Genomic DNA, 55893 nt, shown 5'->3' on the forward strand with positions numbered 1-55893 from the left:
CGCCCGCGACGTCTGGGACGCCGTACGCGATTTCGGCGCGCTGCCTCAGCGGCTGGCGCCGGGCTTCGTCACCGCCTGCACGCTCGACGGCGATGCACGCATCGTCACCTTCGCCAATGGATCAGTGGCGCGCGAGGTGCTGGTCGATTGCGACGATGCGCGACAGCGGCTGGTCTACGCCATCAACAACGAGCGGCTCAGGCATTACAGCGCCTCGGTGCAGGTGATCGCCGAGGGCGAGGCGAGCTGCCGCCTTGTCTGGATCATCGACATGCTGCCGAACGAGCTTGCGGCTTACGTCCAGGGGCAGACCAAGGACGCCGTCGCCGCGATACACCGGGCGTTCCCGGCTGTGGCTGCGTGATCTTTCTCACAGAGCCCTGCCCTCGCCGGCCCTAACCATGGCCGCGTGCGTCCGGTTGGCTCCGCTCTCCCGGCGGAGCCACGCACGCGAGGAGCAGGCCATGAGAGGTGCGGATAAGGTGATCTGCCAGGCGGCCGCCGTGCTGCTGCTATTTTCGATCTCGAGCGCGCCGGCAAAGGCGCAGTTCCTCGGCGGCGGAGGCGCCGGCGGCGAGGACATGATGACCCAGATGGCGCCGATGCTGGAGATGATGAAGGCGAAGATGGGCAAGCGCCGCTTCGCCATGCTGATGCAGACCATGGGTCCGATGATGAGCCGCATGATGGAGAACGGCGGCGGCGGGCTCGGCGGCATGATGGGGGGCGGCGGCAGCCTGAGTGGCGGCAATTTCGGCGGTGGCTTCGGCGCGCCGAACTACGGCGGCTACACGCCGATGGGCGCAGGCGGCACCATGCCGATGGGGCTCGGCGGCATGGGCGGCGGCGATATCATGGGCATGCTCGGCGGCTCCGGCGGCGGCGACATGATGGCGATGATCCCGCAATTGATGCGGCTCGCCAATGTCGGCGGCGGTGGCGGCCATCGCCGCCACAGACACCGCTAGTCTGCAACGCCCGAAAGCGCAGGCCTGATCGCGGGTTTCGTCTCGCGCGGCCCCCAGCGCGTCAGCACCACGCTGGAGCACGAGAGCAGGCCGAGCACGACCATCGAGCTGGCGGCCAGCCAGAAGAAGCTCTGCGCGGTGGCGTCGTGCGTCGACAGCCACCAGCCGATCGCCGCGATGTAGATCAGGCGCGCGGTCTGCGCCAGCACCGGCCCGATCACCTTGGCCGCGCCCTGCGACGAGAAATACATCGTCGAGGCGAGCCCGATGAAGGCGTAGAACGGCGCCACCGTCGACAGATATTGATGGCTGGTCGCACGCACCGTTGCGCTGTCGGTGAAGATGTTGACCCAGATATCTGGGAACAGCGCGACGAGGCACGCCGGCGCGCCGACGGCGACGAACGCGCTCGCACTAGCGATCCAGGCGATGCGCCGGGCGCGCGCGATGCGGCCGCCCCCGACTGCCATGCCGATCATCGGCACCGAAGCGATGCCGAACGAGAACGCGATCGAGGTCAGCAAAAATTCCAGCCGCGCGCCGATGCCGTAGCCGGCGAGGATCGCAGTGCCGAACTTTGCCAGCATGTGGGTGAAGATCGAGATCGTCAGCACCGATTGCAGCGGCGAGAAGCAGGCGATGGCGCCGACCTTCAGGATATCGAAGAACATCGCCCACTGGACGCGAAGCCCGCGCAGTTTCGGCACGATTCGGGCGCGGCCGGAGAACAGGTACCAGCCCATCACGCAGATATTCACGGAATAGGCGATCAGCGAGCCGGCCGCGACGCCGCGCATGCCGAACTGCGGCACGGGCCCGAGCCCGAGGCCCAGCGTGCCGCCAAGCACAACCTGCATGACCGCGGAATTCAGCATCAACAGCGAGGGCAGCTTCATGTTGCCGGTGCCGCGCAACACGCCGGCCATGGTGTTGAGCAGCCACGGCAGCACGGCCCCGCCAAAAAACACCTGTGTGTAGGCGACCGCATGCGTCAGCACATCCCCGCGTCCGCCGAGCATTTCCAGAACGCGCGGCCCGAAGATCAGCATGCCCAGCATGAAGACGAGGCCGAAGGTGATGCCGATCAGCAGCGCATGTGCGGCGAGCGTGCCGGCGCGCTCGCGGTCGCCTGCGCCGAGCGCCCGGGCGATGGCCGACGCCACGGCGCCGCCCATGGCCCCGCCGGACATCGTCATGGTCAGGATCACTGTCGGAAACACCAGCGCCATTGCCGCCAGCGCCTCGACGCCGAGCCTGCCGATATAGGAGGTCTCCGCGATCACCACACAGGTGCCGGCCGACAGCGCGACCACGTTCGGCCAGGCGAGGCCGAGCAGCGTGCGCAGAATCGGCCCGTCCATCAGCGCGCTTCGTACCGGCCGCGGAGGCGGCGGCAACGGACGCTCTTGTTCATCGACCGGGATTTCGGCGATGTCGGACATGTCCTCTCCCGGGCGCAGGCCATTCGCGGCGCGGCAATGCGTAGGTGTGCCAATAAATTTCTTCGCGCGGAAGGCGCGGCGACAGGCTTAGCACGGCAATTGCCGATTCCTCCTGCGCCGGATGCAGGCGTGCCCTGCGGCAGCGCATTTCAAGTGGTGGAATTACTCAATGGTCCAGACCAGCGGCGGCCGACCGCCCGCTGTCAGGCGCAGGTGCACGCCGATGTGCCGCCCGCATCCGGCAGCGAGCCCCTCGAACAACCCTTCCAGCACTTTGGTGCAGCCGCGATGATAGTCGGCGACGTCATCCATCAGCTTCCAGCTCCGCTGGCGAAATTCAAACGTGCCTTCTGATGCCGTCGTCTCGGCAGAGTCATCCTGCGCGGCAAACAGCGCATTCAGGAACGCTACGAACTCGCTGGCGCCACCGCGGCGCATGGACAGCGCCGCCGCGACCTCGTCAAAATACTGCATCCCGATCAGCTTGCCGGTGAGGTGCAGGAGATAGCCGGCGTCTTCCGGGCCGAACAGCTGCACCATCACGGGCGCGGCGGTGCGGACATATTCCATCGCGTAGTTGCGGTAGGCTTTTTCCAGCCGCGGCTTCGGCCAGCTCGCGACGGGCAAGGCAGGCGCGGTCTTGGCATCGAACAACGGCGCTTCCAGATGGCGCGCGAACACCAGGCGCTGATCCAGCCCGAGCTGGTGGTCGTACTGATAATAATAGCCTTCGAGCCCGTCCTGACCGTCGACGCTCTGCTTGGTGCAGACGAAGCCGAGCCTGAGATCGCCGAGCGCGACGCCATTGTTGGCGTGCCAGCCGCGCAGCATCGCGCGGCTGACATCACCCGGCACGCCGCAGATCGCGGTGCCCTTCCAGATCCAGCGCGGCGGCGGATAGCGGATCCAGGCTTTGCGGTCGCTCTCATACATGTACTCGACATGCACGCCGCCGATCCAGTTGGAGAGATAGTGATATTGTGCGGCGGCCACCGCCGGCGGCAAATGACTGAGACCGAGCTTTTCGAGCCCCGGCAGGAAGCGCTCCTGCTGCTGGCGGCGAAACACGCGGAAGACGAATTCGGCAGCATCCGCCGTGCCGCGCCGTGTGACGACGGTGAGGATGAGTCCGGTGAAATAGGCGTGATAGAGGTCGGCGACCGCACGCCAGCGCTTCCATTGCGCTTCCTGTGCTGCGTCTGTTGCGGCGGTCATGTTCGCTCCCGATCGTTGTTTTGATCGAGTGTGTCACTGCGCCCGGTACGAGGCAACCTGACGCTCAGGCAGAGCGCCCTGCACGCCAGCCCGTCAATTCCGCATCACGAATTTTGCGCAAGCCTGGCCGCGCGCTCGCGCTCGACGCGTTCGGTGACGTCGCGCGCCATCGCGACCGATCCGACCACGGCACCACCGGCATCGCGCACCAGCGCGAAGGTCATCTCGATGTAGAGCTTGCGTCCGCTCTGGTGCAGCGCGCGGGTCAGCGTCGGCCTGCCCGCAAGCTTCATCGCCCCGGTGGTAAGCGCAGCTTCGAAGCCCTTCCAGTGCGCGGCACGCAGACGTTCGGGAATGATCAGATCGAGGTTCTGGCCGAGCGCTTCGGCGGCGGAGAAGCCGAACAAGGCGGTCGATGCACGATTCCAGCGCGTGATGGTGCCGGAGCGATCCGAATAGATGAGCGCGTCCGCGACGTCGTCGAGGATTCTTGCGTCGAGTTCGGATTGAACACTCATCTCGCCACCTCGCATGCAGCCCGGATTTCAGCTTGCATCCCGGCAGTAGTCAATCGAGAGGCTGCGGCGTACTGTCATGCCCCGGTCAAGCCGGGGCATGACAGTAGGGTGTGTAGCTACACCCGAAAATGCTTCGATAGTTTGAGGCCCTGCGCCTGGTAGTTCGAGCCGATGCGCTGGCCGTACATCGCGTCGGGGCGCGCCAGCATCTTCTCGTAGACGAGGCGGCCGACGATCTGGCCGTGCTCGAGGATGAACGGCACCTCGCGCGAGCGCACTTCGAGCACGGCGCGCGATCCCTGCCCGCCAGCGCCGGCATAGCCGAAGCCGGGATCGAAGAATCCGGCATAGTGCACGCGGAACTCGCCGACCAGAGGATCGAACGGCACCATCTCCGCGGCGTAATCGGGCGGCACCTGCACGGCTTCCTTGGAGGCGAGGATGTAGAACTCGCCGGGGTCGAGGATCAGGCTGCCGTCGGGACGTGCCGAGATCGGTTCCCAGAAATCCTCCACCGCATAGCCGGAGCGGCGGTCGACGTCGACGACGCCGGTGTGTCGCTTGGCGCGATAGCCGACGAAGCCGTTGGCCTTCTCACCGGAGAGGTCGACGGAGACGGCAACGCCGCCGGTGAGATCGGCATCGTCGAGATCGACGAGACGCTCGGTCGCATGCAGCGCCTCGAGCTCGTCGATGTTGAGGATGGCATCTCCGGTGCGGAAGCGCACCTGGCTCAGGCGCGAGCCCTCGCTGACCAGCACCGGAAACGTTTTCGGGCTGATCTCGGCGTAGAGCGGGCCGTGATAGCCGGCGCCGATCATGTCGAAGCGGCGGGTGCCGTCGGCGATGACACGGGTGAAGACATCAAGCCGGCCGGTCGAGCTTTTCGGGTTCGCGGCGGCGACGATCTCCGGCGGCAGCGCCAGGCTTTCCAAGAGCGGCACGATGTAGACGCAGTTGGTCTCCAGCACCGCGCCATCGGCGAGGCTGAACTCGTGCAGCTTTAACTCGTCGATGCGCTCGGCGACGGTCGCGCCGGGACCCGGCAGGAAGCTGGCGCGAACGCGATAGGCGATATCGCCGAGGCGAAGGTCGAGGCTCGCCGGCTGGATCTGGCTTTCGACGAAGTCATAAGCGGGCAGGATGAGGCCCGCCTTCGCCATCGCCGCGATCATGCGGTCGGGCAGGATACCATTGGCGTCGGCGGCAACCGTGAAGCTCAACCGGGGGTCCTCGTCAGGGGTCAAATGCATCCGGACATGCGGGAAATAGCAGCCTTTTACGGCTATCCGATGGACGCCTTGACGGAAAGGCCATTGCGGAATATGAGCATCACTTATCCCGTGGTGATTTGAGCCGGCCGGCTTGCAGCCACGTTAAATAAGTCGCTAAACAGGCCGGGGACCTCTGTGATCCCGGCCCGTGGAGATATCCAGGCCGGTTTTTTTGTGACCGTTTTCGATGGTCACGCAGAGGAGGTCCTATGTCGAAGTCCCCGGCGTCCACCACGCAATACCGTCCCGAAACCCGCCTGGTCCATTCCGGCACCCTGCGCTCGCAATATGGCGAGACGTCGGAGGCGCTGTTTTTGACCCAGGGCTACGTCTACAACAGCGCCGAGGAATGCGAGGCGCGGTTCAAGGGCGAGGACCCCGGCTTCATCTATTCGCGCTATTCCAACCCGACTATCTCGATGTTCGAGCGCCGCATGATCGAGCTCGAAGGCGCCGAAGCCGCCCGCTCGGCCGCGACCGGCATGGCCGCGGTGACGACCGCGATCCTGGCGCCGCTGAAGGCCGGCGATCACGTGGTGGCCTCGCGCGCCCTGTTCGGCTCCTGTCTCTACGTCATCCAGGATCTGTTGCCGCGCTACGGCATCGAGACCACGCTGGTCGACGGTCTCGATCTCGACCAGTGGCAGCGCGCCTTGAGGCCGAACACCAAGACGTTTTTCCTGGAGAGCCCGACCAACCCGACGCTCGACGTGCTCGACATTCCAGGGATCGCCGAGATCGCGCACAGCGGCGGCGCGCGGCTCGTCGTCGACAACGTGTTCGCGACGCCGATCTGGCAGAGCCCGCTCGCGCTAGGGGCCGACGTCGTGGTCTATTCCGCGACCAAGCACATCGACGGCCAGGGCCGTTGTCTCGGCGGCATCATCCTGTCGTCGGAAGCGTTCATCGCCGAGCACATCCACAATTTCATGCGCCAGACCGGCCCGTCGATCTCGCCGTTCAACGCCTGGGTCCTGCTCAAGGGCCTGGAGACGCTCGGCGTGCGCGTGCGTGCGCAGACCGAGACGGCGGGACGCATCGCCGACGTGCTGGCGAGCCATCCGAAGATTTCACGCCTGGTCTATCCCGGCCGCGCCGACCATCCGCAGGCAGCTCTCGTGAAGAAGCAGATGCGCGGCGGCTCGACCCTCGTCGGCTTCGAGGTGAAGGGCGGTAAGCAGGGTGCGTTCCGCGTGCTCAACGAGCTCAAGCTTGCAAAAATCTCGAACAATCTCGGCGATGCCAAGAGCCTCGTCACGCATCCGGCGACCACGACGCATCAGCGCCTCAAGCCGGAAGACCGCGCCGCACTCGGCATCAGCGAGGGCTTCATCCGCTTCTCGGCGGGGCTCGAGCATGTGGATGATCTGGTCGAGGATCTGACCGCGGCGCTGGAGAAGGCGTGAGGGCTTCACGAGCTCGGAATCGTAGGGGGGCAAAGCGACTTGTCCGCCGTAGCTCGAAGAGCGAAGGCGGAAGCGTGCCCACCATTCACGATCATGTCGCCGATAGATGGTGGGCACGGCGCGCGAAGGGCGCGCCTTTGCCCACCTTACGGAAGCTCACATCGGCCGATACGTCCGCACGTCCGCGGGCACGTTGACGCCGAGCTTGATCTGGCCGACGGAGCGGATGATGTCGTCGCCGAGGATCTGGGCGAAGCAGGCATAGCCCCAATCGTTCATGTGCAGGCCGTCGGCGATCACGAAACTCTCGACCGGGATCGATTGATTCTCGTGCCAGTCGCGCATCACCTCGAAGCGGGGGAAGATGCCGACGTGACGGAGCTCGGCGACCTTGCCGAGCAGGTGCACCATCTTGCCGGCGCTCTCCTTGCGCTGGTTGACGGCTGGCGAATATTGCGGATCGACCAGCACGATGTCGGCGCCGCCAGCGGCCTGGATGCGGGAGATACCGTCCTCGACCATCTTGGCGGTGTCACCGGGATCGAGATTGCGCAGCACCGCATTGGTGCCGACCTGCCAGATCACGAGATCCGGATGCACGTCGATCACCTCCTTCTGGAGGCGCTTCATCATCTCGGGCGCGTCCTCGCCGCCGACGCCGGCGTTGATGACGGTGATGTCGGCGGTCGGATATTGCCGGCGGAGCTGCGCGGCGAGACGGTTCGGATAGTTGAAATCGGGCGAGCTCGCGCCATAGCCTGCCGTCGACGACGAGCCGAACGCAACGATCACGACGGGTTTGCCGGCGACGAGCTTGCCCGCGACATGCGGCAGCGAGCCCATCGCCTTCGAGCCACCCTTCGGCGTGAGGCAGGGCACGCGGCTGAAAATGTCCCCGGCGGATTTCGCGACCTGCTTCACCTTGTCGATGGCGCGGGCGGTCACGCCGCGCTGCTCGTGAGACGTCGCGGCGACGGTGGTCTGGGAGGGCGAAGCGGAAGCCGGACTAGCGGCCTGCTGCGGCGCGGGCGTTGCCTGCGTGGCCTGCGCCTGCACTGGTGCCAGCGACACCGGCGTCAGGAGCAGCAGAGCCGCCGCGGGCGCAGCCAGCCATGCTGTCAACCAAAAAGGGCGGAGAGAACTCATTAACGCTAGACCTCAATTTTGCTGCTGGGCCGGCCCCAGATGGGCTGCGTCGATCACAAACTGTGCCAACGCCCGGCCAAGGCAGTCATGGACCTGTTTCGCCAGCTCTGGCCCGCGGGACGGGCTGAACAGGTCGAACTGACCCTGATCATTCCACTGCCGCATGATCGCGAAACGGTCGAACAGCGGGATGTCATGCTCCTGCGCCACCACCCGCATATTGTCGAGATAGGGCGGCACCGAGATCATGGTTTCGGTACGCGGGCTGTACTGCAAGTTCATCAACACGACGTCAGCCCCTGCTTTTTGCAGCGCGGAAACCCCTTCGGTCACCGCCCCGCGAAAATCATCGGGATCAATCGCTCGGATAGCATCCACAGTCCCGGTCTGCCAGATGACCAAAGTAGGCCTTTTTGCTTCCATCAGCTTAACGAAGGTGGCGGCCGCCTCCTCGGCCGTCCTCTTGCTCTGTATTTCTACGGAGACATGCACGGTCTCCGACGGCAGCAGCCTGTCCTGCAGGATGGCCTGCATGCGCGCCGGATAGGAGCTGTCCTCCGAGGCCGGAATCGTGGTCGAACGGCTGCCGATGACCAGGATTTCGAGCGGTTTGCCGGCCTTGATGGCATCGGCGACCCTCGGAAGCTGGCTTTCAGTGGTGAGCAGATAGGATGGCAATTCGCAGGCCGGGGGCGCGGCCGGAGCAGTCGACGCAGCATCGCCCGCGCGCGCCAGGGGCGCGGCGAGGTTACCGCACAGCAGGACCAGGCTCAGGAGAACCTTCGCCTTCATCAGCCCCCTCCCGCCAAATCGGCGTTGCCGACGGCGTTTTTGGTTTTCGCACCGCTCTTGTCAGCCACACGCTTGTACCACGAAATCACCCAGGCAACGCCCCACATGATCAGGATTCCGGAGAGACTAATCAGCGCATGCATGGCTGCGCCGCCGGAGACTTCGGCCAGGATGAAATGGCCGGCGAAGGCGAGGAAGACGCCGAGACAAAAGATCTCCAGGGAATGCTGGCCGCAGAGGATCAGCGGCCGCAGCCAGGGCGATTTCAGGCCCGGCCATTCCCGGGGCAGGAAGCGAACGGTGAGCGCGGCGAACGCCAGGAAATGCGTGAAGCGCAGCACGTCGAGATCGGCCTTGTCGATCGGATACATCCACTGCTCGAGCCGCCTCGGCATGAAGTGGGAGAGCTGCGGCACATACCAGGTCAGCGTCACGTAGAACGCCGCGACCAGATAGGCGATCGATATCCACATCGTGACGCGGGACGCCAGGATGCGCGACATGCGTCGCGCACCTCCGAGCGCACACCATGCGCCGAATACGAAAAGCAATTGCCAGGCGAAGGGATTGAACGCCCAGAAGCCGTTCGGATAGGCCGACAGATAGAGGTCGTATTCCCAGGTCACCGCGTAGAGCACGACCGAGAGGCCGAGCGTCACGTCGGGCCGCCATTTCATCAGCCACAAGATCAAGGGCAGCGCCAGCATCAGCACGATATAGAGGGGCAGCACGTCCATGTTGACCGGACGAAAGCGCAGCAGCAGCGCCTGTACGATCGTGACGTCGGGCTGCTTGAGGAAATCCATGATTCCCATCTCTTCGGTGTAGAGCGGGTTCTCGAACCTGGTCGCAACGTAGGAGATTTCGGCGAGGAAGATCGTGAACAGAAAGACGTGGGCGACATAGATCTGCCAGACGCGCCGCAGGATGCGCGCGGTAGCGACGACGAAGCCGCTTTCGAGCATGGCACGACCGTAGACGAACGCCGCGGTGTAGCCGGAGATGAAGATGAAGATCTCGGTGGCGTCGCTGAAGCCGTAATTGCGGATCGTGAACCAGGTCAAAAGGCTCGGCGGCAGATGGTCGACGAAGATCAGCCACAGTGCGAGCCCGCGGAACAGGTCGAGCCGGAGTTCGCGCTCGCCGATGGCGGGCAGCGTGATGGCCGGCGCGGCGGAGCGCGGCTTCGCCTCCGCAGGTCTGGCCTCCGCAGGCTTGCCGGTTCCCGCGATCGTCGATCCCGTCACTTGGTCGGCAATGGTCATCGGGGGTTCGAAACCCTTCCGCAAATCGCGACGTGTCATGGAGTGTACAGGTCCGGCCGTCGTCTCGCAAAGCGGCCGGATCACATTGGGGTCTACTTCCTCGGCAATTCTGGCGGCACGATGTCACCAAAACCGCCTGCGGGCGTTGGTTCCCGGCCGGGTTTTCGTTATGATGGCCGCCATGTATCGCGCCGTGACCCGCCAGATCGAAGTGACCGTCGAGCCGAACTTTGTTCCGGAGCAGTCGTCGGCTGACCGCTCCCGCTATTTCTGGTCCTACACCATCGTCATCACCAATTCCGGCGACGAAACCGTGCAGCTGAAGACGCGGTACTGGATCATCACCGACGCCACCGGCCGCCAGCAGGAGGTCAGGGGCGAGGGCGTCGTCGGCGAGCAGCCGACCCTGGCTCCCGGCGAGCGCTTCGAATACACCTCCGGCGTGCCGCTCGCGACCGCCTCGGGCTTCATGACCGGCCGCTACCAGATGGTCAGCGAAAGCGGCGAACGCTTCGAGATCGACGTGCCGACATTCTCGCTGGACAGCCCGGACAACAAGCGGGTGTTGAACTAGCGCGGTGCCGTAGGGTGGGCAAAGGCGCAAAGCGCCGTGCCCACCCTTCCAAATGTGGCGCATAAGATGGTGGGCACGCTGCGCTTTGCCCACCCTACGACTGGATTGCTTCGCTGCGCGCGCAATGACGGAGGATGCGACGCCTACGCGTCTTCCGCGCCCGCCTCGTGCGGCGTGAACTGGTACACCGACGAGCAGAACTCGCAGGTCACGACGACCTTGTCGTCCTTGACCATGGCGGCACGGTCGTCGGGCGAGAAGCTCTTCAGCATCGCACCAACCGCGTCGCGCGAGCAGGAGCATTGCGCCTTCAGCACCAGCGGATTGAACACGCGCACGCCGCGCTCGTGGAACAGGCGGAACAGCAGCCGTTCGCCGGAGAGCTCGGGGTCGATCAGCTCGACGTCCTCGACGGTCTCGACCAGCGAACGCGCCTCGACCCAGGCGTCGTCTTCGGCGACAGCATGCACCTCCGCGCCTTCGGGCGCATCGCCGGGATGCAAATCGGCCTGCCGGGCGCGCTCGGGCGCCTTCGGCAGGAACTGCATCAGCATGCCGCCGGCGCGCCAGCGATGCTTGCCGCCGTCGTTCGAGCGCCACTCCTCGCCGACCGCGAGACGCACGCGCGTCGGGATCTGCTCGGAGCGCAGGAAATATTCGTGGGCGGCATCTTCCAGGCTACCGCCGTCGAGCGCGACCAGGCCCTGGTAGCGGCTCATGTCGGGACCCTGGTCGATGGTCATGGCGAGATGACCGTTACCAAGGAGCGCGCCGGAATCTTTTGTCTCGCCGAGGCGCTCGGCATCGTAGCGCGCATAGGCGCGCAGGCGATCCGGCGCCATGTAGTCGACGACCAGGAACGACACCGGACCGTCGGTCTGGGCCTGGAGGATGAAGCGGCCCTCGAACTTCAGCGTCGAGCCGAGCAGCGTCGTCAGCACGATGGCCTCGCCGAGCAGCTTGCCCACGGCAGCGGGATAATCGTGCTTGGTCAGGATCTCGTCGAGCGCGGGACCAAGCCGCACCAGGCGACCGCGCACGTCGAGTGCGTCGACCTCGTAAGGCAGCACGGCGTCATCGATGGGAACCGCTGATGGCGCGCGAACCGGGCCTTCAGGCCCGGTATTCATGTCAGGGGATTGGGAAACCATGGCGCTTTATCTGGGGTCGATGGAGGAAAATGGAAGAGGGCGCGGAGCGCTCCCCGGCATGCAGAACAGATCGCACGAAAGCACGACAAACTCAGGGTCGTCCCGGGGCGCACGAAGCGCGAGCCCGGGACCCATAACCACAGGGTTACGATGTAACCGGCGACGACCACTCCTCGTCCTCGCCAAACAACTTCCTGTGGTTAAGGGTCCCGGATCGGCGCGCCGCTGTGCGGCGCTGGTCCGGGACGACAGCGGTGGATGCGGCCGCCAGCGCGGCCACCCGCTCCACCGTCGCGTTACTTCACCGCGTCAAAGCACCAGGCCAGAATGCCCTTCTGCGCATGCAGGCGGTTTTCGGCCTCGTCGAACACGACCGATTGCGGGCCGTCGATCACTTCGTCCGTGACCTCCTCGCCGCGATGGGCGGGCAGGCAATGCATGAACAGCGCATCGGGCTTGGCCAGCGACATCAGCTTCGAATTGACCTGATAGGGCTTGAGCACGTTGTGACGGTGCTCACCTTCCTTGTCGCCCATCGACACCCAGGTGTCGGTGACGACGCAGTCGGCCCCCTTCACGGCGGCCTCGGGATCGGTGCCGAGCACGATCGGCGCGCCGGTGGCCTTGATGAAGTCCCGCATCACCTTTTTCGGCGCAAGTTCCGGCGGCGTCGCGACATTGAGCTTGAACTTGAAGCGCTCGGCGGCATGCGCCCAGGACGCCAGCACGTTGTTGTCGTCGCCGGTCCAGGCCACCGTCCTGCCCTCGATCGGGCCGCGATGCTCTTCGTAGGTCATGAGGTCGGCCATCACCTGGCAAGGGTGCGAGCGCCGTGTCAGGCCGTTGATGACGGGCACCGTCGCATATTCCGCCAGCTCCAGCAGGGCCTCGTGATTGAGGATGCGGATCATGATGGCGTCGACATAGCGCGACAGCACGCGCGCCGTGTCGGCGATGGTCTCGCCGCGGCCGAGCTGCATCTCGGCGCCGGTCAGCATGATGGGCTCGCCGCCGAGCTGGCGCATGGCGACGTCGAACGAGACGCGGGTGCGGGTGGAGGGACGCTCGAAGATCATCGCCAGCGTCTTGCCTTCCAGCGGCTTCACCGGCTGGTGCGCTTTCTGCTTCGCCTTCATGGCGGAGGAGGCCGCAAGCATGCTCTTGAGCTCCGACAACGGGAGCTCGTTGATATCCAGAAAGTGCTTCGGGGACTTGCTCATCAGCTTGTCGCCCGCTTGGTCTGACTGGACGAGATCGCGGCGCAGGCGCGTTCGAGCCGCCCGACGCTGTCCTCGATCTCGGCTTCGGTGACGATCAAGGGCGGCAGGAAGCGCACGACATTGTCGCCGGCGCCGACCGTGAGCAATTTTTCGTTGCGCAATGCCGCGCCGAGATCGCCTGTCGGCACCACGGCCTTGATGCCGATCAGAAGGCCTTCGCCGCGCACTTCGCTGACGATGTCAGGATAACGATCGATCACGGAGGCGAGCTTCTGCTTGAGCAGCAGCGACATCTTCTGCACGTGTTCGAAGAAGCCGGGCTTGAGCATGACGTCGAGGACGGCGTTGGCAGCCGAGATCGCGAGCGGATTGCCGCCGAAGGTCGAGCCGTGCGAGCCGGGCCCCATGCCGGCAGCCGCGTCCGCGGTCGCCAGCACCGCGCCGATCGGGAAGCCGCCACCGAGCGCTTTGGCCAGCGACATCACGTCAGGCGTGACGCCGGTGCGGCGATGCGCGAACAGATCGCCGGTGCGGCCCATGCCGGTCTGCACCTCGTCGAACGCGAGCAGCAGGCCCTTCTCGTCGCAGAGCTGGCGCAACGCCCTCAGGAAGGCGGGCGTTGCCGAACGCACGCCACCCTCGCCCTGGATCGGCTCGATCAGGATTCCGGCGGTCTGCGGACCGATCGCCTTCTTGACGGCTTCGATATCGCCATGCGGGACCTGGTCGAAGCCGTCCATCGGCGGGCCGAACCCTTCGAGATATTTTGCCGAACCGGTCGCGGCGAGCGTTGCCAGCGTGCGGCCGTGGAAGGCGCCTTCGAAGGTGACGATGCGGTACCGTTCCGGATGACCCTTGGAGAAGTGATGATGGCGGACCAGCTTGATCACACCTTCCAGCGCTTCGGCGCCGGAATTGCAGAAGAACACGAAGTCCGCGAAGCTTTCATTGCACAGACGCGCGGCGAGCTTCTCGCCGTCCGGGCTCTGGAACAGGTTCGACATGTGCCAGAGTTTGGTGGCCTGCTCCTGCAACGCCTTGACCAACGCAGGATGAGCATGGCCGAGCGCATTCACCGCCACGCCCGAGGTGAAATCGAGATAGCGATCGCCATTGGTCGCAATCAGCCAGCAGCCTTCGCCGCGCTCGAAACCGAGGTCGGACCTGGCGAAAACGGGGAGCAAATGCGGCGCTGCGCTGTTAGTCATGACGATCACTTGAATGTTGCGGACGGCGTGAGCGTGCATTGCGCAACGCACCATTGACCGGCTCGGAAAACGAAACGTGCCGCCTTTTAAGGGCGGCACGCCTGACTATCTTATGCCTGGTGAAACCGGTGTCAATGCCGCCCGGAAAGCCTCGCGAAACGCAGAATCCGTAGTCTTGCGGTGGCGATTTTGCGTGTTTCCGCCACGGAACATGTGGAAGCGAGTCGGCGGACTCTTGCGCGTGAGTCACGCCATATTGTAGCGTTTGGCTTGTCAGATACGACATCTCGTGCAGCAGTTCTGATCCTCTAAGTCCTCATGTACCGGCGTAAGCGTTCGGGCGCATCTGGTGCGCCCGGCGAGCCTTAAGGGATTCTGGCGGCACGGGTTTTTCGAAGCTTAGGCATTCGCCGTGCGGCCGCCAGGATGGCAGGCGCCGGCGAAGGAAAGGGTGCAATGACCGTTTTGACCTGGTCGGATGATCGCGTCGAGCAGCTGAAAAAGCTCTGGGAGGCCGGACTTTCGGCCAGCCAGATCGCCGCTGAACTCGGCAATGTGACCCGCAATGCCGTGATCGGCAAAGTGCACCGGCTCGGCCTGTCGGGCCGCGCCAAGAGCCCTTCATCGGCAGCGCCGCGGCCGCGCAAGGCGCGCCCCGCCCAGCACATGATGAGGGTGACCCGTCCGATCGCACGCGGCAACACCGCGCTGGCGCAAGCCTTCGAAGTCGAGGTCGAGGCCGAACCGGTCACCTACGACAACGTCGTGCCGATGAGCCAGCGGCTGTCGCTGCTGGAGCTGAACGAGGCCACCTGCCACTGGCCGGTCGGCGATCCCTCGAGCCCGGATTTCTTCTTCTGCGGCGGCAAGGCGCTCTCCGGCCTGCCCTACTGCGCCCAGCACTCGCGCGTGGCGTATCAGCCCGCGGCCGATCGCCGGCGCGCGCCGGCGAAGCCGGGTCCGCGCTGAAGTCGTTCTGAGCTCAGAAAGGAGCCGTCACACGATGGCGGCTCAACAAATCCGATGTCGTCCCGGACAAGCGCGCCTTGAGCACGCGCAGATCCGGGACCCTTAACCACCGCAAGATGTGGCTACGGGGACTCGGAGTTACCTTTTCACACAATAACCGATCGCTTTGGGTGTCCCGGACCCGCGCTTGCGCTTGTCCGGGACGACACCGAGAATGTGGCCGCAGCTCACCGAGCTTACGCCTGCTCCGCCTTCGCAAAGCGATCGTCCAGTGCGTAGCCCGCGCCGCGGACGGTGCGGATCGGATCCTGCTCGCGGCCGAGATTGAGCAGCTTGCGCAGGCGCCCGATATGGACGTCGACGGTGCGCTCGTCGATGTAGATGTCACGGCCCCAGACGCTGTCGAGCAACTGCTCGCGCGAGAACACGCGGCCGGGATGCTCCAGGAAGAACTCCAGCAGGCGATATTCGGTCGGGCCGAGATCGATCGGCCGGCCCGAGCGCGCCACGCGGCGCTTGTCGCGGTCGAGCTCGATGTCGCCATAGGCGAGCACGGTGGCGAGCCGCTCCGGGCTGGCGCGCCTGAGCAGGCCCTTCACGCGTGCCAGCAGCTCCGGCACCGAGAACGGCTTGACGATGTAGTCGTCGGCGCCGGTCGCAAGACCCCGCACCCGCTCGCTCTCCTCGCCACGCGCGGTGAGCATGATGATCGGGAGCTGCTTGGTCTCGGGCCGGGTGCGCAGCCGCCGGCACAGCTCAATGCCGGAGAGGCCCGGCAGCATCCAGTCGAGCACGATCAAATCGGGGATATGCTCCTTGAGGCGGGTGTCGGCATCGTCGCCGCGCATCACCGTCTCGACGTCATAGCCGTCGCCTTCGAGGTTGTAGCGGAGAAGCTCGGTGAGAGCTTCCTCGTCCTCAACCACCATAATGCGTGCGCCCATGGTGTTCGTCGCTCCTTAAGTGTTCGGGACCGTCGTGGCGAAGGTCGTCATGTCGCCCTTCGGCCGCTTGTCGGTGATCGCCTGGCCCTCGATCATGTAGAACACGGTCTCGGCGATGTTGGTGGCGTGGTCGCCGATGCGCTCGATGTTCTTGGCGCAGAACATCAGATGGATGCAGAACGAGATGTTGCGCGGATCCTCCATCATGTAGGTGAGGAGCTCGCGGAACAGCGAGGTGCAGATGGCGTCGACTTCCTCGTCGCCCTTCCACACCGCCATCGCCGCCGGCAGATCGTGCGCGGCATAGGCATCCAGCACCGACTTGACCTGTTGCTGCACGAGGTCGGTCATGTGCTCCAGGCCGCGGAACAGCTTGAGCGGATGGAAATCCGTCTCCAGCGCCGCGACGCGCTTGCCCATGTTCTTGGCGAGGTCGCCGATCCGCTCGAGATCGGTGGCGACGCGCATGGCGCCGACGATCTCGCGCAGATCCACCGCCATCGGCTGGCGGCGCGCGATGGTGAGCACGGCGCGCTCCTCGATCTTCTTCTGGAGCGCGTCGAGCTCGGCGTCGATGGTGACCACGCGCTGGCCGAGCGCGACGTCGCGGCGGATCAGCGCGTCGACGGAATCGACGATCATGCGCTCGGCGATGCCGCCCATCTCGGCGACCAGGCGCGTGAGCTCCTGGAGGTCGGTATCGAAGGCCTTTGCGGTATGTTCAGAACCCATGTTCCGTCTCCTCAGCCGAACCGGCCGGTGATGTAATCCTGCGTGCGCCGGTCGGTCGGCGACGTGAAGATCTTGCTGGTGTCGTCGAACTCGATCAGTTCGCCGAGATACATGAAGGCGGTCTTGTCGGAGACGCGCGCCGCCTGCTGCATGTTGTGGGTGACGATCGCGATCGTGTAGTTCTCGGACAGCTCCTGGATCAGCTCCTCGACCTTGGCGGTCGAGATCGGGTCGAGCGCCGAGCAGGGCTCGTCGAACAAGATCACCTCGGGCCGCACCGCGACCGTGCGGGCGATGCAGAGGCGCTGCTGCTGGCCGCCGGAGAGCGACAGGCCGGAGGCGTTGAGCTTGTCCTTGACCTCGTTCCACAGCGCGCCGCCGCGCAGCGCGTTCTCGACGCGGTCGTCCATCTCGGACTTCGAGATCTTCTCGTAAAGGCGGATGCCGAAGGCGATGTTCTCGTAGATCGTCATCGGGAACGGCGTCGGCTTCTGGAACACCATGCCGACGCGGGCGCGCAGCAGATTGAGGTCCAGCTTGGGGTCGAGGACGTTGGTCTGGTCGAGCATGAGCTGACCGGTGACGCGCTGGCCCGGATAGAGGTCGTACATCCGATTGAAGATGCGCAGCAGGGTCGACTTGCCGCAGCCCGACGGGCCGATGAACGCCGTGACGCGGTTGGTGCCGAGCGCCAGATTGATGTTCTTCAGCGCGTGCTGCTCGCCGTAGTAGAAATTGAGGTTGCGCACCGTCACCTTGGCCGGAGCTTCGGGCAGCACCGGCGCCTGCGGCAAACCACCGGCCGCGCTCATCGATACGGAAAGATCACTCATTTTGCGGTCCTCTCGGCGCTCAGAATGCGCGCGCCAATATTCAGGGCAAGAACGGTCAGGGTGATGAGCAGCGCGCCGCTCCAGGCGAGCTGCTTCCAGTAGGCGTAGGGGCTCTGCACGAAATTGTTGATGGTGACCGGCAGGTTCGCCATCGTCTTGTTCAGACCCAGGCTGAAGAACTGGTTCGACAGCGCGGTGAAGAGCAGCGGCGCGGTCTCGCCGGCGACGCGGGCGGTGGCCAGCATCACGCCGGTGATGAGGCCCGAGCGCGCCGCGCGATAGGCGATGCGCTTGATCACCAGCGAGCGCGGCAGGCCGAGCGCCGAGGCCGCCTCACGCAGTGCGTTCGGCACCAGCAGCAGCATGTCCTCGGTGGTACGCAGCACCACCGGGATGACGATGACCGCGAGTGCGAGTGCGCCGGCAATCGCCGAGAAGCCGCGCATCGGCACCACCACCGCACCATAGATGAACAGGCCGATGATGATCGAGGGCGCCGAGAGCAGGATGTCGTTGATGAAGCGGATCACCGAGGTCAGGCGGTCGTTGCGGCCGTACTCGGCGAGATAGGTGCCGGCGAACAGGCCGAGCGGCGCGCCGATGCCGACGCCGAGCACGGTCATGATGATCGAACCCACGATGGCGTTGCGCAGGCCGCCCTCGGTCGAGCCCGGAGGCGGCGTGTCCGCAACGAAGAGCTCCAGGTTCAGGCCGGCAATGCCGTTGTAGAGCAGCGTCATCAGGATCAGCGCGAGCCATGTGACGCCGAAGGCAGCGGCAGCCAGGCAGAGCACACGGATGACGATGTCCATGCGGCGGCGGCGTGCGTAGATCGGGTTCATGTTACTTCCCCGCCTTCTTTTCAAGACGCATCAGCATCAACCGTGCAGCCGCGAGCACGAAGAATGTCAGCACGAACAGCAGCAGGCCGAGCAGGATCAGGCCGGACTGGTGCAGGCCGTCGCTCTCGGCGAACTCCGATGCGATCGCCGCCGAGATCGTGGTGCCCGGGGCGAAGATCGACGACGAGATGCGGAACGAGTTGCCGATGATGAAGGTCACCGCCATGGTCTCGCCGAGCGCGCGGCCGAGCGCCAGCATGACACCGCCGATGACGCCGACGCGGGTGTAGGGGATCACCACGCTGCGCACGACTTCCCAGGTGGTGCAGCCGACGCCGTAGGCGGCTTCCTTGAGCACCGGCGGCACCGTCTTGAACACGTCGACCGAGATCGAGGTGATGAAGGGCAGCACCATGATGGCGAGGATCAGCGCCGCGTTGAACAGGCTGAGATAGGACGGCGGGCCTGCGAAGATCGCGCCCAGCACGGGGACGCCGTCGAAGATCTTGATCATGAAGGGCTGGAACGTGTTGGCCAGGAACGGGCCGAGCACGAAGAAGCCCCACATGCCGTAGATGATCGAGGGAATGCCGGCGAGCAGCTCGATCGCCATGCCGATCGGGCGGCGCGCCCATTGCGGGCAGAGCTCGGTCAGAAAGATCGCAATGCCGAGACCGACCGGAATGGCGATCGCCATCGCGATGAAGGAGGTGATGAGCGTGCCGTAGATCGGGCCGAGCGCGCCGAGCACAGGCGGATCTGCCGACGGCGCCCAGCGCTGCGTCCACAGGAAGGCGAAGCCGTATTCCTTCATCGCCGGGAACGCGCCGACGATCAGCGAGATGATGATGCCACCGAGGATGAGCAGCACCGAGATCGCGGACAGCCGCGTGATCCAGTAGAAGGTGAGGTCGCCGAGCTTGAAGGCGCCCAAGGCCTTGGCGCGGTCATACGGTCCGGCGTCGTCGATTACATCGCTCTGAACGGCCATCTCTGCCACGCCGATCCCCTGTGCCCGTTTGATATGCGCTTGTTGTCGGTCTTGTTGTTGGTCTTGCGCTCCGGATGCGGCGCGAGGCCGATCCGGAGCGGAGGTCTTGTGAGATCCCGGCGCCCAGTCCGACAGAGCGCTTAGCTCTTGATCTCGGCAGCCCAGGTCTTCTCGATCAGCTGGACGACCGGGTCCGGCATCGGGATGTAGTCGAGCTCTTCAGCCGCCTTGCCGCCGCTCTTGAAGGCCCAGCGGAAGAACTTGATGGCTTCCTGCGAGGCTGCCTTGTCGGTGGCATCCTTGTGCATGAGGATGAAGGTCGCCGCCGTGATCGGCCAGGACTTGTCGCCGGGCTGGTCGGTCAGGATGACGTAGTAGCCGGGAGCCTTGGCCCAGTCGGCGTTGGAAGCGGCCGCCTGGAAGGCTTCGACCGTCGGCTGCACCGGCTTGCCGGCCTTGTTGACGAGGCCGGTGTAGGTCAGCTTGTTCTGCTTGGCATAGGCGTACTCGACGTAGCCGATCGAGTTCTTGGTCTGGCTGATGTTGCCCGACACGCCTTCGTTGCCCTTGGCGCCGACGCCGACCGGCCACTCGACCGCGGTGCCCTCACCGACCTTGCTCTTCCAGTCCGCGCTGGCCTTGGCGAGATAGTTGGTGAAGTTGAAGGTGGTGCCCGAACCATCCGAGCGGCGGACCACGGTGATCGCGTCCGACGGCAGCTTCACGTTCGGATTGAGCTTCTTGATCGCGGCGTCATCCCACTTGGTGATCTTGCCGAGATAGATGCTGGCCAGGGTCTCGCCGTCGAACACCAACTCGCCGGGCTTCACGCCCTCGATGTTCACGACCGGAACGATGGCGCCCATCACCATCGGCCACTGGACGAGGCCGTCCTTTTCGAGCTGCTCGGCCTTGAGCGGCGCGTCGCTGGCGCCGAAGGTCACGGTCTTGGCCTGGATCTGCTTGATGCCGCCGCCGGAGCCGATCGATTGGTAGTTCAGACCGTTGCCGGTCTCCTTCTTGTAGGCGTCAGCCCACTTGGAATAGATCGGGAACGGGAACGTCGCACCGGCACCCGTGATATCGGCAGCAAACGCCGCCGTCGCCGATGCGGCGACCAAGCCGGCAGCGACGATAGTTTTGATGAAATTCATGGTGGTCTCCATACAGGGGAGCGAAGCGCCATCCGCGCCCGATCGCGCTCCCCGTGCCGCCCCTTTAGGAGCGGTCGGCTGTGCTTTTACGAAGGTTTCGTGACAGCTGGATGACACGGACAAGCGATTGAAATCGCTTGAATATCAGGTTGAAGCCGCGGTCTTCGCTTGGGGAAAACAGGCCGTGAAAACGGCGCCCTGCTTGGGCACGCTCTCGATCAAAAGCCGGCCGCGATGGCGGTTAAGAATATGTTTCACCAGCGATAATCCGAGCCCCGTCCCGCCCTGCGAGCGGCTGTCGCCGACGTCGACCCGGTAGAACCGCTCGGTCAGTCGCGGCAGATGCTCGGGCGCGATGCCGGGGCCGAAATCGCGGACCATGACCCGGATTTCCTGAGTTCCATCAGTGGCTGCCGCCGCGGCCAGCGACACGATGACACGTCCGCCCGACGCCCCGTATTTGAGCGCGTTCTCGATCAGGTTCTCGAACAGGCGGAGCAATTCCTCGCGGTCGCCCGCGATCATCACCGGGGTCTCAGGCAGATGGGTTTCGACCTCGACCTGGCGCTCCCGCGCTAGCGGCTCGAGCCCGTCGGCGACCTGGAAGATGATCGGCAGCAGGTCGACCAAGGTGTCGGGCCGCACATGGGCCGACAGCTCGACCCGCGACAGCGAGAGCAGATCGTCGATCAGGCGCGCCATCCGGGTCGCCTGGTTGTGCATGATGCCGAGGAACCGCTCGCGTGCCTTGGGATCGTCCTTGGCCTGGCCCTGGAGCGTGTCGATGAAACCCGACAGCGCGGCGAGCGGCGTGCGCAGCTCGTGGCTGGCATTGGCGACGAAGTCTGCGCGCATCTCCTCGACCCGGCGCAGCGGCGTCTGGTCATGGAAGGTCATCAGCATACATTTGTCGGCGCCGCCGAAGGAGGTCGGCACCGGCACCGGCGTGATGGTCAGCTCCATCCAGCGGTCGACCGGGACATGGTCGAGATAGGTCGTGCGCCGCGGCTCGGTGGTCGCAATCGACTCCCGCAGCGCCGTGATGATCTCCGGCGAGCGCAGCGCGAACTGGGCGAGCTCGTTCTTGCGCAGTGCCGGCGCCAGCTGGGCGGCGGCGGCATTGAGATGGATGACGCGCCCGGCGCGGTCGAGCAGCACCGCCGGATCCGGCATGCCGGCGACGACCGCGGCCACTGCCGCGCTCTCGACCGGGTTGACGCGGCGGGTGTCGTCGCGCGAGGCGGCATTGTCGTGCAGCCGCCAGGGGATCAGCGCCGCGGCCGCGATGCAGAGGAACACCGTCGCCGCCCGCATCACCGACAATTCGCCGAGCGAGACCACCACCGACAGCGCCAGCGCCGCGGCGATCAGGATGACGGTCGAGTGCCGCAGCCGGTCGGACCAGGGCTGCGCGGAGGCAGAAGATGGTGCGTCGATCGCCATCGGGGCGGGCTTCTCCTAAAGGGGATGCGCCGGTCAGGCGCCGGTGTCGCTGCGCTCTCTCACATAGGCGGCTTCACGCGCCGGGCCGGGGTCGAGCTTAAGCGCCGCCTGCTGCAAGCGCTTCGATCGAGCGCCGATTATAACCTCGCGAAACGTCAGCAAGATTACAGATATGACGAAGGGGGAGAGATAATAGAGGACGCGGAACAGGAGCATGCCACCCAGCAGTTCCTCGCGGTCCATCTGCCAGAGCCCGACCAGCATGGCGGCATCGAACACGCCGAGCCCTCCCGGCGAGTGGCTGGCGAAACCGAGCAAGGTCGCCGAGACGAAGATCACCGCGACCACGACGAAGCCGAGATTGGGCTCGTCCGGGACCAGCACGTACATCGCGAGCGCACAGAAACCGAGATCGATGATGCCGATGGCGATCTGGAGCAGCGTCAGCGGGCCGCCCGGCAGAACCACGGTCCAGGGCCCACGGCCGACCACCCGCGGCTGGGTCCAGACCCAGACCACATAGGCGACCAGCCCCACGATGATCATCATCGCCAGCATCCGGTTCAGCCAGGGCGGAAGCTGGTCGATCGCGGCGGCGGCTTCCGGATGGTAGGAGATGCCGAGGCCGAGCACCGCGGCATTGCCGAGCCAGAAGGTCAGGCCGGCGAGAAAGCAGATCTTTGCGACGTCGATCGCGTTCAGGCCGTAGGCCGAATAGATGCGATAGCGCACCGCGCCGCCGGTGAAAACGCTGGCGCCGACATTGTGGCCGATCGAATAGCTGGTGAAGGCGGCAAGCGCATTGATGCGGTAGGGCACATGGGCGTGGCCGATCGCGCGTACGGCGAACAGATCGTAGAAGGTCAGGGTGAAATAGCCCGCGGCCACGAACAGCGCCGCCATCGCAATCTGGCTCGGCTCGGTGCTCTTGATCGCTTCGAGGACCTCGTTGACGTCGATGCCCCGCAGCATGTGGTAGAGCACATAGCAAGCGATGCCGATGACCGCGACGCTGATCACAACTCCAAGCTTATGCAGGACTTGCTTCTGGCGCAGAAACGTCATCGCCCTGCGTATGGCTTCCAGCATCTAGACCTCGAACAACGCTTCAGCGGCCGGGGTGGCCGGCGGACAGGCGGACGACGCACAGGCATTCAACGAACCCTTGCCGCCGGCTCCGGCATCGCGCATGCCCCATGCCCTTCCACTAGCGCGTTTTGGGGCGGAGTGGAATTCAGCAATTCGAACAAAAACTCGTGCCTTCAATATTTTAGGCAGGGTTGCGGGCTCCTGATGCACGGATTGGCGCTTTCGGCGGCAAGACTGACGCGAATCTCCATGGCAATCCTGCGCAGGCGCCATGAAGTTTTGATGATTTCGACCGCACAATGTTCCGTCACGACTTAAGCCGACGTCAATCTATGGGCCGCCCCCGCCTGGCGAAAGAGGGGGTGGCCGGCGCTGTTGTTCAGGGATTTCAGGTGGGCCGAAAGGCCGCGGCGACGGTGGCGGCCTCAGGAAGCGATCGGAATCCGCCCTGGATCAGTGCCACGCGGAAGTGACGGCGGCCACGATTTCGTCGGTACCGGGAAAGTGGCCCTTGCGGCGGCTGGCGACGATGCTGTCGCCGACCTTAGACCTGGAAGATCCCACCCTTGGCGGGCACGAGAGCCGCCTCCAGCGCCAGATGCTGCCGCAGCGCAGCAGCGGCGTCCTTGGCGCGCTTCTCGTAGCCGCAGGGACGGCAATAGATGATGGTCACGACAGGCATCGCGCCCTCCCGTCAGGCCGCGAGCTGCGGACGCACCGCCTCGATGCCGGCGATCCAGCCGGCAACGGAATGGCCGATCGCCTCGGGGTGATCCTCCTGGAGAAAGTGCAGGCCTGGTCCGAGGCGGACCAATGCGCAGTGCTTCAGCGAGGCCGCGAACCGCTCGGCGAATTCGGGCGCGACGAGCGCACCGGGCGTGCCCGAGAACAACAGCTTCGGATAGGACGATGCAGCCAGCGCCGCATGCGCGGATTGGAGCGTCTCGTAGACGTCGGCGGGCTCGCCTGCGATCGGCAGTTCGCGGGGGAAGGCGAGAACGGGCCGGCGGCTCTCCGGCGTGGGGAATGGCGCACGGTAAGGCGCCATCTCGTCCTCGCCGAGCTTGCGAACGATGCCACCGGGCAGCACGCGTTCGACGAACGCGTTCGCCTCGAGGATCATCGCTTCGCCCTCGCCCGGCGTCCTGAATTTGCGGAACGCCGCCCTCGCCGCCTCGGCGTGGTCCTGCTCCTCCGCGACCTCGGTGTGGTGAAAGTCCTGCCAGGTCGGCATCGGGCGGATGAACTCCATGAAGGCAAGGCCGCGCACGAAATCCGGCCGGCGCGCGGCGAGATGGAACGCGAGCGCGGTGCCCCAGTCCTGCGCGACGAGATAGGCCGATTTGATGCCGCGCTGTTCGATGAATGCATCGAGATAGCGGACGTGGTCGACGAAGCGATAGCCGATGTCGGGCTTGCCGGACTGGCCGAAGCCGACGAGATCGGGCGCGACGCAATGTGCGACCGGCGATACAAGCGGCAGGATGTTGCGCCAGATATGCGACGACGTCGGGTTGCCGTGCAGGAACAGGGCTGCGGGCGCATCGCGATCTCCCGCCTCGCGATAGGCCATCGTGCTTCCCAGCACGGACGCTTTGAGAATCTCGATTTCAGTTGGCTTGCTCATGTCAGCTCCCTGAAGACGGTTTGAAAGGCGATGGTCTTGAAACGTTCGAGGGCGTTGGGATTTCGGTCGACCTTCATGCGCAGGATCGCGCCCTGCCAGGACACGAGCAGGAAATCGGCAAGCTCTTCGGGCTCGAAATCGGATGCGATCTCGCGGCACGTCTGGGCGTCCCTGATGCAAGCGGCGAACGGCGCGCGCCATTGGGCGAAGATTTCGGCGAGACGTACACGCAGCATTTCGCTGCTGGCCGATGCCTCCAGGCTGAGATCACCGATCAGACAGCCGCGGCCATAGCCGTCGGCCTCGAGCCGGCCGGTGATGATGTCGAGATAGCGCCGCAGCCGCGCGCGCGGCGTCAGCGAGGTGTCGTCGAGTGCCTGCGCGACCAGTCCCCTCGTGGTGTCGAAGTAGCGGTCGAGCACCTCGGAGGCGAATATCTCTTTGGAGCGAAAATGGTTGGTGAAGGACCCCTGCGGCGCGCCTGCCGCAGCGGTGACGTCGCGCACGCTGGTGCCGTGATAGCCGGTCCTGAACATGACCTTCAGGCCGGCATCGAGGATGGCGTCTTTGAGTGAGGGCTTTGGCACGAGGGAATTAATACGTACGTACGTATTAATGTCAAGCGCATTCTGATCGTTCAGCAATTTGCTTGCCGATCAGGCCGTTATCGCAATGTTGGATAGAGGCCCGCCCTCCGAGAGAGCCCAAGGGCTCAGGCCGCCGGCTGGCTCCGCGAGACCACCCTGTCGCGCAGCCAGGCGCCGATGGTGCAGCCGACGAGGTAGCAGGCGAACATGACCAGCCCGAGATCGAGCCAATAGCCGAAGCGGCCGGGCACCACATGCGCGAACGAGGCTGCGACCAAGGCGGCGGCAAGCACGGCGAGCCAGCGCGCGGTCACCTTCGAGGTGCCGTTGCCGCGCTGGACCACCGAGATCCAGCCCATGCCAAAGCCCAGCAGCAGCGAGCCGATCAGCCAGCCCAGATGGAACGAGACGAGATAGGGCATCGTCACCTCACCAGAAATTCGATGCGGCGGTTCTGCGCCTTGCCTTCGTCGGTGTCATTGCCGGCGAGGGGTTGCGTGGCGCCATAGCCGACCGGAGTGAAGCGGCTGGCCGGCAGCCCGGCCTTGACCAGATAGTCGATCACGGCCTGCGCGCGCTTCTCCGAGAGAGCCTGGTTGAAGGAGTCCTCACCGTCGGCATCGGTGTGGCCTGCCACCTCGATATTGGTGGTGGGGCAGCGCAGCGCCGTCTCGATCAGGTGGTCGAGAATGCCGGCGGAATCCGGGTCGATGTCGGCGCGTTTCGTTGCGAAGCGGATCTTGCCCTTGTTCAGGAGCTCAGAGAACAATTGCTGGCAGACCGTCCCGTCGACCGGACCCGCGGCAGGCTTCACCGTAATCTCCGGCTTGTACTGCCAGTTCTTCGGAAAGTCCTTGCCGAGGCCTGCGCGGATGTCGTTGGCGGCCCCTTCATAGAGCGCATCGCCCGACAGCTTCACCTCGCGATCGGACACCACGAGCGTACCGGTCGACAGCCGCGACAGCCCGCCGAGCGCTGCGACCACGGCAGTATTGAAGGAGCCGGGTGCGCCGACGCTGGCCTTGAGATTGTCGACGACCTTTTCGGTGAAGAACTTTCGCGAGGCACTCGTTGCAATGGCCGCGTGCACGTTGTTGTCAGGCACGTAGCCCGTCAGCGTCACCGTCGCAGCAACCGGGTCCTTGTAGGCCTGGAAGATGTAGGGCGGCGCCTTGACATCGTTGGCGGCGACCGAAAAGCCCTCCGGCAGGTTCTTGAGCGCGGCCGCGATCGCCTCACGGCCGCCGAGGTCGCGCGCCATGCCCGACAGATTGACCTTGGTGTCGGTGATCGTGATCTTGCCGTCCTTGAGCTTGCCGATCTGGTCGAGCAGCAGCATCGCGGCCGCCTCGAACCGCGGCGGCGCGCCGCGCGCGAGACCCATCTGATCGGCGACCTCGGTCCCGTTGACCTCCTTGCGCGCGGCCTCGGTCAGGCGCGCCTTCATCGACGGCAGGGGCGCGGAGCCGGACAGCGTCACCCGCACCACGTCACGCTCGGCATTCCAGACGAAGGGCGTTGCTTCGGGAACAAGGCGGGTCCGGTCGTCGACCAGGCGCACGCCCGGGACGAGCTCGACCGCCATCACGGCATCGCGGCGCCCCTCCTCGGAAAAGGCGTCCGCGGCCAGGCCGACGTCCCGGCCGTCGACCGCGATCCGGGTCTTGTCCAGAACGGTCTCTTTGAGCGCGGCCGAGCTGCGGGCGGATAGGTCCGCCTCGACCGGCAAGGTATTATTCCAGGCCGCAAATCCCCACATGACGGCCAGGGGGATCAGCCCTGGCCACCATTTGCTGGCCCACCTGAAAAGCTTCTGCATTCAACGACCCGAACTCTGGAACCGGAGACAAAACAAACCCTTGGCGGGCTGTCAAACCGGAAATGATGCCCTTCCGAAGGCCATGCGTCGACAATTGGAATAACTTTTTCTTCAAGGGTTCTTCCGTAAGTTGAAAGTGGAATGCCAGAGTTCGCCAGCCGGTCATGAAACAACTCCGAAACAACGTCATCCGCGCCGGGCTGGGGGCACTCTATTTCAGCGGGGCGCACCACCTGTTGCGCCCGCTCTTGTCGGGCGTCGGCGCCATTTTCATGCTGCACCATGTGCGGCCGGCCCGCGAGGCCGCGTTCCAGCCGAACCGGCACCTCGAAGTCACCCCCGATTTCCTGCGCGCCACCCTGAGCCATTTGCGCTCGCGCGGGATCGACATCGTCAGTATGGACGAGCTGCATGAGCGGCTGGTGCAGGGCCGGTTCACCCGCCCCTTCGCCGCCTTCACCCTCGACGACGGTTACCGCGACAATCTCGAATTCGCGCTGCCGGTTCTGCGCGAATTTGACGCGCCCTTGGCCGTCTATGTCGCGAGCGAATTTGCCGAGGGCACCGGACGCCTGTGGTGGACCGCGCTGGAAACCGTGATCGCCAAAGCCGAACAGATCGACGTCCAGATCGGCAATTCCGTACTGCGGCTGGATGCAACGACCCCTGCCGCAAAACAAATGGCGTTCGACCGCCTGCACGATTGGCTGCGCGCGCTGCCGGGCGAACATGATCTCAAGCGCGAGATCGAGGCGCTCTGCGCCAGATACGACGTCGACATGGCCGCGCTGTGCCGCAGCCTGTGCCTGTCCTGGGACGAGGTGAAGGCATTTGCCGCCGATCCGCTGGTCACGATCGGCGCGCACACCATCAGCCATTGCAATCTCGCCAGGCAGAGCGAGGGGATCGCCGCACAGGAGATGGCGGTAAGCCGCGCGCGGATCGAGCAGGCGCTCGGCCGTACCGTGCTGCACTTCGCCTACCCCTATGGCGACCGCGAAGCGGCGGGCGAGCGCGAATTCGCACTCGCCGCATCGGCCGGGTTCAAGACCGCGGTGACGACCCGGCCCGGCATGCTGTTCGCAGAAAATGCCGGCCACATGACCGCGCTGCCGCGCGTCTCGCTCAACGGCAATTACCAGGACGCGCGAATTTTGCCGGTGCTGACCTCAGGCGCCGCGACCGCAATGTGGAACGGCTTTCGCCGGATTGCGGCGGCCTGATCCATCACTCAGACCTCATCCTGAGAAGCGCTCCGTAAGAGTGACGGCGGAGATTGACTCCCCTCTCCGCCGCGCTCAAAACGGCGTCAACCAAGGGAGGCACCATGTTCAACGATCTGTTCTCGCTCAAAGGCCGTGTCGCGCTCGTGACCGGCGGGTCGCGCGGCATCGGCAAGATGATCGCGGCGGGCTTCCTCGCGCAAGGCGCGGCGAAGGTCTACATCACCGCGCGCAAGGCCGGGCCGTGCGAGGCGACGGCGAAAGAGCTCTCCGCCCAATATGACGGCGAATGCGTCGCGCTGCCGATCGATATCTCGACCATCGAGGGCTGCGACAGGCTGGCCTCCGAAATCATCAAGCTGGAGCCGAAGCTCGACATCCTCGTCAACAATGCGGGTGCGGCCTGGGGCGCGGAGTTCGACGAATTCCCGGAGAGCGGCTGGGACAAGGTGATGGACCTCAACGTCAAGTCGCTGTTCTTCCTGACCAAGGCGCTTGCCACACCGCTGCGCGCGGCTGCAAGCGCAGAACGTCCCGCCAAGGTCATCAACATCGCCTCGGTCGACGGCATCTTCGTCAATCCGAGCGAGACCTATTCCTACGCGGCCAGCAAGGCCGCCGTGATCCATCTGACGCGGCGCATGGCGACGAAACTGATCACGGACAACATCAACGTCACCGCGATCGCGCCGGGCGCGTTCAAGTCCGACATGAACCGCGCCGCGCGCGACCACGCGGACGAGGTCGCCAAGCGCATTCCGGCGCGGCGTATCGGTACCGATGAGGACATGGCCGGCGTGGCAATCTATCTCGCCTCGCGCGCGGGTGATTACGTGGTCGGCAACACCATCGCCGTCGATGGCGGCGTGGTGTACGCCAATGCCGGGCTGGAGATCGCGGGGTAGGCGGGGCGTCTCAGCACAGAGCGCACCTCACACTCCGCAGTCATGCCCCGGCTTGACCGGGGCATCCAGTACGCTGCAGCGTCTCGATCTATCTCTGCCGCCTCTGGAATACTGGATCACCCGCTTTCGCGGGTGATGACACCATTTGTATAGCAAGAGCGTCGGTTGCTAACGCCTACGACTCGATCTTCACGTACTCGAAATCGCCGGGCTTGTTGTCGATGCCGACCTTCGGCGGCGAGATCCAGGAGGCGAACTTGCCGGTCTCGGTGACGGGCTGCATCAGCGAGGTGATGAAGTCGCCGTCGGCGGTCGAGGGCAGCCACTCGTCCTTGCGCTTCGCCCAGGTTGCATCGTCGATCAAAAGACCATCCGGCGTCGCATGGATGCCCTTGAACTCGCCGATATGGCGATGGAAAGCGACGTTGGGCAGCTTGAGCTGGAAGTTATAGCCCGCGGTCGAGATCACCTTGTTCCAGCGCAGCATGCCCTTGACGCAGTCCTGGCTGTAATCGTCGCGCAGGCGCATGTTGAGCGCGGTCAGCGCCGGCTCGTCGACCAGCTTGATCTCGCCGTCGATGAACTTGAGCACCGGATAGGTGGCGTTCTTGAGCTGGTGATCGTCATCGATCTGGGTCTCGTGATAGCGGCCCTTGATGCCGGTGTTGAAGGCGTTGGCCGCGTTGGTCGAGACCTCCGAGCCGAACAGGTCGAGCGACAGCGTATAGTGCAGGTTCAGCTTCTTCTGGATCGTCGGCAGGTCGATCACGCCGAGCGCCCGGACCTTTGCGATGTCGGTGGGATCAGTGATGCCGGCTTCACGCATCGCGTCACAGGTGCGCTGCACGACGCGGGTGATGCCGGTCTCGCCGACGAACATGTGGTGCGCTTCTTCCGTCAGCATGAAACGGCAGGTGCGCGACAAGGGATCGAAGCCCGACTGCGCGAGCGAGTGCAGCTGCATCTTGCCGTCGCGGTCGGTGAAGTAGGTGAACATGAAGAAGGACAGCCAGTCCGGCGTCGCCTCGTTGAACGCACCGAGCATGCGCGGCGCATCGGCATCGCCCGAGCGACGGCGCAGCAAGTCATCCGCTTCCTCGCGGCCGTCGCGGCCAAAGTACTTCTGGAGCAGATAGACCATCGCCCAGAGATGGCGGCCTTCCTCGACATTGACCTGGAACAAATTGCGCATGTCGTAGAGCGAGGGCGCGGTCTTGCCGAGGTGGCGCTGCTGCTCGACGGAAGCCGGCTCGGTGTCGCCCTGGATCACGATCAGGCGGCGCAGCATGGCGCGATACTCGCCCGGGACTTCCTGCCACGCAGGCTCGCCGAAATGCTCGCCGAACGGAACGACGCGATTTTCCTCCTGCGGCGCAAGCAGGATGCCCCAGCGATAGTCGGGCATGCGGACATAATCGAACTTGGCCCAGCCGCGCGGATCGACGGAATAGGCGGTGCGCAGATACACCAGCGACTCCTGAAAGCCTTCCGGCCCCATGTCGCTCCACCAGTCCATATAGCCGGGATGCCAGCCTTCCAGCGCCTTCAGCACCTGGCGGTCTTCGGCGAGATTCACGTTGTTCGGAATCTTGGTCGAGTAGTCGACGTTCATGATGTTCATGGTGGACCTCCCGTGGGGGACTGATTCATTCAACGATTGGCATCGAACCGTGAGCTTGCGAATGGCGAATGGTGAGTAGCGAATGGAAATCCCTATTCGCCATTCACCACTCCCTACTCGCTAAACTCTCGTCATATCGAATTTCGGCTTCTGGCCGCTGCCGTAGCGGCGCAGCGCGCCTTCCTCGCCGACCGCGTTCGGGCGCTGGAAGATCCAGTTCTGCCACGCGGTCAGACGCGAAAAGATCTTCGATTCCATCGTCTCGGGGCCGACGAAGCGCAGGCTGGCTTCCATGCCGGTGAGGCTGTCCGGCGAGAAGCTGGCGCGCTCCTCGAGGAACACGCGCACCTCGTCGTCCCAGTCGATGTCGTCGAGCGCGAAGGTGACGAGGCCGAGCTCTTCCGCCTGCTCGGCGTCGAGCGCGGTGCCCATGGTAGCTTCCGCACGCTCGACGTCGGACGGATCGGCCTGGAAGCGCGATTCCAGCCGGGTCAGGCCGTGGCTCATCGGATACGGACCGAAGTTCATGGCCGACAATTCGATCGACGGCGGCGGACGGTTGTCGCCCTGGCGCGTGCCGATCAGCATGTAGGAGCGGTCGGCGGCGAAGACGAGCTCGGCGAGCGTGCCGGCAAAGCAGGAGCCGGGCTCGACCAGCGTCACCAGCGTGCGCGAGGTGACGTCGATGCGCTTCAGCACGCGCTTCCAATAGTGCCTGATTTCGTTGACCAGCCAGTGCGCCTTGTTGGCTTCGAGGAAGGCATCGGATGCCAGCACATGGGCGCGGTCGCCATGGCTCTTGAAGACGAGCATCGCAATCTCGAGCTCGTTGATGCGCAGATGCAGGATGGCGTCGTCGAGCTCGCGCGCGACCTGGAGCGGCCAGAACGAAGGCCCCTGCGCCATCATGCCGTCGATGTCGGCCGGCGGCGCGGCCTCCGGCGCCTTGATCGAGATGGTGGCGATGCGCGCCGTGCGATCGATGTCGACGCTGACAAAACCGTAGCGGATGCTGGTCTCGTCGATGACGCGCCTGAGCGGTGTCAGCGCAATACCCTTGCCGCTGCCCTTGCGCTTCGACTGGCCTGCGAACTCCTTGGCGCGCTCGGCGATCTTGGCCTCGAGCTTCGAGTTCGGCGCGATCTCGTCGACGAGGCGCCACTGGACGGCGCGCTTGCCCTTCACGCCTTCCTCGATGGTGCAGAAGAAATCGGCGTGGTCGCGGCGCACCTTGCGCTTGTCGACGACGCGGGTGAGGCCGCCGGTGCCCGGCAGCACCGCGAGCAGCGGCACTTCCGGCAGCGCAACGGCCGACGAGCCGTCATCGGCAAGGATGATGTGGTCGGTCGCGAGTGCCAGCTCATAGCCGCCGCCGGCGGCCGAGCCGTTCACCACCGTGATGAAGCGCTGGCCGGAATTCTCCGACGAATCTTCCATGCCGTTGCGGGTCTCATTGGTGAATTTGCAGAAGTTCACCTTGTGGGCATGCGTGGAGCCGGCAAGCATGCGGATGTTGGCACCGGCGCAGAACACGCGGTTCTTGGCCGAGCGCATCACCACGACCTTCACCTCGGGGTGTTCGAAGCGCAGGCGCTGGACGACGTCCGCCAGCTCGATGTCGACGCCGAGATCGTAGGAGTTGAGCTTGAGCAGATAGCCCTCGAACAGGCCGCCGTTCTCGTCGACGTCCATGGTCAGGGTGGCGACGTCGCCATCGACCGCGAGCTTCCAGTGCTTGTAGCGGGACGGTTCGGTCTGGAAATCGATGAATGTCGCGCCGCCTGCGAGGCGCCGATCTTCCCCGGCCATGGGCCACCCTTGAGCTTGGTTATGCGTTTTGGCTGTAGCGTTAGATGCACAATAGTGCATCTTTTCGAAAGCGTCTAGCCCTTAACGGCCATCGCATGCACTTTGTTTCATGAGGCCTACTGAGACCGCACAATGGCGCCGAGGGTGATCCAGTCCGCCTTGGAGAGCTGGGGACGGCCCAGCTTGGCCTGGAGCAGAGCCGTCAGCGCCGGAATGGGAAAGCTCTCGACAAAGCCGTCGCCGCCCGCGGCCGCCTTGCGCGAGTTCAGCGCCCGCAGCTCTGCCTGCGCGTCGCCGAACAGGCGCGCGGCCGTATGCAGCCGCTGCATGCGCAGTCGCAAATTGGCATTGGCGATGTGAATGCAGGCGCGCAGCAGGATGCGCTCGCGGCCGCCTTGCGGGGCTGCGGCCCACACCGCTTCCAGCACCTCCTGCGATTCCCAGAAATAGCCGCGGTCGTTGAGCGCGAGCCCGTAGCGCAGCGCCGGATGGCGCGCCGGCACATAGCCGCGGAACGCCGGGGGCACCAGTGCTTTGGCCAAATCAAGCGTCTCGTAATCCGCGTCGACCCCGTCGGTCTCGCCCGGCACATAGGCCCATCGCGGCCACGGCAACGGGCCACTCGCATCCGAAGGCACATTCATGGATGTGCCTCCGCAGGATCATGCGGCGCGTCCTTGAAGTCCCTGATCGTCGCGCAGGGCCGCTTTTGCAAATTGCTCAATCGCGTCAAGCGTCGCCCCCGGCGCTTCACGATGCGGGGAATGTCCCGCGTCTGAAATAATTTTCAAATCTACCGGACAATAACACTCTTCCTGCGCAATTTCGACCTGTCGCAATGTCCCATATTGGTCGTCCTTGCCCTGCACGACCAGGATGGGAACGCGGATGTAGGCGAGATATTCCGAAATGTCCCAGTCGCGGAATTTCGGATCGAGCCAGGCACGGTTCCAGCCGTAGAAGGCGTTGTCGACATCCTTGTGCCAGCGCGCCAGCTTTGCCTTGAGGTCGGTGGTCTCGAAGGTCGTCTTGATCGCTGCGATGGATTTCACCGAGATGTCCTCGACGATGAAATGCGGCGCCATCAGCAGGAGGCCTTGCAGACGGTGATCCTGATGCGCGCCGGCATAGATCGTCGCGATCGAGGCGCCATCGGAATGGCCGAGCAGGAGGCCGCGCTTGAAGGAAATCGCATCGAGGATCTTCGGCAGCACATCCAGCGCCTCGCGCTGCATGTAATCGAGCGGCCGCGGCAGCGTGACCGCGCTGGACTGGCCGTAGCCCGCGCGCGAATAGACGAAGATGCCGGCGCCGGTGGCTTGCTGCAGTTTTTCCGGAAAGTCACCCCACAGGCCGACGGAGCCGAGGCCTTCATGCAGCATGACAATGGTGGGGGCGTCAGCGGCTTGTGGCGCGAGCCATTTGTATTCGAGGCTGGCGCTGCCGATGGTCAGGAAGCCGGTGGGGGTGAGGTTGGTCATGGTCGTATTCCTGTTCGCTCCGTCTGCACCCTCCCCTGGAGGGGGAGGGTAAGCAAGCGAACCCGCCGCTTGCACGCTCAATTCGCCCCTTCCCGCAATTTGAACCGCTGGATCTTCCCCGTCGCCGTCTTCGGCAGCGACTCCACCACGTCGATCCAGCGCGGGTATTTCCACGGGCCGATCTTCTGCTTGACGTGCTCCTTCAGCATCTCCTGCAAGTCCGCCGTCGCCGCGCCGGGGCGCAGCACGACGAAGGCCTTCGGCTTCAGCAGGCCTTCCGGATCGGCTTCCGGCACGACGGCGGCTTCCAGCACGGCGGGATGCGTGATCAGCGCGCTCTCGACCTCGAACGGCGAGACCCAGATGCCGGACACCTTGAACATGTCGTCGGCGCGGCCGCAGAAGGTGTAGCGGCCTTCGCCATCCCTGACATATTTGTCGCCGGTGCGGGTCCACGGACCTTCAAAGGTGCGGCGGCTCTTGTGGCGCTGGTTCCAGTAGCCCTCGCCGGCGGAGGGCGCATCGACCAGGAGCTCGCCCACCTCGCCGTCGGCGACATCCTGGCCGGCCTCGTTGACGAGCCGCACCGCATAGCCCGGCACCGGCTTGCCGGACGAGCCGTATTTGATGTCGCCGGGCGCGTTCGACAGGAAGATGTGCAAGAGCTCAGTCGAACCGACGCCGTCGAGGATGTCGACGCCGAAGCGCGATTTCCAGCTGTTGCCGACGGATTCCGGCAGCGCCTCGCCGGCCGAGGTGCAGATGCGCAGCGACTTGCCGCCGCGCTCGGCCTTCATCGTCTCGTCGTTGAGCATCGCCGCGAACAGTGTCGGCACGCCGTAGAAGATAGAGGGATTGTATCTGTTCATCAGGTCGAACATGCGCGCCGGCGTCGGGCGCTCGCTGTTCAACACCACGGTGGCGCCGACCGACATCGGAAAAGTCAGCGCATTGCCGAGACCATAGGCGAAGAACAGTTTTGCCGCAGACAGGCAGACGTCACTCTCGCGGATGCCGAGCACTTGGCTCGCATAGGTGTCCGCGGTCGCCTGCAAATTCGAATGGATGTGGCGCACGCCCTTGGGCATGCCGGTCGAGCCCGACGAATAGAGCCAGAACGCCGGCTCGTCCGGATGCGTCGCGGCGGTGGTGAACTGGTCGCTCTCATCAGCGAGCTCTTCCGCGAGCTGCTTGTGGCCGTTCTGCTTGGCGCCGGAGACCACGACGTGCTCGAGATCCGGCATGCGGCCGACGACGTCCTTGATAACAGGATAGAGCGCTTCGGAGACGAACAGCACCCGCGCGCGGCAATCGGCGAGGATGTAGGCGTATTGATCTGATGTCAGCAGCGTGTTCAGCGGCACCGGCACGATGCCGGCGCGGATCGCGCCCAGGAACACGATCGGGAAATCGACCGTGTCGAGCATGATCATCGCAACGCGCTCCTCGCGGCGGACCCCGAGCCGGCGCAGCATGTTGGCGGCACGCCGGGTCTCGCGCTGGAGCTCGCCATAGGTGAGCCGTGAGACGGTGTCGTCGAAGACGAGCTTGCCGCCCCTGCCGTCCTCGACGTTGCGGTCGAGCAGCCAGGTCACCGCGTTATAGGATCCCTCGCTCACGGACTTCTCCCCCGAATTTAGAATTATAATTCATAGAAAGACACCGCGGCGGCTTGCTGTCAATGCTGGCAGGCACTATGTTTCATTAAAACGCGCCGCAGGGCATCAACCAAAGAAGGCCCATGATCTGCAGTCCATGACCGACAGTCCCGACGCCGAATCCCGATTTCTCGAACAGCTCGGCCAGCGCGTGCGCACCATGCGCGCGCTGCGCGGCATGTCGCGAAAAGTGCTCGCCAAGGTATCAGGAATTTCGGAGCGCTACATCGCGCAGCTCGAGAGCGGCAAGGGCAACGTCTCCATCGTGCTGCTGCGCCGCGTCTCCGACGCGATGGGCGCGCATCTGGAAGATTTGCTTCCCTCGGCCGACCCGACGCCGGACTGGCAGATGTTTCGCGATCTCCTGCGCAAGGCGACGCCGGCGCAGATCGCTCAGGCCAAGGACGTTCTCGCCGGCGGCAGCGCGTCGGCGCCGCGGCGCGCGCCGTTCTGCGGCATCGCGTTGATCGGCCTGCGCGGCGCCGGCAAATCGACGCTTGGGCGGATGCTGGCGAAGAAGATCGGCTGGAGTTTTGTGGAGCTCAACAAGGAGGTCGAGCAGCAGAACGGGCTCTCGGTCGCCGAGATCATCGCGCTGTACGGCCAGGAAGGCTTTCGCCGCATGGAGCAGGCAGCGCTGCAACAGCTGCTCGCGCGCAACGAGCTGATGGTGCTGGCGACCGGCGGCGGCATCGTGTCGGAGCCGTTGACCTTCGACCAGATCCTGTCGTCGTTCTACACGATCTGGCTGAAGGCCGAGCCAGAGGAACACATGGCCCGCGTGCGCCGCCAGGGCGACCTGCGGCCAATGGCAGACGACCGCTCCGCAATGGCCGAACTGCGCAACATCCTGCTGAGCCGCGAACCGCTGTATTCGCGCGCGACGGCGGTGGTGGATACGGCAGGGCTGTCGGTCGATGCGGCGGCTGCACGGCTGATCGATGCGGTGCGGCCGGTGCTGCAAAACGAGGCGCGGAGTTTCGGCCTGCGCAGCGTGGCGCTGTAAGGCGATCTCTCACGGCACGCTCGCTGCGTTCCCTCCCCCCTTGCGGGGGAGGGTTAGGGAGAGGGGTGCCACACGGGGACTCCATCACTCGCGCAACGCGCTTCTTCTTCGCGACAACCAACACCATTTCCTGGGCGACCCCTCTCCCCTCCCCTCCCCCGCAAGGGGGGAGGGAGCAGAGCTGAGCGCGCAGCTACGCCATGCGTCCCCTTTTCGTTTCGCAAAGGGAGACGATATGAAGAGCCTTGCACCAGACAGGACTCACGATGACCTCCAGCGACGTCACCACCTCCATGTTCGAGCGGATCGGCGGCAGCGCCACGATCAATCGGCTCGTCGACCGCTTCTACGCGCGCATGGACACGCTGCCCGAGGCGAAAATAATCCGCGCGATGCACGCGGATGACCTCGGACTGATCAGGGACGTGCTGAAGCGCTACCTCACCGAATGGACCGGCGGCCCAAAACTCTATTCCGTCGAGAAGGGCCATCCGCGGCTGCGGCAGCGGCATATCGGCTTTGCCATCGGCGACGCCGAGCGCGATGCGTGGCTGCTCTGCATGCGCGGCGCGCTGGACGAGACGGTCACGGACGCCGCCGCGCGGCAGGACCTCGACAAGGCGATATCGGGCCTTGCCGACTGGATGCGCAATCGGCAGTGACACAGAACGCGAGGCGGGGACGCGGTGGGTTACGCCAGCGGACTGCGCTTCGCGCAGCTGCAGCCTAACCCACCCTACGCACCCCAGCCCTGTCATTGCACGCGTCAAACACCGAGCGATCCAGCGCCTCGGCCACAAAGCCCGCCACATAAATCAACGCCAGGATCGCCGCGGAAATCGCCATTGTCTCCGCATGCGCGAGCCCCCACCGCAACAGCCGCTGCAACAATGTCGGCGGTGGGAAGCGGTAGGTCCGGCCCTGCGGCGTGATCAGGTCAAACGACCGAACCGACCGCGAGCGGACGGGGATCTTGCTGGGCAGCATCTGGAACTCTCCTCTCCAGCTCCTCGATCATGCCGCGCGCGATCTCCCGCTCGCCCATGATGACGACATCCGCCCCCAGCCCCTTCAAATGATCGACCTCGGCATCCGCGTGCGCCCGCGCGATGATGCGGATATCCGGATTGGCCGCGCGCGCCTGCTGCACGATCTGCCCTGCCTCGAACGCCTCGGGGATCGCGATCACGAGATGCCGCGCCCGTGACGGATTGGTGGCGCCGAGAATTTCGGGCTGCGCGGCATTGCCCATGATGGTCTCAATGCCGCCCTGCTTCAGCTTCGCCAGCGCACTCTCGCCGACCTCGGCGACAAGGAACGGCAATTGCCGCTGCTTCAGGGCATCGCCGACGAGCGCGCCGACGCGGCCATAGCCGATCACGATCGTATGGTCGGTCAGGTCCGTGGTGCGGATCGGTTCGGGCACGGCGGCCGCGGCCTGCGGTGAATCCCGGCGCGGGTCGAGACGCGGCGCGAGCCAGGTGGCGGCCGCGAACATCAGCGGGTTGAGCATGATGGAGAGGATCGCGCCGGCCATGATCAGGTCGCGACCGTCGCTGGGCAGAATCTGCGAGGCGACGCCGAGCTCGGCCAGGATGAAAGAGAACTCGCCGATCTGCGACAGGCTCGCCGAGATCGTCAGCGCGGTCGCGACCGGATGCCGGAACAGGACCACGATCAGGAACGCCGCGAGTGATTTGCCGAGCATGATAATCGCCAGCGTCGCCAACAGCGGCCAGGGCTCGCGGACCACGCTCATCGGATCGAACATCATGCCGACCGAGACGAAGAACAGCACCGCGAAGGCATCGCGCAGCGGCAGCGATTCCTGCGCGGCGCGCGCGCTGAGCGGAGATTCCCGCAGCATCATGCCGGCGAAGAACGCGCCCAGCGCCAGCGAGACGTCGAACAGCTTCGTCGCCCCGAATGCGATGCACAGCGCGATCGCAAGCACGCCGAGACGGAACAATTCCCGCGAGCCGGTATGGGCGATGTAGTGCAGGATCCAGGGAATCACCCGGCGCCCCACCACCAGCATCAGCCCGATGAACACGATGATCTTGGCCAGGGTCAGCATCACGATGCCGGCAAGCCCGAAGCCGGCCTGCGCGGCCAGCGGCTCGAAGGCTGGCTTGTCGCCGCTGGCGCCCTGAAGGCTTGCGATCGCCGGGAACAGCACCAGCACGAGCACCATCGCGAGGTCCTCGACGATGAGCCAGCCGACCGCGATGCGGCCGCGATCGGTCTCCATCAGGCGCCGCTCCTGCAGCGCGCGAAGCAGGACCACAGTGCTCGCGACCGACAACGCCAGTCCGAACACGAGTCCCGCACCGACGCTCCAGCCCATCAGCCATGAAAGGCCGAGCCCCATCAGTGTGGCGACCGCAATCTGCACGACGGCACCAGGAACCGCGATGTTGCGGACGCTCAGCAGATCCTGGAGCGAAAAATGCAGGCCGACGCCGAACATCAGCAAGATAATGCCGAGCTCGGCGAGCTCGGTCGCAAGTGCCTGGTCGGCGACGAAGCCCGGTGTGAACGGGCCGACGGCAACGCCGGCGAGCAGGTAGCCGACAAGCGGCGGAATGCGGAACCGCTGCGCTATAGTTCCAAGTACGAACGCTAGTCCAAGTCCGACGACGATGGTGGCGATGAGAGGTGTGTCATGCGGCATTTTTGCCTTTTGACACAGCGCGCGCGCCGGCGCACCGCGACCAAGTGAGGCGGCTCAGCGCGCGACGCCTGCGGCAATCGCGCCGTCAGATCGACCAATAATTCGGGTGCGCGTAGGGCTGCGAACGATCGCCCCAGTCAAATTCGTCGCCGTCGAACTCGCACGGTCCGCTGGCGAGCTCGTCCTGCGTCACCTCGACACGAAAAGCCTGCCGCGCGGGATCGTATTTCAGCGCGCCCCACTGCACAGGATAATGGTGGTGCGTGCCGAGCAGCCCGCCAGTCTTGATCACGGCGTAGGCGACCGTGCCGGTCACCTTGTCGAGCATCAGCCGCTCGATCGAGCCGAGCTTCGCGCCGTCGCGCCCGTAGACACCGACGTGCTCCACGCGATCACTGGGAACCATGGTGTGTTTCATGGCGTCCTCCCTGTTGTCTTGCGTGACGAGATTATAGGCCCGCGGACGCGCGGCGCCAACGATCGTTGCTAGAGCAGCTGCGACCGCACGGACTCCGCGCCTTCGCGGAGCAGCGGGAGCAACCGGTCGACCAGCTCCCCTGCCGGCACGCGGTCGACATGGGCGCCCATGTTGATGGCGGCGACGATCACGCCGTCGTAGCGGCGCACCGGAACCGAGATCGAGCGGAAATGCGGCTCTGCCTCGCGATCGACCAGCGAATACCCTTGCTCGCGATCCGCGGTGATGCTGGCCAGCAGCGCCTTCGGATCGGTCACCGTCTGCGGCGTCAACATCTCGCGCTTCATTGTCTTCAGGCGTGCGGCAAGCGCTGCATCATCGAACCGTCCGAGCATGGCGCGGCCGACCGAGGTGCAGAACGCCGGCAGCCGGTAGCCGATCTCGAGCCCACCCGAAAACATCCGCGCCGGGCTGCTGCGCGCGACAAACACGACGTCGTCGCCGTCGAGCACCGCGAGCGAGGAGATTTCCTGCGCTGCCGTGGCGACGCGATCGAGCACCGGCTGAAGCACGGCGACGAGCTGGCTGGAGCGCAGGTAGGACGCAGCGAGCGTCAGCACGTGCGGCGTCAGCGAGAACAGCTTTCCGTCGCCGGCGACGAAGCCGCCGCGCTGGAGCGTGAACAGCATACGCCGCGCGGTGGCGCGCGGCAGCTCTGCGGCCCGGGCGAGATCGCTCAGCGTCATCGGGCCGGTGGTCGCGCCGAAACATTGCAGCAGGCGCAGGCCGCGATCGAGGCTCTCGACGAAATCCGTCGCCCGCTCGTCGTTTTCGCTGCGCTTCAGCTTGGGCATAGGTTCGGGAACATCCTGCAAAATATTGCTTGCCGCCGGACCAAGGCATGGCATAATTCGCCCATTCGTTCAATAGGCGAACAAACGCCTCTCCGACAAAGGACGCCCGCCATGATGAGCCAGGAGCAGAACGACCTGATCACCCGTACCGGTCCGAAGGACCCCTGCGGCAAGCTGATGCGGAGCTACTGGCAGCCGGCGGCGCTGGTCGACGAGCTGGAGGGCGCGCGCCCGATCCGTCCGGTCAAACTGCTCGGCGAGAACCTGGTGCTGTTCCGCGACGAGAGCGGACGCTACGGCCTGATCGATCGTCACTGCGCCCACCGCGGCGCCGACCTCGCCTTCGGACGTCTCGAACATGGCGGCCTGCGCTGCGCCTTCCATGGCTGGCTGTTCGACGCCACCGGCCAGTGCATCGAGACGCCGGCCGAGCCGAAGGACTCAAAACTCTGCCAGAACATTCGCCAGCGTTCCTATCCCGTGGTCGAGAAGAGCGGCATCCTCTGGGCTTATCTCGGCGAGGGTGAGCCGCCGGCCTTTCCGGAGCTCGACTGCTTTGTCGCGCCCGGCACGCACGTTTTTGCGTTCAAGGGCCACATGGCCTGCAACTGGCTTCAGGCCCTCGAGGTCGGCATCGATCCCGCGCACGCCTCCTATCTGCACCGCTTCTTCGAGGACGAGGATACGTCGACGGCTTACGGCAAGCAGTTCCGCGGCGCCTCCGCCGGCAGCGACCTGCCGATGACAAAGATCCTGCGCGAGTACGACCGGCCGATCATCAATGTCGAACACACCGAATATGGCCTGCGGCTGATCGCGCTGCGCGAGATCGACGAGGAGCGCACCCATGTGCGCGTCACCAACCAGCTCTTCCCGCACGGCTTCGTCATCCCCATGAGCACGGAAATGACGATCACGCAGTGGCACGTGCCGGTCGACGACGAGAACTGCTACTGGTACGCGATCTTCACCAGCTACACCAACCCGGTCGACAAGCAGAAGATGCGCGATCAGCGGCTCGAGCTCTATGAGCTGCCCGACTACAAGTCGCGCAAGAACAGCGGCAACGATTACGGCTTCGATCCGCACGAGCAGGCGACCGCGACCTATACCGGCATGGGCACCGACATCAACGTCCACGACCAGTGGGCGGTGGAATCGATGGGCGCGATCCAGGACCGCACCAAGGAGCATCTCGGCTCGAGCGACAAGGCGATCGTGCAGTACCGCCGCCTTTTGCGGGCTGAGATCGAAAAGGTCGGCGGCGGCGAAAAGCCGATGCTGTTCCTGGACGAGAGCAGGGCGCGCAGCATCCAGGGACCGGCCACCATGGACGGCATCGGTCCGACCCAGGGTTGGGAGCTCTACTGGATGGAGGTCGACGTCAAGCGCCGCCGCGGCGCACCTTGGGCCGCGCCGGTGCCGAAGGAGATCGCGGACAACGTGCACCGGTTGACGGCGGCGGAGTGATAATGCCTTCAATCAGCGGCGTGCGCCACATACTCCACTGTCATGCCCCGCGAAGGCGGGGCATCCAGTACGCCGCGGCCTCTCGTGGACACGTCGCCGTCTCTGGAATACTGGATCGCCCGCCTTCGCGGGCGATGACAGCACGGACTGAAGGAGCAACCGAGTGACTTTCGTCGCGCGTCATGCGCTGTGGTCGGATGAGCAGAGGGACGCCGCAGCGCGCCTGCGCCGCATCGTCGAGGAAAAGAACCTCGAGGTCATCCGCCTCGCCTTCCCGGACCAGCACGGCATTTTGCGCGGCAAGACCATCATCGCCGCCGAGGCGATCGCCTCGCTGGAGAGCGGCTGCTCCATCACCACGACCATGCTCGCCAAGGATACCTCGCACCGCACGGTGTTTCCGGTGTTCACGTCAGGCGGTGGGTTCGGCATGAAGGAGATGGAGGGCGCGGCCGACGTATTGATGGTCGCCGACCCAACCACGTTCCGCGTGCTGCCATGGGCGCCCGCGACCGGCTGGGTGCTCTGCGATCTCTATTTTGGCGACGGCCGTCCCGTGCCGTTCGCGACCCGCGGCCTCTACCGCAAGGTGCTCGATGATCTCAGCGACCGCGGCCACGATTTCGTCGCCGGCCTCGAGGTTGAATTCCACATCTTCAAGCTCGACGACGCGCATATGCGGCCCGAGGATGCCGGCCAGCCCGGCACGCCTCCGTCGGTGAGCCTGCTCAGCCACGGCTATCAATACCTCACCGAGCAGCGCTTCGATCAGATGGAGCCGGTGCTGGAGATCCTGCGCCGCGATATCGTAGCGCTCGGACTGCCCTTGCGCTCGGTCGAGGTCGAGTTCGGGCCAAGCCAGTGCGAATTCACCTTCGCGCCGAGGAAGGGGCTGGAGCCCGCCGACAACATGGTGCTGTTCCGCTCTGCCGTGAAGCAGATCGCGCGCCGCCACGGCTATCACGCCACCTTCATGTGCCGGCCGAAACTGCCGAATGTGTTCGCGAGCGGCTGGCACCTGCACCAGTCGATCGTCTCGTGCACGACCGGCGAGAACCAGTTCATGACGAAGGACGGCGGCGAGCCGCTCAGTGCGTTCGGCAAGGCGTACCTTGCCGGCCTGCTCGACCACGCCCGCGCCTCGACCGTGTTCACCACCCCGACCATCAACGGCTACAAGCGCTACCGCTCCTATTCGCTGGCGCCGGACCGCGCGATCTGGGGCCGCGACAATCGCGGCGTGATGATCCGCGTGCTCGGCGGCGCCAATGATGCCGCAACGCGCCTGGAGAACCGCATCGGCGAGCCCGCCGCCAATCCCTATCTCTACATGGCCTCCCAGATTCTCTCGGGCCTCGACGGCGTCGACCGCAAGCTCGACCCCGGCCCGTCCGCCGACACGCCCTACGAGACCAAGGCGCCGCCGTTGCCGAAGAGCTTGCGCGATGCGGTCGCCGCGCTGAAGGACGATCCGTTCTTCCGCGAGAAGTTCGGGCCCGAGTTCGTCGACTACTACACCCACATCAAGAATGCCGAGATCGACCGCTTCCTGTCAGAGGTGACCGATTGGGAGCACCGCGAATATTTCGAGGTGTTTTGACGGAGATACGTCTCACGCCCGCGTGAGGCGACTTCGTCCGGTCTGTTCCGACGACATCACGGCGCTCGCCGACGAAGCCATTTTCCCTGTCCCTCGAAAACGGCCGGAAAGACTGGGGGCCTAATATCCCTGCATGTGATCAACAGTGGAGTTCGATCATGTGGGTTCAATTGTTCAGCCTGATCTACCGCCTGTCCTGCCGGACCACTTTGGTTGAAATCGGCACCCACCACCTGGCGCGTTAGTCGCTGGCGCCAGCGATTTGGGTAAGACATATTGACCGGATAACCGGGGTTCTCAGGCGCAAGCTGGTTCACCAGCGATAGCCGAGCGTTGCGATGACGGTTAACGGCGCGCCGCGGTAGCAGTAACCGACCTGGCACGTGGTGTAGTGCAGATTGAACAGGTTCTTGGCATTGACCTGGAACTGGAGGCCCTTCAGCTCCTTCGCCGCCTGGCCAAAATCATATTTCAGCGCCGCGTCGATCAGGGTTACCGAGCTGTTCTTGAAAGTGTTCGCATCATCGCCGTAGCTCCAGGACATGTAACGCGCGCCGCCACCGACGCTCAATCCTGCAAACGGTCCGGCCAGCGGCAGGGCGTAGTTCGCCCACAGCGTCGCGGTATGCGGGGGATTGCCCGAGGGAAACTTGCCGATCAGCGAGTCGTCAGCGGCCTGCTTGGTCACCATGTCGAGATAGGTGTACGACGAGGTGATGTCGAAACCACCGCCCAGGCTAGCAAGCGCCTGCAATTCGAAGCCGCGGCTTTGAATCTCCCCGCGCTGGACCGTCACGCCCGTCCCCGTCGTGACCAGGCCACCGTCCTGGGTCAAATCGAACACCGCCGCGGTAATGAAGCTCCTCGTCCCCTGCGGCTGGTACTTCACACCGACTTCGGTCTGCTTGCCGGTGGTCGGCTTGAAGAAGGCGCCCGACGGATCGACGCCGAGATTGGGAAAGAACGAGGTTGAATAGGCGACGTAAGGCGCAACGCCGGAATCGAACACATAGGTCAGCCCGGCTCGCCCGCTATAGGCCTGATCGGACTGCGTCTGCCGGGTCAGCGCGAACAGATCCTCACCCGTGGTGCTGACCCAGTCGCTGCGGCCGCTCAATGTCAGGATCCAGTGATCGAGCCTGGCCTGGTTCTGAACATACACGCCGGACTGGGTTTGCCGCTGGGCTGTCGAGGACGAGATCGCGGGATCGGGAATGGATTCCGGCGCGTAGACCGGCGCAGCCAGGTTGAGATCGGAGACGCCGAAGCCGAATCCCTGCTTGTCGTTGAACTTCGACGAGGTGTAGTCGGTGCCGATCAGGAGTGTGTGCTGCACGGGCCCGGTCGATAGCCTGGCCTCGACCTGGTTGTCCATGATGGCAGATTGCAGCGTGTCGTGGACGTAGCCGGTGTAGCGCGAGACGACATTGCCCACCGGCGCGCCGAGAAAGCCCACATAGCGGGTGACCGCGTCGACATCGACGTAACGGAATTTCTGGCGGACGGTCACGTCGTTGTTGAACGCGTGCTCGAACAGGTAGCCCACGCGTCCCTGCTCCTGGTCGAGCGAATTGTAGGACGGACTGCCCGTGAAGATGTCCGTGGCGGTGCCGGTGCCCGTGGAGTGGGTGAACATGGATCCGGGCGTCTTCGACTTCTGATAGGACCCGAGAATCGTCAGGGTCGTCGATTGATCCGGCTTCCAGGTGACGGCGGGCGCGATGTAGGTCCTGTTATCCTTGCCGCCGGGCACGAACACGTTCGCGTCACGCATCACGCCGGTCAGCCGATACGAAAACTGACCGTTGGCATCGACCGGGCCCGACAGGTCGAAATTGCCCTGGATGCGATCGCGGTCGCCGAACACCGTCTGCACTTCGTGAAACGGCTGGCTGGTCGGCAGCTTGCTCGACAGATCGATCAATCCGCCGGGCGAGCCGAGGCCATAGAGCGCCGAGCTAGGCCCGCGGACCACAGTGATGCTGTCGACCCCATAAGGCTCGGTCTTGAACACGCTGAGACCTGCTCCCACGAGGCGCAGGCCGTCGAGATAAACGCCGTTATAAGTGATGTCGAAGCCGCGGATCGCGATCGCGTCGAAACGCGGATCGTAGCCGGAGGCATCGATGCGGACGCCAGGTTCATAGCCAACCGCCTCCGTCAGCGTCTGGACGGCACGGTCGTTGAGTTCCTTGCGCGTCACGACCGAGATCGACTGCGGCGTCTCGAGCAACGGCGTGTTGGTCTTGGTACCCGCCGGGCTGCTGTCTGCAACATAGCTGCTCTCGCTCGACGCGTTGGCGCGACCGGCACCGGCCTCGCGCATGCCCGAATTTCCGGCCGGCGCGGGCCCGGCATTGCGTTGCGTCGCGACGCGACCGCGCGACGACTGCAAAGCTCGCTGAGCGGGCTGGGTGCGCGGACGCGCCTGGATCGGTGCCTCCACCGTGACGGGGGGCAATGTCGCCGCCGTCGACGTCGAATTGGTCCCGGAGGTCTGTGCGACCGACGGCGCTGCATGCAGGACTATTCCCAGGCCGGCCGCTCCCAGACCAGTTCTCGCCATCCGTTCCCAGCCGAGCGTCCGCCCGTCGTTGCTCGTCATTGTCTTCCCCGAGTTCCGTGTTCGAACAACCCGGGAGTAACCAGATCGAGGCGCACACCGCCTTTGCGCGCGCGCAAATCACCTTTGATCGCTCGTGGAGGCGTTCAAGTTCACTGACAGCGGCTCGGCGAATAGCCGAAGTGCCTGCGGAACGCCGTCGCGAAATTGGCCGGATGGGCATAGCCGACCCGAAAGGCCGCCTCGGTGACCGACAACCGTTGATGAATCAGAAGGTCACGTGCGGCATCGAGCCGGCGGGCCCGCAAATAGTCGATCGCGCTCTCGCCATACGCCATCTGGAATTTCTGGTTGAAGGACCGGCGGCTCAGCCCCGCATTCCGCGCCAGTTCGTCGATGCTCCAGGGATAAGCGAGATCGGCATCCATTCGCACCTTGACCGATTCCAACCGCACCCGCTGGAGGTCGGCTGCAGGCTCGAGCGCGATTCCGCGCTTGCCGAACAAGGCGTGGACCACGATCTCGGCGGCGTGCGCCGACAGCAGCAATTGCGTCGCGTTTCCGGCCACCGGTGGCGAGAACATTTCTGCCGCGAGGGCCTGCACACGCGGAGACGCCGTGAGAGAGACGATGGCCGTGCCCAACGCGTCGGTCTTGAACAGCGCCCGAACCTCGTCGCCGAGTCCAAGCCCGTCGATGGAGGCTTGGGGAAGCGCCAGGCCGATCGCAGGACGTTCGCCGCAGCGAACCGAGCCTCCCACAGCGAGGGATTCGCGCACGGCAATCGCCGTCATCTGCCCTGCACCGGTTGTGCGCGTCAGAATGCCGCGGCCTGCGCCTTCATCGAGTGCGACGGAGATGAACAAGCCCGGCGCTACGATTGCGGGCCGATCGGGATCGGCGCGAAACTCACCTCTGATGAACACACAGCCCGGGAAATCCAGCCATTGAGGCGCTGTCGAAGCGCCTCGCTGTGCGGAGCCGATGATGTCGTCGTCAGGCCGTCCAGCAATTTGATTGTAAAAGTCCTGCATCGAATCCGCTACGCCGCGACATTGGCGGCTGGCGGCGGCGCACTCAAGACCTCTGCGCGCAGTTTGGAGAGCTTCGAAACTGACGCCTGCGCGCGCGGCGATCTGCACCGACGATACGGCAACCAGATCCAGGAGCGCGTCAGATACCCAGATATTTATGCTGCAGATCCGGCTCCGCCATCAGCTCGACGGACGTGCCGCTCCACACCGTCTTGCCGCGCTCGATGATGTAGTGGCGGTCGCAGATGCGGGCGAGGTGGTCGACGTTCTTGTCGACGACCAGGATCGACTGTCCCCGGCTCTTGAGCAGCGACAGGCAGTTCCAGATTTCTTCGCGGATCAGCGGGGCGAGGCCTTCGGTCGCTTCGTCCAGGATCAGCAGCTTTGGGTTGGTCATCAGCGCGCGGCCGATCGCGAGCATCTGCTGCTCGCCGCCGGAGAGCTGGTTGCCCATGTTGGAGGCACGCTCGGCGAGGCGCGGAAACATCACGTAGATGGCGGCAAGCGTCCAGGGATTGCTGCTGCCGAAGCGATCGGCCGCGGCCGCGACGAGATTTTCGCGCACGGTGAGGTTCGGGAAGATCTGGCGTCCCTCGGGGACGAGGCCGACGCCAAGCTTGGCGATCCGGTAGGACGGCAGCTGTCGCACCTCGGCGCCAGCGAAGCGGATCGTTCCGGCGCGCGCCGGTGTCAGGCCCATGATGGAGCGGATGGTGGTGGTCTTGCCCATGCCGTTGCGGCCCATCAGCGAGACCATCTCGCCCGGCTTGATCGACAGCGACAGGCCGAACAGCACCTGGGAGAGGCCGTAGCAGGTCTCGATGCCGTCGACGTCGAGCAGCGTGTCAGCCATCGCCTTTTCAGACATGGTGCGTCACCACATGCTGGTCGCCGAGATAGGCGCGCTTGACGTCCTCATTGGCGCGGATCGCGGCTGGATCACCGGAGGCGATGACGCGGCCATAGACCAGCACCGAGATGCGGTCGGCCAGCGCGAACACCGCCGGCATATCGTGCTCGACCAGCACGATCGAGACTTCCTTCCGCAGCTCCTGAAGCAGTTGCACCATGCGCTGGGATTCGGTGACGCCAAGACCCGCCATCGGCTCGTCCAGCAGCAGCAGCTTCGGCTTGCTCGCGAGCGCGACCGCGAGCTCGATCTGGCGGCGCTCGCCATGGCTGAGCCTGGACACCAGGACATCGGCGCGATGGCCGAGCCCGACGCGGTCGAGCGCGGCATGGGCGGCATCGCGCAGGCCCTTCTCCTTGCGCGCATTGGCGAAGAAGCGGAACGAGTGGCCTGCATGCGCCTGCGCCGCCAGCGCGACATTGTCGGCGGCGGTGAAGTCGAGCAGCAGCGAGGTGATCTGGAACGAACGGGCGAGCCCCAGCGCGCAGCGGCGATAGGCCGGCAGATAGGTGATGTCGCGACCGCCGAGCGAGACGCTGCCGGAATGCGGTTCGAGGTGCCCTGTGAGCTGGCTGATCAGCGTGGTCTTGCCGGCACCGTTCGGGCCGATGATGGCGTGCAGCTCGCCGCTAGCTACGTCGAGCGAGACGTTGTCCGTCGCAACGATGCCGCCGAAACGGCGCACCAGTTTTTCGACGCGGAGCAGCGGTTCAGCCACGATTGAGCCTCCCGAGCAGGCCCATGATGCCGCCGCGGCCGAACAGCACGATCAACAGCAATAGCGGCCCCATGATCAGCGCCCAGTATTCGGTGATCTGCGACAGGAATTCTTCCAGCAGCAAGAACACCACCGCGCCCATCACGGGGCCGAACAGCGTGCCCATGCCCCCAAGGATCACCATCACCATGAGGTCGCCGGAGCGGGTCCAGTACATCACGGCCGGGCTGATGAAATCGGTGTTGTTGGCGAGCAGTGCGCCGGCAAGGCCGCACATCATGCCTGAGATGACGAAGCAGACGAGCTTGTAGCGTTTTGCCGGAAAGCCGATCGCCTGCATGCGCTGCTCGTTGGAGCGCAGGCCCTGCAAGACGAGGCCGAAGCGCGAATTGGCGATGCGCCAGATCAGGACGATCACGGCGAACAGGCAGGCGAGGCAGAGATAATAGAACTGCGTGCGGTTCGACAGGTTGATCAGGCCGGAGAAGTCGCTGCGCTTGTAGACGGTGAGACCGTCATCGCCGCCGTAACGCGCAAGACCCGAGGCGACGTAATAGGCCATCTGCGCAAATGCCAGCGTGATCATGATGAAGTAGACGCCACGCGTGCGCAGCGAGAGCGCGCCGATCACCAGCGCGTAGATCGCGGAAGCTGCGAGCGCGACCGGGAACTGGATGAAGCCGGAGCCGACGCCTTCCTGCGCGAGCATGCCGACCGCGTAGCCGCCGATGCCGAGATAGGCGGCGTGGCCGAAGCTCATCATGCCGCCAAAACCCATGATGAGGTTGAGGCTCGCGGCCGCCAGCGCCAGGATGACGATGCGGGTGAACAGCGTCAGGATGAAGATGTTGCCGGACAGCTGCGAATAGAGCGGCAGCAGCACGAGGCCCGCCAGCATCAGGGCCGTGACGGCCTTGCTCACAGTGAAAGCCTTCATCGACGGTTGGCCGGAAACAGCCCCTCCGGGCGCACCACCAGCACGATCGCCATCAGCAGATAGATCAGCATGGACGACAGTGCGGGCGCGGCGGTGGAGGCGGCGGCGCCGCTCAGCACCTGCCGCAACAGATTGGGCAGGAAGGCGCGGCCGAGCGTGTCGATCATGCCGACGAAGATCGCGGCGAGGAACGCGCCGCGGATCGAGCCGATGCCGCCGATCACGATGATGACGAAGGCGAGGATCAGGATGTTCTCGCCCATGCCGATCTGCACGGTGAGGATCGGCGCCTGCATCAGGCCGGCGAGGCCGGCGAGCGCGGCGCCCAGGCCGAACACCAGCGTGTAGAGCAGCTTGATGTTGATGCCGAGCGCGCCGATCATCTCGCGGTTGGAGGCGCCGGCGCGGATCAGCATGCCGATGCGGGTGCGCATCACGCCGAGATAGAGCAGCAGCGCGACCAGCAGCGCCACCACGATGATGGCGAGACGATAGGCGGGATAGTGGATGCCGGGCAGGATCGGCACCGGCACCGTGAGCCAGGCCGGCAGCGGCAGCGCAAGCCCGGCCGGACCCCAGATCAGCCGCACGGCTTCATTGAAGAACAGGATCAGGCCGAAGGTCGCGAGCACGTGGTCGAGATGGTCGCGCCCGTACAGATGCCGCAGTGCCGACATCTCCAGCACGATGCCGAGCACCAAAGTCGCACCTAACGCCAGCAGCGCACCGAGCAGGAAGCTGCCGGTCCAGGCCGCAAAGGTCGCGGCGAAATAGGCGCCCATCATGTAGAGCGAGCCGTGCGCGAGGTTGACGAGATCCATGATCCCGAACACCAGCGTCAGGCCGGCCGCGAGCAGGAACAGGAGCAGGCCGAACTGCAATCCGTTCAAGAACTGTTCGACGACGAGCAGCATCAAAACTCTTTCAGGCGCACGCGGTGTCGCGCCGATGTTCGAACTCGGTCGCCATCAGTGAAAGAGCTCCCCCTGCCTCTTCAAGGCGGAAAAATGGGTAATGGCAGTATCGTTCCGAGGCAAGAGCGATTCAACACCAGACATGCACTTTGTTGCATGCCGGTGCATGCGATCGAAATTGGCCTTGCAAGAAGGCTGCCGCGCAGGATGGGTCAACCTGCCGCACCCAAACGATCGCCCTCCCCCAGGCATGCCTGGGAGAGGGCGCGAAGGTCGACGGAAGTCGGAGAAGGCGTCTAGTGCGACGTCATCTGCCGGGGAAGATCATCCGGCTCGGCCAGCACGCTGTTGGCCGTCGAGGCTTCCAGCGCCGCCATCCGGAACAGATAGGCGAGCGTTGCCAATCCGGTGTCTTCCGCCATCTGCGCCAGCTCGAGCGCCATGTCGGACATGTAGCCGAGATTCTCGTCCTTGGTCTGCGCCATGATCTGGCTGTCCCGCATCATGTTCGACATTTCAGGCGCTCTTTCGTTGCGCGGCAGCAAGGCCGCAGAGGTTGGCACGGGCGACGGCGTCCAGACGCGGGCCGTCTTGTTGTACGATCGAATCCATGCCGATGCGATCATGCAGGGCATCAAGGGTCTCGCGGCGAATGTCGATGGTCGCCGCCATGGTCCAGGCGTTCTCCACCAGCTCCGGCAGACCAAGCGGGGTCACGACGAAGCCGGCCTCATGGAAGCGCGGCAGCCACCAGGTCTCCATGATCGCGCTGACCTGCGCGATTCCCTGATCGAGGCAGAACTCCTGCACCGCTGCCATCAGTTGCAGGTTGAGAGTGCCGTCGCGGCGATCGCGCACGACAAAGTAGCGCGACCATTCCCAGACCAGCGGATTCGCAGGGCAGCCGCGAACCGATGCCAGATGCGGGAAGACCTCGCTCATCATCGAGGGTTTGGTGGTGGGGTAGAGCCGGTGACCGCCGACGACGCGCCGGCCTTCCAGCGCAAGCAGATAGACAGTGTCCTCGTCGTCGTAGGAATCGACCTCGCGGCAATCAGGCCGGCGCAGCGTCTCCCAGTGCCGCTCCTCGACGAAGATGTCGTGGCGTAGTCGGAAGTGCTGCTCGAGTACGTCTTCGTAAAGGTGGCGATTGACCGAAGAAATTGCGTGAATCATGAAAACCCCCATTCAGCCGGAATGAGGGGCAGCCTCTGCGAAAAGAGGCAGGTTCGATATTGGGAAATTTCCCAGTACGTCGCTTAGGGATTGATGAGCTTGTTGCGAATCGCCAGTGCAACCGCATGCGTACGGTTGACGGCGCCGAGCTTGCGCGCGGCGGTTGCAAGATGCTCTTCTGCGGTGCGCTGCGTGATGTGCAGGATCTCGCCGATCTCCCAGGCCGACTTGCCCTGCGAGGCCCAGGCGATCACCTCGCGCTCGCGCGGGGTGAGACGCGTCGACAGATGCGGCGCCGGATCCAGCAGGCGGCGAATATGGTCGAAGCCATACATTGCCATCAGGTGCAGTGCCGGCTTGCTGCGGGGATTGAGGTCGAGATGGACGCCGCCGAGCGACACCGCCGCCTCGTAGCCGGTGAGCCCGTGGATCGGCACGATGAAGCCGCGCGACATGCGAAAATCGCCGGCGCGGTTCATCACCTCGGCCGCGCTCGGCTCGAGCTCGGCATCATAGGGCGCTTCCGACCACTCGAACGGATTGACCGATTGCCGGCACAGCCGCACCACGGGGTCGACGCGGTCGTAATTGTTCTGGGTGTAGAGATTGAACCATCCTGCCGGCCAGCGCTTGGCGAGCACCATCTGCGCGAACCGCTGATCGGGATTCGGCAACCCCGTCACGATGATGGTCTCGAAGCCGAAGCGACCGAACGCCGCCTCAAGCGCATTCATGGCGTCCGGTACCTTGCGATAGGTCCCCAGGCCTTCGATGAAGTCGAGCGCTTCCCGGCCATAATCTACGGCGTCTACGGCGGACATCGGTACGTTTCCTGAGCCTCGCCGTCGGTATAGCACGTATTTGGGAGCTGCCTCAATTCGCTGCTTCCGTAGTTTACCGGCCCTCGTCTGCACCCGAGATTTAATCTACTTGTGGAGGAAGTGACGTCAAGTTACACCTATGGCGTCTGAAGCGGGAAAATCACGATGGAAGACGAGGACATCGCCCTCAACAGCGTGCTCGGCCTGGAACTCAACCGCGTGTTTTTCGCCGTCCGCGAAACGGCAAACAAGCAGAAGATCATCGAGTACGCGCGCGAAGTGCTGCAGCGCGAACGCGCGGAGCGGCCCGGCAGCGCGTCGCCCGAGAGCCCGGCGAGCTAGAACACAGTTACAGGTGAGGCGTACGTTCTGCGCGAGCGGCGCCCTTCCATTCGAACGCGCCGATTTTGGCCGAAACATTCTGACTGCGAAGTTAATCAGAAATTGTTGCCGGTGAGCGAGCTGCGCTCTTACCCTCCCCTGGAGGGGGAGGGTAAAGCGCCGCCCGCTCCGTCGCACACTTGCCGCTGGATGACATCATGGCTCTCGTGAGATGATCGCCACCACGATCCTCTTTGGGATGCCCACGACATGATGACGCTGCGCCAGGTTGAAGTGATCCGTGCCGTGATGGTGACGGGTACCATCGGCGGCGCGGCGAAGCTGCTCAACGTGTCGGCGCCGGGGATCAGCCGGCTGGTCAAATACACCGAGCGCACGCTCGGCATCCGCTTCTTCCAGCGCCAGAACGGGCGCTATTTCCCGACGCCGGAAGCCGAGAACATTTTTGAGCAGATCAACGGCGTCTACAAGAAGGTCGACGACCTCTCCGAGCTCATCTCCAAGATCGGCCGCGGCGGTTTGTCGGAATTGCGCATCGGCTCGGTGCCGAGCATCTCCCAGGTGATGGTACCGCGCGCGATCGAGCGCGTCCGGCGCCGCTACCCCGATCTCGGCATCGACATCAACATCCTCAAGCTCGAGGAGGCCATCGACTACCTCCTGCTCGGCCGCGGCGAATGCGTGGCGATGAGCTATCGGCTCGAGCATTCCGGGCTCGACTTCATGCCGCTCGCCTCGGGTGAGCTCTATTGCATCGTGCCGCCGGGTCACGAGCTTGCCGGCCGCAAGCAGGTCTCGGCGGCCGAGATCACCCGCTATCCGCTGATCGGCATCGATCCCAACGATCCCTACGGCCGGATCATGGCCGGGATCTTTGCGCGCCACCGGCTCGACTACAACATCACGATCCGCGCACGCTTCGGCACCACGGTGTGTGCGCTGGTGAAGGCAGGGCTCGGCATCGCCATCATCGACCAGTTCACGGTGGCCCATGGCGGCTATCCGGGAATCGAGCTGTTGAAGATCACCGAGCCGACGCGGTTCGAGACCTATATCGCGGTGAAGCGCGGCGCGCCGCTGTCGCTCCATGTCGAGTATTTCATCGAGTCCCTGCGCGCCGAGATGCGCGCGGTGGAGCCGTCCCGCACCGAGGGCAACGCCGCCCCGGCACGCGGGCGCAAGAAATAACATTATGTTAGGTTTGCCAAATAAATGGGTAATTGTGTTAGGCACGGGAAAGGCTATCGTCGCAACTGGAAGCCCCTTGGAATTGTGCGGATTTCCCCGCTAATGGCCAGGACCCAACGCTCCCAACGAGACGATAGCCAACCATGTCCAAGCGCGGATACGCCGCCAGCAAGAAGCTTCTCACCGGCCTGATCGGGGCGCCGATCGCGCATTCCGCCTCCCCTGCCATGCATGAGCGGGCCGCCGAGGCGCTCGGCCTGCGCGGTCACTACCAGCTCATCGAGGTCGCCGGCGCCGATGCGGCCGGGCTTCGCATGATGCTCGAGGGCGTGCGGCGGCTCGGCTTTGCCGGCGTCAACGTGACTTACCCTTATAAGGAAGCGGTGGTCCCGCTGCTCGACGAGCTGGCGCCGGGCGCGGCCGCCATGGGCGCGGTCAACACCGTCGTCGTCAAGGACGGCCGGCTGATCGGCCACAACACCGACACGACCGGGTTTGCGCGCGCGGTCGCGCCGCTGCTGGCACCGTCCGCAAATGCAGTCGCCGTGATCGGCACGGGCGGCGTCGGCAAGGCGATCGCCTTTGCGCTGGCGAGCCTGAAGGTCTCCGACCTCCGCATCTTCGACAGCGAGACGGCGCGCGCCGAAAAGCTCGCTTCATTGCTTGCCAGGCACGGCGGCGCCACGGTGGCGAAAAGCGTCGAGGACGCGCTCGATGGCGCAACCGGCCTCGTCAACGGCACGCCGGTCGGCATGCTGCCGAACCGAGGCATGCCGGTTCCGGCGACCTTGCTGCACGAGAAAATGTGGGTCGCGGACGCCGTCTATTCGCCGCTGATCACGCCGCTGCTTGCAGCGGCACAGGCCGAGGGCGCGCGGATCATGACCGGGCGGGAGCTCGCGATCTACCAGGCCGCTGACGCCTTCGAATTGTTCACCGGCCTTGCCCCATCGACCGAGGTCATGGGAGAGGCATTCGACGAGGTGATGGCGGCACGAAGCGCGGCCTACCACGCAGCGTAACCGAAGCGGCCGGACACAAGGCCGCGGACAACATCAACGAAAAATGGGAGGAGTGACCATGAAATCGACCCTAGTGGCAGGCGCCTTGCTTGCCTTCGCGACTGCAACCAGCGTCCACGCGCAGGCGATCAAGCTCGCCGACGTCGCCGAGCTCTCGGGCGGCGGCGCCACCGTCGGCACCAACTGGAAGAACGGCATCGACCTCGCGATCGAGGAGATCAACGCCAAGGGCGGCGTGCTCGGACGCAAGTTGGAGGTCAGCCACGCCGATTCGCAGTCCAACCCCGGCGTTGCCCGCGCCCAGGTGCAGAAGGCGCTCGACGCCGAGCCCTATGTGCTG

General features: G+C 64.8%; 56 protein-coding genes and 1 riboswitch (1 of these 57 only partly in view). Of the genes, 15 read left to right on the top strand and 41 right to left on the bottom strand.

Annotated elements, in window-relative coordinates; genetic code table 11:
- On the top strand, positions 1 to 364 hold a 364-nt coding region (locus IVB46_RS08295; RefSeq protein WP_247342465.1), incomplete at its 5' end, for an SRPBCC family protein.
- Between the two features lie 100 nt (positions 365 to 464).
- Positions 465 to 968: a hypothetical protein gene (locus IVB46_RS08300; RefSeq protein WP_247312715.1), complete on the top strand. Its 504-nt coding sequence runs from the start codon at positions 465 to 467 to the stop codon at positions 966 to 968.
- On the opposite strand, the gene IVB46_RS08305 is transcribed toward IVB46_RS08300, so the two are convergent.
- The 4 genes from IVB46_RS08305 to IVB46_RS08320 form a co-directional block, all read right to left on the bottom strand.
- Positions 965 to 2410: an MATE family efflux transporter gene (locus tag IVB46_RS08305; RefSeq protein ID WP_247342468.1), complete on the bottom strand. Its 1446-nt coding sequence runs from the start codon at positions 2408 to 2410 to the stop codon at positions 965 to 967. The genes IVB46_RS08300 and IVB46_RS08305 overlap by 4 nt on opposite strands.
- 162 nt (positions 2411 to 2572) lie before the next feature.
- Positions 2573 to 3625 carry a hypothetical protein gene (locus tag IVB46_RS08310; protein ID WP_247312721.1) on the bottom strand — a complete coding sequence of 351 codons (1053 nt, stop codon included), beginning with the start codon at positions 3623 to 3625 and terminating at the stop codon, positions 2573 to 2575.
- Positions 3626 to 3729: 104 nt separating this feature from the next.
- Positions 3730 to 4143 carry a PAS domain S-box protein gene (locus IVB46_RS08315; RefSeq protein ID WP_247312724.1) on the bottom strand — a complete coding sequence of 138 codons (414 nt, stop codon included), beginning with the start codon at positions 4141 to 4143 and terminating at the stop codon, positions 3730 to 3732.
- A gap of 116 nt (positions 4144 to 4259) precedes the next feature.
- On the bottom strand, positions 4260 to 5366 hold the full coding sequence (locus IVB46_RS08320; protein WP_071909138.1) for a 2'-deoxycytidine 5'-triphosphate deaminase: 1107 nt from the start codon (positions 5364 to 5366) through the stop codon (positions 4260 to 4262).
- Positions 5367 to 5476: 110 nt separating this feature from the next.
- Positions 5477 to 5556, top strand: a riboswitch (SAM riboswitch).
- Positions 5557 to 5626: 70 nt separating this feature from the next.
- Between IVB46_RS08320 and IVB46_RS08325 the strand changes: the two genes are divergently transcribed.
- The gene (locus tag IVB46_RS08325) at positions 5627 to 6823 is read left to right on the top strand and encodes an O-succinylhomoserine sulfhydrylase (protein ID WP_247312727.1); all 1197 of its coding nucleotides are present in this window, start codon (positions 5627 to 5629) and stop codon (positions 6821 to 6823) included.
- A 156-nt stretch (positions 6824 to 6979) separates the two neighbouring features.
- Here the strand turns inward: IVB46_RS08325 and IVB46_RS08330 are convergent, their stop codons facing one another.
- Genes IVB46_RS08330 through IVB46_RS08340 form a run of 3 tightly spaced genes read right to left on the bottom strand, consistent with a single transcriptional unit; the run spans position 6980 to position 10026 of the window.
- Entirely contained in the window at positions 6980 to 7969 is a 990-nt protein-coding gene (locus tag IVB46_RS08330) for an SGNH/GDSL hydrolase family protein (RefSeq protein WP_071909137.1), read from the bottom strand.
- A 12-nt stretch (positions 7970 to 7981) separates the two neighbouring features.
- On the bottom strand, positions 7982 to 8761 hold the full coding sequence (locus IVB46_RS08335; RefSeq protein ID WP_247312731.1) for an SGNH/GDSL hydrolase family protein: 780 nt from the start codon (positions 8759 to 8761) through the stop codon (positions 7982 to 7984).
- On the bottom strand, positions 8761 to 10026 hold the full coding sequence (locus IVB46_RS08340) for an OpgC domain-containing protein (RefSeq protein ID WP_028155148.1): 1266 nt from the start codon (positions 10024 to 10026) through the stop codon (positions 8761 to 8763). The genes IVB46_RS08335 and IVB46_RS08340 overlap by 1 nt, the downstream gene beginning before the upstream one ends.
- Positions 10027 to 10207: 181 nt before the next feature.
- On the opposite strand from IVB46_RS08340, the gene apaG reads away from it, so the two are divergent.
- On the top strand, positions 10208 to 10600 hold the full coding sequence (apaG, locus tag IVB46_RS08345; protein WP_247313189.1) for a Co2+/Mg2+ efflux protein ApaG: 393 nt from the start codon (positions 10208 to 10210) through the stop codon (positions 10598 to 10600).
- Between the two features lie 143 nt (positions 10601 to 10743).
- Here apaG and IVB46_RS08350 read toward each other — a convergent pair whose 3' ends face one another.
- The 3 genes from IVB46_RS08350 to IVB46_RS08360 all read right to left on the bottom strand — a co-directional run bounded on the left by IVB46_RS08350 (position 10744) and on the right by IVB46_RS08360 (position 14179).
- Complete coding sequence (locus IVB46_RS08350; RefSeq protein ID WP_247312735.1) at positions 10744 to 11751, bottom strand: Hsp33 family molecular chaperone; 1008 nt, start codon at positions 11749 to 11751, stop codon at positions 10744 to 10746.
- 296 nt (positions 11752 to 12047) lie between these two features.
- Positions 12048 to 12971, bottom strand: a complete 924-nt coding sequence (gene argF, locus IVB46_RS08355) for an ornithine carbamoyltransferase (protein ID WP_014491303.1) — start codon at positions 12969 to 12971, stop codon at positions 12048 to 12050.
- Positions 12971 to 14179 carry an aspartate aminotransferase family protein gene (locus IVB46_RS08360; RefSeq protein WP_247312739.1) on the bottom strand — a complete coding sequence of 403 codons (1209 nt, stop codon included), beginning with the start codon at positions 14177 to 14179 and terminating at the stop codon, positions 12971 to 12973. The genes argF and IVB46_RS08360 overlap by 1 nt, the downstream gene beginning before the upstream one ends.
- Positions 14180 to 14635: 456 nt before the next feature.
- Here IVB46_RS08360 and IVB46_RS08365 point away from each other — a divergent pair, with 456 nt between their 5' ends.
- The gene (locus IVB46_RS08365) at positions 14636 to 15148 is read left to right on the top strand and encodes a GcrA family cell cycle regulator (RefSeq protein ID WP_014491301.1); all 513 of its coding nucleotides are present in this window, start codon (positions 14636 to 14638) and stop codon (positions 15146 to 15148) included.
- 236 nt (positions 15149 to 15384) lie between these two features.
- Here IVB46_RS08365 and phoB read toward each other — a convergent pair whose 3' ends face one another.
- From phoB to IVB46_RS08430, 13 genes are all read right to left on the bottom strand, one after another.
- The gene (gene phoB, locus IVB46_RS08370; protein ID WP_014491300.1) at positions 15385 to 16092 is read right to left on the bottom strand and encodes a phosphate regulon transcriptional regulator PhoB; all 708 of its coding nucleotides are present in this window, start codon (positions 16090 to 16092) and stop codon (positions 15385 to 15387) included.
- A 15-nt stretch (positions 16093 to 16107) separates the two neighbouring features.
- Complete coding sequence (gene phoU, locus IVB46_RS08375; RefSeq protein WP_028155152.1) at positions 16108 to 16824, bottom strand: phosphate signaling complex protein PhoU; 717 nt, start codon at positions 16822 to 16824, stop codon at positions 16108 to 16110.
- 11 nt (positions 16825 to 16835) lie between these two features.
- Complete coding sequence (pstB, locus tag IVB46_RS08380; protein ID WP_247312742.1) at positions 16836 to 17657, bottom strand: phosphate ABC transporter ATP-binding protein PstB; 822 nt, start codon at positions 17655 to 17657, stop codon at positions 16836 to 16838.
- Complete coding sequence (gene pstA, locus IVB46_RS08385) at positions 17654 to 18499, bottom strand: phosphate ABC transporter permease PstA (protein ID WP_208084048.1); 846 nt, start codon at positions 18497 to 18499, stop codon at positions 17654 to 17656. Before pstA ends, pstB begins: the two co-directional genes overlap by 4 nt.
- Before the next feature lies 1 nt (position 18500).
- Positions 18501 to 19490, bottom strand: a complete 990-nt coding sequence (gene pstC, locus IVB46_RS08390) for a phosphate ABC transporter permease subunit PstC (RefSeq protein WP_063979880.1) — start codon at positions 19488 to 19490, stop codon at positions 18501 to 18503.
- Between the two features lie 140 nt (positions 19491 to 19630).
- On the bottom strand, positions 19631 to 20644 hold the full coding sequence (gene pstS, locus IVB46_RS08395; RefSeq protein ID WP_063985930.1) for a phosphate ABC transporter substrate-binding protein PstS: 1014 nt from the start codon (positions 20642 to 20644) through the stop codon (positions 19631 to 19633).
- 144 nt (positions 20645 to 20788) lie between these two features.
- Positions 20789 to 22087: an ATP-binding protein gene (locus tag IVB46_RS08400; RefSeq protein ID WP_247312745.1), complete on the bottom strand. Its 1299-nt coding sequence runs from the start codon at positions 22085 to 22087 to the stop codon at positions 20789 to 20791.
- A 33-nt stretch (positions 22088 to 22120) separates the two neighbouring features.
- The gene (locus IVB46_RS08405; RefSeq protein WP_247312748.1) at positions 22121 to 23176 is read right to left on the bottom strand and encodes a lysylphosphatidylglycerol synthase domain-containing protein; all 1056 of its coding nucleotides are present in this window, start codon (positions 23174 to 23176) and stop codon (positions 22121 to 22123) included.
- A gap of 544 nt (positions 23177 to 23720) precedes the next feature.
- Positions 23721 to 23858, bottom strand: a complete 138-nt coding sequence (locus IVB46_RS08410; RefSeq protein ID WP_247312751.1) for an Rdx family protein — start codon at positions 23856 to 23858, stop codon at positions 23721 to 23723.
- A gap of 12 nt (positions 23859 to 23870) precedes the next feature.
- Positions 23871 to 24803 carry a haloalkane dehalogenase gene (locus IVB46_RS08415; protein ID WP_247312753.1) on the bottom strand — a complete coding sequence of 311 codons (933 nt, stop codon included), beginning with the start codon at positions 24801 to 24803 and terminating at the stop codon, positions 23871 to 23873.
- Positions 24800 to 25390 (bottom strand): TetR/AcrR family transcriptional regulator, encoded by a 591-nt coding sequence (locus IVB46_RS08420; RefSeq protein WP_247312758.1) that lies wholly within the window; start codon positions 25388 to 25390, stop codon positions 24800 to 24802. The genes IVB46_RS08415 and IVB46_RS08420 overlap by 4 nt, the downstream gene beginning before the upstream one ends.
- A gap of 125 nt (positions 25391 to 25515) precedes the next feature.
- Positions 25516 to 25812 carry a hypothetical protein gene (locus tag IVB46_RS08425; RefSeq protein ID WP_247342473.1) on the bottom strand — a complete coding sequence of 99 codons (297 nt, stop codon included), beginning with the start codon at positions 25810 to 25812 and terminating at the stop codon, positions 25516 to 25518.
- A gap of 2 nt (positions 25813 to 25814) precedes the next feature.
- On the bottom strand, positions 25815 to 27209 hold the full coding sequence (locus IVB46_RS08430) for an OmpA family protein (RefSeq protein WP_247312762.1): 1395 nt from the start codon (positions 27207 to 27209) through the stop codon (positions 25815 to 25817).
- A gap of 164 nt (positions 27210 to 27373) precedes the next feature.
- On the opposite strand from IVB46_RS08430, the gene IVB46_RS08435 reads away from it, so the two are divergent.
- On the top strand, positions 27374 to 28432 hold the full coding sequence (locus IVB46_RS08435; RefSeq protein WP_247312766.1) for a polysaccharide deacetylase family protein: 1059 nt from the start codon (positions 27374 to 27376) through the stop codon (positions 28430 to 28432).
- 104 nt (positions 28433 to 28536) lie between these two features.
- On the top strand, positions 28537 to 29337 hold the full coding sequence (locus tag IVB46_RS08440) for an SDR family oxidoreductase (RefSeq protein ID WP_247312769.1): 801 nt from the start codon (positions 28537 to 28539) through the stop codon (positions 29335 to 29337).
- A 175-nt stretch (positions 29338 to 29512) separates the two neighbouring features.
- Here the strand turns inward: IVB46_RS08440 and boxB are convergent, their stop codons facing one another.
- The 5 genes from boxB to IVB46_RS08465 form a co-directional block, all read right to left on the bottom strand.
- A complete protein-coding gene (boxB, locus tag IVB46_RS08445; protein ID WP_208089238.1) occupies positions 29513 to 30949 on the bottom strand; it encodes a benzoyl-CoA 2,3-epoxidase subunit BoxB in 1437 nt (478 codons plus the stop codon).
- Positions 30950 to 31078: 129 nt separating this feature from the next.
- Positions 31079 to 32767 (bottom strand): 2,3-epoxybenzoyl-CoA dihydrolase, encoded by a 1689-nt coding sequence (boxC, locus tag IVB46_RS08450; protein ID WP_247312772.1) that lies wholly within the window; start codon positions 32765 to 32767, stop codon positions 31079 to 31081.
- A gap of 116 nt (positions 32768 to 32883) precedes the next feature.
- Positions 32884 to 33411 (bottom strand): DUF309 domain-containing protein, encoded by a 528-nt coding sequence (locus IVB46_RS08455; protein WP_247312775.1) that lies wholly within the window; start codon positions 33409 to 33411, stop codon positions 32884 to 32886.
- Positions 33412 to 33429: 18 nt separating this feature from the next.
- Positions 33430 to 34248: an alpha/beta hydrolase gene (locus tag IVB46_RS08460; protein ID WP_247342477.1), complete on the bottom strand. Its 819-nt coding sequence runs from the start codon at positions 34246 to 34248 to the stop codon at positions 33430 to 33432.
- Positions 34249 to 34325: 77 nt separating this feature from the next.
- Positions 34326 to 35867, bottom strand: a complete 1542-nt coding sequence (locus IVB46_RS08465; RefSeq protein WP_247312781.1) for a benzoate-CoA ligase family protein — start codon at positions 35865 to 35867, stop codon at positions 34326 to 34328.
- A 28-nt stretch (positions 35868 to 35895) separates the two neighbouring features.
- On the opposite strand from IVB46_RS08465, the gene IVB46_RS08470 reads away from it, so the two are divergent.
- Together IVB46_RS08470 and IVB46_RS08475 are read left to right on the top strand one after the other, a co-directional pair.
- Entirely contained in the window at positions 35896 to 36912 is a 1017-nt protein-coding gene (locus IVB46_RS08470; protein ID WP_346016121.1) for a helix-turn-helix transcriptional regulator, read from the top strand.
- A gap of 266 nt (positions 36913 to 37178) precedes the next feature.
- Entirely contained in the window at positions 37179 to 37574 is a 396-nt protein-coding gene (locus tag IVB46_RS08475; RefSeq protein ID WP_247312787.1) for a group II truncated hemoglobin, read from the top strand.
- Positions 37575 to 37638: 64 nt separating this feature from the next.
- Here the strand turns inward: IVB46_RS08475 and IVB46_RS08480 are convergent, their stop codons facing one another.
- The 4 genes from IVB46_RS08480 to IVB46_RS08495 form a co-directional block, all read right to left on the bottom strand.
- Positions 37639 to 37899, bottom strand: a complete 261-nt coding sequence (locus IVB46_RS08480; RefSeq protein WP_155794830.1) for a hypothetical protein — start codon at positions 37897 to 37899, stop codon at positions 37639 to 37641.
- Positions 37850 to 39586 carry a YbaL family putative K(+) efflux transporter gene (gene ybaL, locus IVB46_RS08485; RefSeq protein ID WP_247312790.1) on the bottom strand — a complete coding sequence of 579 codons (1737 nt, stop codon included), beginning with the start codon at positions 39584 to 39586 and terminating at the stop codon, positions 37850 to 37852. Before ybaL ends, IVB46_RS08480 begins: the two co-directional genes overlap by 50 nt.
- Before the next feature lie 85 nt (positions 39587 to 39671).
- Positions 39672 to 40004, bottom strand: a complete 333-nt coding sequence (locus IVB46_RS08490; protein WP_247312794.1) for a PRC-barrel domain-containing protein — start codon at positions 40002 to 40004, stop codon at positions 39672 to 39674.
- A 68-nt stretch (positions 40005 to 40072) separates the two neighbouring features.
- Entirely contained in the window at positions 40073 to 40858 is a 786-nt protein-coding gene (locus tag IVB46_RS08495; protein WP_247312797.1) for an IclR family transcriptional regulator C-terminal domain-containing protein, read from the bottom strand.
- Between the two features lie 111 nt (positions 40859 to 40969).
- On the opposite strand from IVB46_RS08495, the gene IVB46_RS08500 reads away from it, so the two are divergent.
- Complete coding sequence (locus tag IVB46_RS08500; protein WP_247312800.1) at positions 40970 to 42328, top strand: aromatic ring-hydroxylating dioxygenase subunit alpha; 1359 nt, start codon at positions 40970 to 40972, stop codon at positions 42326 to 42328.
- 163 nt (positions 42329 to 42491) lie between these two features.
- Positions 42492 to 43928: a glutamine synthetase family protein gene (locus IVB46_RS08505; RefSeq protein WP_247312803.1), complete on the top strand. Its 1437-nt coding sequence runs from the start codon at positions 42492 to 42494 to the stop codon at positions 43926 to 43928.
- Positions 43929 to 44241: 313 nt separating this feature from the next.
- Here IVB46_RS08505 and IVB46_RS08510 read toward each other — a convergent pair whose 3' ends face one another.
- From IVB46_RS08510 to IVB46_RS08550, 9 genes are all read right to left on the bottom strand, one after another.
- On the bottom strand, positions 44242 to 46533 hold the full coding sequence (locus IVB46_RS08510; protein ID WP_247312806.1) for a TonB-dependent siderophore receptor: 2292 nt from the start codon (positions 46531 to 46533) through the stop codon (positions 44242 to 44244).
- A 110-nt stretch (positions 46534 to 46643) separates the two neighbouring features.
- Positions 46644 to 47633, bottom strand: a complete 990-nt coding sequence (locus IVB46_RS08515) for an AraC family transcriptional regulator (protein WP_247342481.1) — start codon at positions 47631 to 47633, stop codon at positions 46644 to 46646.
- 31 nt (positions 47634 to 47664) lie between these two features.
- Positions 47665 to 48393: an ABC transporter ATP-binding protein gene (locus IVB46_RS08520; protein ID WP_247312812.1), complete on the bottom strand. Its 729-nt coding sequence runs from the start codon at positions 48391 to 48393 to the stop codon at positions 47665 to 47667.
- Positions 48386 to 49153, bottom strand: coding sequence for an ABC transporter ATP-binding protein (locus IVB46_RS08525; RefSeq protein ID WP_063979902.1), 768 nt, complete (start codon positions 49151 to 49153; stop codon positions 48386 to 48388). Before IVB46_RS08525 ends, IVB46_RS08520 begins: the two co-directional genes overlap by 8 nt.
- A complete protein-coding gene (locus IVB46_RS08530) occupies positions 49146 to 50090 on the bottom strand; it encodes a branched-chain amino acid ABC transporter permease (RefSeq protein ID WP_247312815.1) in 945 nt (314 codons plus the stop codon). Before IVB46_RS08530 ends, IVB46_RS08525 begins: the two co-directional genes overlap by 8 nt.
- Positions 50087 to 51004, bottom strand: coding sequence for a branched-chain amino acid ABC transporter permease (locus IVB46_RS08535; protein ID WP_008143427.1), 918 nt, complete (start codon positions 51002 to 51004; stop codon positions 50087 to 50089). The genes IVB46_RS08530 and IVB46_RS08535 overlap by 4 nt, the downstream gene beginning before the upstream one ends.
- A gap of 296 nt (positions 51005 to 51300) precedes the next feature.
- Positions 51301 to 51519 (bottom strand): hypothetical protein, encoded by a 219-nt coding sequence (locus tag IVB46_RS08540; RefSeq protein WP_008540920.1) that lies wholly within the window; start codon positions 51517 to 51519, stop codon positions 51301 to 51303.
- A gap of 1 nt (position 51520) precedes the next feature.
- Positions 51521 to 52180 carry an acyl-homoserine-lactone synthase gene (locus tag IVB46_RS08545; RefSeq protein ID WP_071909116.1) on the bottom strand — a complete coding sequence of 220 codons (660 nt, stop codon included), beginning with the start codon at positions 52178 to 52180 and terminating at the stop codon, positions 51521 to 51523.
- 83 nt (positions 52181 to 52263) lie between these two features.
- Complete coding sequence (locus IVB46_RS08550) at positions 52264 to 53001, bottom strand: LuxR family transcriptional regulator (RefSeq protein ID WP_063979905.1); 738 nt, start codon at positions 52999 to 53001, stop codon at positions 52264 to 52266.
- Between the two features lie 165 nt (positions 53002 to 53166).
- On the opposite strand from IVB46_RS08550, the gene IVB46_RS08555 reads away from it, so the two are divergent.
- From IVB46_RS08555 to IVB46_RS08570, 4 genes are all read left to right on the top strand, one after another.
- Positions 53167 to 53343, top strand: a complete 177-nt coding sequence (locus IVB46_RS08555; protein ID WP_014491261.1) for a hypothetical protein — start codon at positions 53167 to 53169, stop codon at positions 53341 to 53343.
- 249 nt (positions 53344 to 53592) lie between these two features.
- On the top strand, positions 53593 to 54531 hold the full coding sequence (locus IVB46_RS08560; RefSeq protein WP_247312818.1) for a LysR family transcriptional regulator: 939 nt from the start codon (positions 53593 to 53595) through the stop codon (positions 54529 to 54531).
- 143 nt (positions 54532 to 54674) lie between these two features.
- Positions 54675 to 55553: a shikimate dehydrogenase gene (locus IVB46_RS08565; protein ID WP_247342484.1), complete on the top strand. Its 879-nt coding sequence runs from the start codon at positions 54675 to 54677 to the stop codon at positions 55551 to 55553.
- A gap of 58 nt (positions 55554 to 55611) precedes the next feature.
- Positions 55612 to 55893 carry the 5' portion of an ABC transporter substrate-binding protein gene (locus tag IVB46_RS08570; protein ID WP_247312824.1) on the top strand. Its footprint extends 849 nt past the window's final position, so the window shows 282 of its 1131 coding nt (coding positions 1-282); the start codon lies at positions 55612 to 55614; the stop codon falls past the right edge of the window.

Origin of the sequence: Bradyrhizobium sp. 61, assembly GCF_023073075.1 — a bacterium.
Lineage (GTDB): Bacteria > Pseudomonadota > Alphaproteobacteria > Rhizobiales > Xanthobacteraceae > Bradyrhizobium > Bradyrhizobium barranii.

What these genes read in the sequence shown, in the direction of transcription:
- pstS (WP_063985930.1), bottom strand. Translation starts at nt 20,644, where the DNA reads ATGAATTTCATCAAAACTATCGTCGCTGCCGGCTTGGTCGCCGCATCG.
- IVB46_RS08430 (WP_247312762.1), bottom strand. Translation starts at nt 27,209, where the DNA reads ATGCAGAAGCTTTTCAGGTGGGCCAGCAAATGGTGGCCAGGGCTGATC.
- boxC (WP_247312772.1), bottom strand. Translation starts at nt 32,767, where the DNA reads ATGGCCGGGGAAGATCGGCGCCTCGCAGGCGGCGCGACATTCATCGAT.
- IVB46_RS08325 (WP_247312727.1), top strand. Translation starts at nt 5,627, where the DNA reads ATGTCGAAGTCCCCGGCGTCCACCACGCAATACCGTCCCGAAACCCGC.
- IVB46_RS08340 (WP_028155148.1), bottom strand. Translation starts at nt 10,026, where the DNA reads ATGACCATTGCCGACCAAGTGACGGGATCGACGATCGCGGGAACCGGC.
- IVB46_RS08310 (WP_247312721.1), bottom strand. Translation starts at nt 3,625, where the DNA reads ATGACCGCCGCAACAGACGCAGCACAGGAAGCGCAATGGAAGCGCTGG.
- IVB46_RS08500 (WP_247312800.1), top strand. Translation starts at nt 40,970, where the DNA reads ATGATGAGCCAGGAGCAGAACGACCTGATCACCCGTACCGGTCCGAAG.
- IVB46_RS08365 (WP_014491301.1), top strand. Translation starts at nt 14,636, where the DNA reads ATGACCGTTTTGACCTGGTCGGATGATCGCGTCGAGCAGCTGAAAAAG.
- IVB46_RS08530 (WP_247312815.1), bottom strand. Translation starts at nt 50,090, where the DNA reads ATGAAGGCTTTCACTGTGAGCAAGGCCGTCACGGCCCTGATGCTGGCG.
- IVB46_RS08480 (WP_155794830.1), bottom strand. Translation starts at nt 37,899, where the DNA reads ATGCTGCCCAGCAAGATCCCCGTCCGCTCGCGGTCGGTTCGGTCGTTT.
- phoB (WP_014491300.1), bottom strand. Translation starts at nt 16,092, where the DNA reads ATGGGCGCACGCATTATGGTGGTTGAGGACGAGGAAGCTCTCACCGAG.
- IVB46_RS08435 (WP_247312766.1), top strand. Translation starts at nt 27,374, where the DNA reads ATGAAACAACTCCGAAACAACGTCATCCGCGCCGGGCTGGGGGCACTC.
- IVB46_RS08545 (WP_071909116.1), bottom strand. Translation starts at nt 52,180, where the DNA reads ATGATTCACGCAATTTCTTCGGTCAATCGCCACCTTTACGAAGACGTA.
- IVB46_RS08350 (WP_247312735.1), bottom strand. Translation starts at nt 11,751, where the DNA reads ATGGTTTCCCAATCCCCTGACATGAATACCGGGCCTGAAGGCCCGGTT.
- IVB46_RS08490 (WP_247312794.1), bottom strand. Translation starts at nt 40,004, where the DNA reads ATGAAACACACCATGGTTCCCAGTGATCGCGTGGAGCACGTCGGTGTC.
- IVB46_RS08460 (WP_247342477.1), bottom strand. Translation starts at nt 34,248, where the DNA reads ATGACCAACCTCACCCCCACCGGCTTCCTGACCATCGGCAGCGCCAGC.
- IVB46_RS08535 (WP_008143427.1), bottom strand. Translation starts at nt 51,004, where the DNA reads ATGCTGCTCGTCGTCGAACAGTTCTTGAACGGATTGCAGTTCGGCCTG.
- phoU (WP_028155152.1), bottom strand. Translation starts at nt 16,824, where the DNA reads ATGGGTTCTGAACATACCGCAAAGGCCTTCGATACCGACCTCCAGGAG.
- IVB46_RS08415 (WP_247312753.1), bottom strand. Translation starts at nt 24,803, where the DNA reads ATGAGCAAGCCAACTGAAATCGAGATTCTCAAAGCGTCCGTGCTGGGA.
- pstA (WP_208084048.1), bottom strand. Translation starts at nt 18,499, where the DNA reads ATGAACCCGATCTACGCACGCCGCCGCCGCATGGACATCGTCATCCGT.
- IVB46_RS08335 (WP_247312731.1), bottom strand. Translation starts at nt 8,761, where the DNA reads ATGAAGGCGAAGGTTCTCCTGAGCCTGGTCCTGCTGTGCGGTAACCTC.
- IVB46_RS08425 (WP_247342473.1), bottom strand. Translation starts at nt 25,812, where the DNA reads ATGCCCTATCTCGTCTCGTTCCATCTGGGCTGGCTGATCGGCTCGCTG.
- IVB46_RS08510 (WP_247312806.1), bottom strand. Translation starts at nt 46,533, where the DNA reads ATGACGAGCAACGACGGGCGGACGCTCGGCTGGGAACGGATGGCGAGA.
- IVB46_RS08440 (WP_247312769.1), top strand. Translation starts at nt 28,537, where the DNA reads ATGTTCAACGATCTGTTCTCGCTCAAAGGCCGTGTCGCGCTCGTGACC.
- IVB46_RS08300 (WP_247312715.1), top strand. Translation starts at nt 465, where the DNA reads ATGAGAGGTGCGGATAAGGTGATCTGCCAGGCGGCCGCCGTGCTGCTG.
- IVB46_RS08330 (WP_071909137.1), bottom strand. Translation starts at nt 7,969, where the DNA reads ATGAGTTCTCTCCGCCCTTTTTGGTTGACAGCATGGCTGGCTGCGCCC.
- IVB46_RS08550 (WP_063979905.1), bottom strand. Translation starts at nt 53,001, where the DNA reads ATGTCCGCCGTAGACGCCGTAGATTATGGCCGGGAAGCGCTCGACTTC.
- IVB46_RS08540 (WP_008540920.1), bottom strand. Translation starts at nt 51,519, where the DNA reads ATGTCGAACATGATGCGGGACAGCCAGATCATGGCGCAGACCAAGGAC.
- IVB46_RS08315 (WP_247312724.1), bottom strand. Translation starts at nt 4,143, where the DNA reads ATGAGTGTTCAATCCGAACTCGACGCAAGAATCCTCGACGACGTCGCG.
- boxB (WP_208089238.1), bottom strand. Translation starts at nt 30,949, where the DNA reads ATGAACGTCGACTACTCGACCAAGATTCCGAACAACGTGAATCTCGCC.
- IVB46_RS08520 (WP_247312812.1), bottom strand. Translation starts at nt 48,393, where the DNA reads ATGTCTGAAAAGGCGATGGCTGACACGCTGCTCGACGTCGACGGCATC.
- IVB46_RS08455 (WP_247312775.1), bottom strand. Translation starts at nt 33,411, where the DNA reads ATGAATGTGCCTTCGGATGCGAGTGGCCCGTTGCCGTGGCCGCGATGG.
- IVB46_RS08405 (WP_247312748.1), bottom strand. Translation starts at nt 23,176, where the DNA reads ATGCTGGAAGCCATACGCAGGGCGATGACGTTTCTGCGCCAGAAGCAA.
- IVB46_RS08475 (WP_247312787.1), top strand. Translation starts at nt 37,179, where the DNA reads ATGACCTCCAGCGACGTCACCACCTCCATGTTCGAGCGGATCGGCGGC.
- IVB46_RS08360 (WP_247312739.1), bottom strand. Translation starts at nt 14,179, where the DNA reads ATGACTAACAGCGCAGCGCCGCATTTGCTCCCCGTTTTCGCCAGGTCC.
- pstB (WP_247312742.1), bottom strand. Translation starts at nt 17,657, where the DNA reads ATGAGTGATCTTTCCGTATCGATGAGCGCGGCCGGTGGTTTGCCGCAG.
- pstC (WP_063979880.1), bottom strand. Translation starts at nt 19,490, where the DNA reads ATGGCCGTTCAGAGCGATGTAATCGACGACGCCGGACCGTATGACCGC.
- argF (WP_014491303.1), bottom strand. Translation starts at nt 12,971, where the DNA reads ATGAGCAAGTCCCCGAAGCACTTTCTGGATATCAACGAGCTCCCGTTG.
- IVB46_RS08305 (WP_247342468.1), bottom strand. Translation starts at nt 2,410, where the DNA reads ATGTCCGACATCGCCGAAATCCCGGTCGATGAACAAGAGCGTCCGTTG.
- IVB46_RS08555 (WP_014491261.1), top strand. Translation starts at nt 53,167, where the DNA reads ATGGAAGACGAGGACATCGCCCTCAACAGCGTGCTCGGCCTGGAACTC.
- IVB46_RS08410 (WP_247312751.1), bottom strand. Translation starts at nt 23,858, where the DNA reads ATGCCTGTCGTGACCATCATCTATTGCCGTCCCTGCGGCTACGAGAAG.
- ybaL (WP_247312790.1), bottom strand. Translation starts at nt 39,586, where the DNA reads ATGCCGCATGACACACCTCTCATCGCCACCATCGTCGTCGGACTTGGA.
- apaG (WP_247313189.1), top strand. Translation starts at nt 10,208, where the DNA reads ATGTATCGCGCCGTGACCCGCCAGATCGAAGTGACCGTCGAGCCGAAC.
- IVB46_RS08560 (WP_247312818.1), top strand. Translation starts at nt 53,593, where the DNA reads ATGATGACGCTGCGCCAGGTTGAAGTGATCCGTGCCGTGATGGTGACG.
- IVB46_RS08400 (WP_247312745.1), bottom strand. Translation starts at nt 22,087, where the DNA reads ATGGCGATCGACGCACCATCTTCTGCCTCCGCGCAGCCCTGGTCCGAC.
- IVB46_RS08565 (WP_247342484.1), top strand. Translation starts at nt 54,675, where the DNA reads ATGTCCAAGCGCGGATACGCCGCCAGCAAGAAGCTTCTCACCGGCCTG.
- IVB46_RS08495 (WP_247312797.1), bottom strand. Translation starts at nt 40,858, where the DNA reads ATGCCCAAGCTGAAGCGCAGCGAAAACGACGAGCGGGCGACGGATTTC.